This window comes from Nocardioides sp. PD653-B2, from assembly GCF_002117935.1.
In the GTDB taxonomy this organism is placed as follows: Bacteria; Actinomycetota; Actinomycetes; order Propionibacteriales; family Nocardioidaceae; genus Nocardioides.
In genome coordinates this window covers 1-52,767 of the sequence record NZ_BDJE01000045.1, presented here as the reverse complement: position 1 = coordinate 52,767, position 52,767 = coordinate 1, and the positions used below count along the sequence as shown (strand labels likewise).

At 71.4% G+C, this 52,767-nt stretch carries 49 protein-coding genes and 2 pseudogenes; 19 read left to right on the top strand and 32 right to left on the bottom strand.

Annotated features, from left to right (window positions below; genetic code table 11):
• The 4 genes and pseudogenes from fbiC to PD653B2_RS19115 form a co-directional block, all read left to right on the top strand.
• A pseudogene (gene fbiC / locus PD653B2_RS19125) lies at nt 1-589 on the top strand (7,8-didemethyl-8-hydroxy-5-deazariboflavin synthase); the annotation flags it as partial.
• Nucleotides 586-1,020: a DUF5709 domain-containing protein gene (locus PD653B2_RS19120; protein ID WP_085874004.1), complete on the top strand. Its 435-nt coding sequence runs from the start codon at nt 586-588 to the stop codon at nt 1,018-1,020. The pseudogene fbiC and the gene PD653B2_RS19120, both read left to right, overlap by 4 nt.
• Nucleotides 1,021-1,089: 69 nt before the next feature.
• Nucleotides 1,090-1,236 (top strand): GPGG-motif small membrane protein, encoded by a 147-nt coding sequence (locus PD653B2_RS25155; protein ID WP_165763545.1) that lies wholly within the window; start codon nt 1,090-1,092, stop codon nt 1,234-1,236.
• A 96-nt stretch (nt 1,237-1,332) separates the two neighbouring features.
• Complete coding sequence (locus PD653B2_RS19115; protein ID WP_085874003.1) at nt 1,333-2,199, top strand: TIGR03619 family F420-dependent LLM class oxidoreductase; 867 nt, start codon at nt 1,333-1,335, stop codon at nt 2,197-2,199.
• Here the strand turns inward: PD653B2_RS19115 and PD653B2_RS19110 are convergent, their stop codons facing one another.
• The 8 genes from PD653B2_RS19110 to PD653B2_RS19075 form a co-directional block, all read right to left on the bottom strand.
• Nucleotides 2,200-2,640 (bottom strand): SRPBCC family protein, encoded by a 441-nt coding sequence (locus tag PD653B2_RS19110; protein WP_085874001.1) that lies wholly within the window; start codon nt 2,638-2,640, stop codon nt 2,200-2,202.
• 154 nt (nt 2,641-2,794) lie between these two features.
• Complete coding sequence (locus tag PD653B2_RS19105; RefSeq protein ID WP_085874000.1) at nt 2,795-3,952, bottom strand: calcium-binding protein; 1,158 nt, start codon at nt 3,950-3,952, stop codon at nt 2,795-2,797.
• Nucleotides 3,953-3,993: 41 nt separating this feature from the next.
• The gene (guaA, locus tag PD653B2_RS19100; RefSeq protein ID WP_085873999.1) at nt 3,994-5,571 is read right to left on the bottom strand and encodes a glutamine-hydrolyzing GMP synthase; all 1,578 of its coding nucleotides are present in this window, start codon (nt 5,569-5,571) and stop codon (nt 3,994-3,996) included.
• A gap of 292 nt (nt 5,572-5,863) precedes the next feature.
• Nucleotides 5,864-7,597, bottom strand: a complete 1,734-nt coding sequence (locus PD653B2_RS19095; RefSeq protein WP_085873998.1) for a GMC oxidoreductase — start codon at nt 7,595-7,597, stop codon at nt 5,864-5,866.
• Entirely contained in the window at nt 7,594-9,216 is a 1,623-nt protein-coding gene (locus PD653B2_RS19090; protein WP_085873997.1) for a succinic semialdehyde dehydrogenase, read from the bottom strand. Before PD653B2_RS19090 ends, PD653B2_RS19095 begins: the two co-directional genes overlap by 4 nt.
• Before the next feature lie 94 nt (nt 9,217-9,310).
• On the bottom strand, nt 9,311-10,750 hold the full coding sequence (locus tag PD653B2_RS19085; protein WP_085873995.1) for an aldehyde dehydrogenase: 1,440 nt from the start codon (nt 10,748-10,750) through the stop codon (nt 9,311-9,313).
• A 24-nt stretch (nt 10,751-10,774) separates the two neighbouring features.
• Entirely contained in the window at nt 10,775-11,881 is a 1,107-nt protein-coding gene (locus PD653B2_RS19080; RefSeq protein ID WP_085873993.1) for a DUF7064 domain-containing protein, read from the bottom strand.
• A 2-nt stretch (nt 11,882-11,883) separates the two neighbouring features.
• Entirely contained in the window at nt 11,884-13,011 is a 1,128-nt protein-coding gene (locus PD653B2_RS19075) for a phosphotransferase family protein (RefSeq protein ID WP_207559371.1), read from the bottom strand.
• A gap of 316 nt (nt 13,012-13,327) precedes the next feature.
• Here PD653B2_RS19075 and PD653B2_RS19070 point away from each other — a divergent pair, with 316 nt between their 5' ends.
• Nucleotides 13,328-14,284, top strand: a complete 957-nt coding sequence (locus PD653B2_RS19070; protein WP_165763544.1) for a type IV toxin-antitoxin system AbiEi family antitoxin domain-containing protein — start codon at nt 13,328-13,330, stop codon at nt 14,282-14,284.
• A gap of 99 nt (nt 14,285-14,383) precedes the next feature.
• Here the strand turns inward: PD653B2_RS19070 and PD653B2_RS19065 are convergent, their stop codons facing one another.
• A complete protein-coding gene (locus tag PD653B2_RS19065) occupies nt 14,384-16,126 on the bottom strand; it encodes a glycerol-3-phosphate dehydrogenase/oxidase (RefSeq protein WP_085873989.1) in 1,743 nt (580 codons plus the stop codon).
• 71 nt (nt 16,127-16,197) lie between these two features.
• Here PD653B2_RS19065 and PD653B2_RS19060 point away from each other — a divergent pair, with 71 nt between their 5' ends.
• Entirely contained in the window at nt 16,198-17,397 is a 1,200-nt protein-coding gene (locus PD653B2_RS19060; RefSeq protein ID WP_085873987.1) for a CapA family protein, read from the top strand.
• On the opposite strand, the gene PD653B2_RS19055 is transcribed toward PD653B2_RS19060, so the two are convergent.
• The gene (locus PD653B2_RS19055) at nt 17,394-18,194 is read right to left on the bottom strand and encodes a carbon-nitrogen hydrolase family protein (protein WP_085873986.1); all 801 of its coding nucleotides are present in this window, start codon (nt 18,192-18,194) and stop codon (nt 17,394-17,396) included. The genes PD653B2_RS19060 and PD653B2_RS19055 overlap by 4 nt on opposite strands.
• A gap of 7 nt (nt 18,195-18,201) precedes the next feature.
• Nucleotides 18,202-19,308: a GuaB3 family IMP dehydrogenase-related protein gene (locus PD653B2_RS19050; RefSeq protein WP_085873985.1), complete on the bottom strand. Its 1,107-nt coding sequence runs from the start codon at nt 19,306-19,308 to the stop codon at nt 18,202-18,204.
• A gap of 112 nt (nt 19,309-19,420) precedes the next feature.
• Here PD653B2_RS19050 and PD653B2_RS19045 point away from each other — a divergent pair, with 112 nt between their 5' ends.
• Nucleotides 19,421-19,927 carry a SigE family RNA polymerase sigma factor gene (locus tag PD653B2_RS19045; protein WP_242665349.1) on the top strand — a complete coding sequence of 169 codons (507 nt, stop codon included), beginning with the start codon at nt 19,421-19,423 and terminating at the stop codon, nt 19,925-19,927.
• Nucleotides 19,924-21,207 carry a hypothetical protein gene (locus PD653B2_RS19040; RefSeq protein WP_085873982.1) on the top strand — a complete coding sequence of 428 codons (1,284 nt, stop codon included), beginning with the start codon at nt 19,924-19,926 and terminating at the stop codon, nt 21,205-21,207. The genes PD653B2_RS19045 and PD653B2_RS19040 overlap by 4 nt, the downstream gene beginning before the upstream one ends.
• On the opposite strand, the gene guaB is transcribed toward PD653B2_RS19040, so the two are convergent.
• Together guaB and PD653B2_RS19030 are read right to left on the bottom strand one after the other, a co-directional pair.
• Entirely contained in the window at nt 21,192-22,694 is a 1,503-nt protein-coding gene (guaB, locus tag PD653B2_RS19035; protein ID WP_085873980.1) for an IMP dehydrogenase, read from the bottom strand. The genes PD653B2_RS19040 and guaB overlap by 16 nt on opposite strands.
• Nucleotides 22,695-22,720: 26 nt before the next feature.
• Nucleotides 22,721-23,620: a GNAT family N-acetyltransferase gene (locus PD653B2_RS19030; RefSeq protein ID WP_085873978.1), complete on the bottom strand. Its 900-nt coding sequence runs from the start codon at nt 23,618-23,620 to the stop codon at nt 22,721-22,723.
• Nucleotides 23,621-23,725: 105 nt separating this feature from the next.
• On the opposite strand from PD653B2_RS19030, the gene PD653B2_RS19025 reads away from it, so the two are divergent.
• Both PD653B2_RS19025 and PD653B2_RS19020 read left to right on the top strand, forming a co-directional pair.
• Nucleotides 23,726-25,201 carry a hypothetical protein gene (locus tag PD653B2_RS19025; protein ID WP_133058974.1) on the top strand — a complete coding sequence of 492 codons (1,476 nt, stop codon included), beginning with the start codon at nt 23,726-23,728 and terminating at the stop codon, nt 25,199-25,201.
• A 96-nt stretch (nt 25,202-25,297) separates the two neighbouring features.
• The gene (locus PD653B2_RS19020) at nt 25,298-26,419 is read left to right on the top strand and encodes a hypothetical protein (RefSeq protein ID WP_085873975.1); all 1,122 of its coding nucleotides are present in this window, start codon (nt 25,298-25,300) and stop codon (nt 26,417-26,419) included.
• Between the two features lie 56 nt (nt 26,420-26,475).
• Here the strand turns inward: PD653B2_RS19020 and groL are convergent, their stop codons facing one another.
• Both groL and groES read right to left on the bottom strand, forming a co-directional pair.
• On the bottom strand, nt 26,476-28,101 hold the full coding sequence (gene groL / locus PD653B2_RS19015) for a chaperonin GroEL (protein ID WP_085873973.1): 1,626 nt from the start codon (nt 28,099-28,101) through the stop codon (nt 26,476-26,478).
• Between the two features lie 80 nt (nt 28,102-28,181).
• Nucleotides 28,182-28,475 (bottom strand): co-chaperone GroES, encoded by a 294-nt coding sequence (gene groES / locus PD653B2_RS19010; protein WP_085874011.1) that lies wholly within the window; start codon nt 28,473-28,475, stop codon nt 28,182-28,184.
• A 197-nt stretch (nt 28,476-28,672) separates the two neighbouring features.
• On the opposite strand from groES, the gene PD653B2_RS19005 reads away from it, so the two are divergent.
• Nucleotides 28,673-29,848, top strand: a complete 1,176-nt coding sequence (locus PD653B2_RS19005) for a class I SAM-dependent methyltransferase (protein ID WP_085873972.1) — start codon at nt 28,673-28,675, stop codon at nt 29,846-29,848.
• A gap of 61 nt (nt 29,849-29,909) precedes the next feature.
• On the opposite strand, the gene PD653B2_RS19000 is transcribed toward PD653B2_RS19005, so the two are convergent.
• The 3 genes from PD653B2_RS19000 to PD653B2_RS18990 form a co-directional block, all read right to left on the bottom strand.
• Nucleotides 29,910-30,506, bottom strand: a complete 597-nt coding sequence (locus PD653B2_RS19000; RefSeq protein ID WP_085873971.1) for a hypothetical protein — start codon at nt 30,504-30,506, stop codon at nt 29,910-29,912.
• Nucleotides 30,507-30,654: 148 nt separating this feature from the next.
• On the bottom strand, nt 30,655-31,260 hold the full coding sequence (locus PD653B2_RS18995) for an MBL fold metallo-hydrolase (RefSeq protein ID WP_414689172.1): 606 nt from the start codon (nt 31,258-31,260) through the stop codon (nt 30,655-30,657).
• A gap of 2 nt (nt 31,261-31,262) precedes the next feature.
• Nucleotides 31,263-32,360, bottom strand: a complete 1,098-nt coding sequence (locus PD653B2_RS18990; protein ID WP_085874009.1) for an S-(hydroxymethyl)mycothiol dehydrogenase — start codon at nt 32,358-32,360, stop codon at nt 31,263-31,265.
• Between the two features lie 157 nt (nt 32,361-32,517).
• Here PD653B2_RS18990 and PD653B2_RS18985 point away from each other — a divergent pair, with 157 nt between their 5' ends.
• Nucleotides 32,518-33,060 carry a SigE family RNA polymerase sigma factor gene (locus tag PD653B2_RS18985; RefSeq protein WP_085874007.1) on the top strand — a complete coding sequence of 181 codons (543 nt, stop codon included), beginning with the start codon at nt 32,518-32,520 and terminating at the stop codon, nt 33,058-33,060.
• On the top strand, nt 33,057-34,187 hold the full coding sequence (locus PD653B2_RS18980) for a hypothetical protein (RefSeq protein WP_085873969.1): 1,131 nt from the start codon (nt 33,057-33,059) through the stop codon (nt 34,185-34,187). Before PD653B2_RS18985 ends, PD653B2_RS18980 begins: the two co-directional genes overlap by 4 nt.
• A gap of 23 nt (nt 34,188-34,210) precedes the next feature.
• Here the strand turns inward: PD653B2_RS18980 and tsaD are convergent, their stop codons facing one another.
• Nucleotides 34,211-35,263, bottom strand: a complete 1,053-nt coding sequence (gene tsaD, locus PD653B2_RS18975) for a tRNA (adenosine(37)-N6)-threonylcarbamoyltransferase complex transferase subunit TsaD (protein WP_085873968.1) — start codon at nt 35,261-35,263, stop codon at nt 34,211-34,213.
• 115 nt (nt 35,264-35,378) lie between these two features.
• On the opposite strand from tsaD, the gene PD653B2_RS18970 reads away from it, so the two are divergent.
• Nucleotides 35,379-37,040, top strand: coding sequence for an HAD family acid phosphatase (locus PD653B2_RS18970; protein WP_085873967.1), 1,662 nt, complete (start codon nt 35,379-35,381; stop codon nt 37,038-37,040).
• A 10-nt stretch (nt 37,041-37,050) separates the two neighbouring features.
• Here the strand turns inward: PD653B2_RS18970 and rimI are convergent, their stop codons facing one another.
• The 4 genes from rimI to PD653B2_RS18950 all read right to left on the bottom strand — a co-directional run bounded on the left by rimI (nt 37,051) and on the right by PD653B2_RS18950 (nt 40,301).
• The gene (rimI, locus tag PD653B2_RS18965; protein ID WP_085873966.1) at nt 37,051-37,515 is read right to left on the bottom strand and encodes a ribosomal protein S18-alanine N-acetyltransferase; all 465 of its coding nucleotides are present in this window, start codon (nt 37,513-37,515) and stop codon (nt 37,051-37,053) included.
• A complete protein-coding gene (gene tsaB, locus PD653B2_RS18960) occupies nt 37,512-38,150 on the bottom strand; it encodes a tRNA (adenosine(37)-N6)-threonylcarbamoyltransferase complex dimerization subunit type 1 TsaB (protein ID WP_085873965.1) in 639 nt (212 codons plus the stop codon). Before tsaB ends, rimI begins: the two co-directional genes overlap by 4 nt.
• Nucleotides 38,151-38,445: 295 nt before the next feature.
• The gene (locus PD653B2_RS25745) at nt 38,446-39,096 is read right to left on the bottom strand and encodes a helix-turn-helix transcriptional regulator (protein ID WP_085873964.1); all 651 of its coding nucleotides are present in this window, start codon (nt 39,094-39,096) and stop codon (nt 38,446-38,448) included.
• A gap of 122 nt (nt 39,097-39,218) precedes the next feature.
• A complete protein-coding gene (locus tag PD653B2_RS18950; RefSeq protein WP_085873963.1) occupies nt 39,219-40,301 on the bottom strand; it encodes a DNA polymerase domain-containing protein in 1,083 nt (360 codons plus the stop codon).
• Between the two features lie 138 nt (nt 40,302-40,439).
• Between PD653B2_RS18950 and PD653B2_RS18945 the strand changes: the two genes are divergently transcribed.
• A complete protein-coding gene (locus tag PD653B2_RS18945; protein WP_085873962.1) occupies nt 40,440-41,732 on the top strand; it encodes a hypothetical protein in 1,293 nt (430 codons plus the stop codon).
• A 7-nt stretch (nt 41,733-41,739) separates the two neighbouring features.
• Here PD653B2_RS18945 and PD653B2_RS18940 read toward each other — a convergent pair whose 3' ends face one another.
• Genes PD653B2_RS18940 through PD653B2_RS18930 form a run of 3 tightly spaced genes read right to left on the bottom strand, consistent with a single transcriptional unit; the run spans nt 41,740 to nt 44,384 of the window.
• Nucleotides 41,740-42,033, bottom strand: coding sequence for a hypothetical protein (locus PD653B2_RS18940; RefSeq protein ID WP_133058975.1), 294 nt, complete (start codon nt 42,031-42,033; stop codon nt 41,740-41,742).
• Nucleotides 42,030-43,238: a fatty acid desaturase family protein gene (locus PD653B2_RS18935; protein ID WP_085873960.1), complete on the bottom strand. Its 1,209-nt coding sequence runs from the start codon at nt 43,236-43,238 to the stop codon at nt 42,030-42,032. Before PD653B2_RS18935 ends, PD653B2_RS18940 begins: the two co-directional genes overlap by 4 nt.
• 54 nt (nt 43,239-43,292) lie before the next feature.
• Nucleotides 43,293-44,384 (bottom strand): ferredoxin reductase, encoded by a 1,092-nt coding sequence (locus PD653B2_RS18930; RefSeq protein WP_085873959.1) that lies wholly within the window; start codon nt 44,382-44,384, stop codon nt 43,293-43,295.
• A 149-nt stretch (nt 44,385-44,533) separates the two neighbouring features.
• Here PD653B2_RS18930 and msrB point away from each other — a divergent pair, with 149 nt between their 5' ends.
• Nucleotides 44,534-44,938 (top strand): peptide-methionine (R)-S-oxide reductase MsrB, encoded by a 405-nt coding sequence (gene msrB / locus PD653B2_RS18925; protein WP_085873958.1) that lies wholly within the window; start codon nt 44,534-44,536, stop codon nt 44,936-44,938.
• A gap of 36 nt (nt 44,939-44,974) precedes the next feature.
• Here msrB and PD653B2_RS18920 read toward each other — a convergent pair whose 3' ends face one another.
• The 3 genes from PD653B2_RS18920 to hemG are packed head-to-tail and all read right to left on the bottom strand — an operon-like array spanning nt 44,975 to nt 47,722.
• Nucleotides 44,975-45,592 (bottom strand): hypothetical protein, encoded by a 618-nt coding sequence (locus PD653B2_RS18920; protein ID WP_133058976.1) that lies wholly within the window; start codon nt 45,590-45,592, stop codon nt 44,975-44,977.
• A 55-nt stretch (nt 45,593-45,647) separates the two neighbouring features.
• The gene (gene hemQ, locus PD653B2_RS18915; RefSeq protein ID WP_085873956.1) at nt 45,648-46,346 is read right to left on the bottom strand and encodes a hydrogen peroxide-dependent heme synthase; all 699 of its coding nucleotides are present in this window, start codon (nt 46,344-46,346) and stop codon (nt 45,648-45,650) included.
• Between the two features lie 32 nt (nt 46,347-46,378).
• Nucleotides 46,379-47,722, bottom strand: a complete 1,344-nt coding sequence (gene hemG, locus PD653B2_RS18910) for a protoporphyrinogen oxidase (protein ID WP_085873955.1) — start codon at nt 47,720-47,722, stop codon at nt 46,379-46,381.
• A gap of 80 nt (nt 47,723-47,802) precedes the next feature.
• Here hemG and PD653B2_RS18905 point away from each other — a divergent pair, with 80 nt between their 5' ends.
• Nucleotides 47,803-48,753 (top strand): DUF4349 domain-containing protein, encoded by a 951-nt coding sequence (locus PD653B2_RS18905; protein ID WP_085873954.1) that lies wholly within the window; start codon nt 47,803-47,805, stop codon nt 48,751-48,753.
• Here PD653B2_RS18905 and hemE read toward each other — a convergent pair.
• Nucleotides 48,750-49,778, bottom strand: a complete 1,029-nt coding sequence (gene hemE / locus PD653B2_RS18900; protein WP_085873953.1) for a uroporphyrinogen decarboxylase — start codon at nt 49,776-49,778, stop codon at nt 48,750-48,752. The two genes, PD653B2_RS18905 and hemE, sit on opposite strands and share 4 nt — an antisense overlap.
• 70 nt (nt 49,779-49,848) lie before the next feature.
• On the opposite strand from hemE, the gene PD653B2_RS18895 reads away from it, so the two are divergent.
• On the top strand, nt 49,849-50,487 hold the full coding sequence (locus PD653B2_RS18895; RefSeq protein WP_085873952.1) for a DUF3000 domain-containing protein: 639 nt from the start codon (nt 49,849-49,851) through the stop codon (nt 50,485-50,487).
• Nucleotides 50,488-50,492: 5 nt separating this feature from the next.
• Nucleotides 50,493-51,821, top strand: a complete 1,329-nt coding sequence (locus tag PD653B2_RS18890) for an HRDC domain-containing protein (RefSeq protein WP_207559372.1) — start codon at nt 50,493-50,495, stop codon at nt 51,819-51,821.
• Between the two features lie 203 nt (nt 51,822-52,024).
• Here PD653B2_RS18890 and PD653B2_RS26085 read toward each other — a convergent pair.
• Nucleotides 52,025-52,471 (bottom strand): annotated as a pseudogene (locus PD653B2_RS26085) (GNAT family N-acetyltransferase); the annotation flags it as partial.
• A gap of 67 nt (nt 52,472-52,538) precedes the next feature.
• A partial coding sequence (locus PD653B2_RS25415) for an HNH endonuclease signature motif containing protein (protein ID WP_207568282.1) occupies nt 52,539-52,767 on the bottom strand: 229 nt, incomplete at its 5' end.

Genomic DNA, 52,767 nt, shown 5'->3' with positions numbered 1-52,767 from the left:
GTCGCTGCCCGGCACCGCCGCTGAGATCCTCGACGACGAGGTCCGCTGGGTCCTCACCAAGGGCAAGCTCCCGACCCGCACCTGGATCGAGGTCGTCACCACCGCCCACCAGGTCGGCATCCCGACCACCTCGACGATGATGTACGGCCACGTCGACAACCCGCGGCACTGGGTCAACCACCTGCGCGTCCTGACCCGCATCCAGGCAGAGACCGGCGGCTTCACCGAGTTCGTGCCGCTGCCCTTCGTGCACACCTCCTCCCCGATCTACCTGGCCGGCGTGGCCCGCCCCGGCCCCACCCTGCGCGACAACCTCGCCGTCCACGCGATGGCCCGGATCCTCCTGCACGGACGGATCCCCAACATCCAGACCTCCTGGGTCAAGCTCGGCATCGACGGCACCCGCGCCATGCTCCAGGCGGGCGCCAACGACGTCGGCGGCACCCTGATGGAGGAGACGATCTCCCGGATGGCCGGCTCCGAGCACGGCTCCGCGAAGACCGTCGCAGAGCTCGTCGAGATCGGCGCCGGCATCGGCCGACCCGTCCGCGAACGCACCACGACCTACGGCGAAGGGACACGGCCATGAGCGAGAACGACGGCGACCAGGAGATCTACGGCGGCTACAGCGTCGACGACGAGGACCAGCCAGGGAACATCGACGACCTCGGCGACGGCGATGTCGTGGACGAGCTCGACCGCGGCTACTCGCCGCCCGAGCACTACTCCGCCGGTCAGGGCTACGGCAACACGCCCTGGGAGGAGGAGCACCGCGAGACGATCGACCAGCGCCTCGGCCAGGAGGAGCCCGACGCGGACCCGTACGCCGAGACCAGCGACGACGACCTCGACGACGGTGAGGTCGGAGACGTCCGCGCCGGCCGTCTCGTGGACCCCGACCAGGGTGGCGGCGAGGACGAGGAGAAGGACCTGGTGGGCGACGACGTCGGCATCGACGGCGCGGCCGCGTCGGCCGAGGAGGCCGCGATGCACATCGTCGAGGACTTCCGCGAGGAGTGAACCCGTCCCAGGCGGGGTACTAACCCCGACGGCGCGGAGGTTCCGCGCGCAGGGAGGGAGTACTCACCGATGGCTTTTATTCTGTGGATCCTCGCCGTGATCCTCGTGGTCGGCGGCATTTTCCAGTTGTTCAAGGGACAGATCCTGTGGGGCGTCGTCCTCATCGTCGTCGGCCTGCTCGTCGGCCCGGGTGGGGTCAGCCTCTTCACCAAGTAGGGCCCGGCACGCCAGGGCATCGGCCCGGCGATCGCCTGCGGGCTCGCCGGCGCCGGTGCCCGAGACAGGAACGAGAACACGTTCTAGTCTGACCGGGTGCGCTTCTCGATCAGTACGGCTTTCCAGCCGGTCGACCACCTGCCGGTGCTCGCCCGGGCTGCCGACGAGCTCGGCTACCACTCCCTGGCGGTGCCGGACCACGTCGTCGACCTGGAGGAGCTGGCGACGCCGTACCCCTACACGGACGACGGCAGTCGGCGCTGGGACTTCTCCGCCGAGTGGCCGGACCCGTGGGTGCTGATCGGCTCGCTCGCGGCCGTCACCACGCGGCTGAGGTTCTTCACCTCGGTCTACGTCCCGTCGATCCGCAACCCGTTCCAGGTCGCCAAGAGCGTCGGGACGGCGGCGGTCCTCTCCGGCAACCGGGTCGCGCTGGGTGTCGGGATCGGCTGGTGCCGCGAGGAGTTCGCGCTGCTCGAGCAGGACTTCTCCACGCGGGGCAGGCGCACCGACGAGGCGCTCGCACTGATGACCGAGCTGTGGAAGCCGGGCTGGACCGAGTTCGAGGGCGAGTTCTACGCCGCGCCCCGGATGGTCATGGAGCCCACCCCCACCGAGCGGATCCCGATCATCGTCGGCGGCCTGTCGGACGTCGCCTTCCGCCGGGCCGCCCGGCACGACGGCTGGGTCGGTGACCTCTACTCGACGGACCAGGCGATCTCCCTGGCCGGCAAGCTCGCCGACGCCCGGCGCGCGATCGGCGCCGAAGGGGACTTCTCGGTGATCACCGCGCTCGCCGACGCGTTCCTGCCCGAGCACTTCGAGCGGGCCGAGGCCGGAGGGGTCACCGACTGCTGGACGATGCCGTGGGCCTACTACCACGGCCTGGAGGCGAGCGTGGACCAGAAGGTCGACGGCATGGAGCGCTTCGCGAAGGACGTCCTGGTCCCCCTCAACGGCTGATCAGGAGGCGCGACGACGCTCCACGACGTACGCCAGCCGGCGGATCGCCTCGACGTTGCGCCAGCCGATCATCGGGTCACGCGCGATCTTGGGCATGAGCACCGCGGGACCGCCGGTCGCGTCCTCCTCGATCGTCACGTCGGTCTCGGCACCGACCGCCTCGAGCCGGAGCGTGACACGAGCCTTGCCGGTCGGCCAGGCGCGAGCCTCGAGCACCAGCAGCGACCCCGGGACCACCTCGACCACCTCGGTGGTGTCGTCGATGAGCATCGGCCAGGTGCCGACCGAGTGGTGCAGCCGGGAGCCGACCGTCGGCCAGTGGTCGTCGACCTCGCGCATCCGCGAGGCACCGACCACCCAGAGCGGGTAGAGCCAGCCGTCGGCCAGCACGTCCCAGACCTGTTGCGGCGTGGCCTGCATCCTGCGAGTGGTGGTCGACATGGAGGGGTGGTACCCGATCCACGCATCCCGCACGCTCGGACCCGGAGAATGGAAGAACCGCCGGGGTCTCGGGTCCCCGGCGGTTCGTCCCGAACTTTATCGGGCTTCTGTGACCCCTGTCTCGCTCCCGCGAAGACAGGGAGCGTGATCCAGGTCACTCCCCGACGGGGGCGCTCGGGGCGGCCCACATCACCGACACGAACAGGCGGAGCACGCCGGCCCGGACCGCCTTCGGCCAGGTGTCGACGAGCTCCTCGTCGCAGCGGCGCAGGTCGTCGAGCGGGTCCTTGGCCTGGCCGACGAAGGTGACGAGGCCGGCGTGGTCGGGCAGGCTCGGCTCGGACTTCGAGTCACTGCAGAAGATCCGGTCGTACGCCCCGTCGTCCGTGACGATGATGTGGTCGTAGTCCTGCTCCCCGAACACGACGTCGACGCCGTCACCCGGGTAGATCGTGTCCTTGCCGTTGTCGCCGGTGACCCCGAGGTCGCAGGTGCCGTCGGACTGGTAGTCGGGCCCGAACCCGGGGCAGGAGTCGTCGCCCGGACCCGCGTCGAGCAGGTCCGCACCGTCGCCGCCGTCGACCTCGTCGCTGCCGTCGTCGCCGTAGACCGCGTCGTCGCCCGGGCCGCCGGACGGGTGGTCGGCTCCGTTGCCGCCGTGGATGGTGTCGTCGCCCGGCCCACCGGCGAGGGAGTCGTCACCGTCGTCGCCGAAGATGCTGTCGTTGCCCGGGCCGCCCTGGATCAGGGCGTCGCGGTCGAGCGCCTCGTTCGCCTGGGGCGGGCCCTGCTCGTCGCCCGGTCCCCCGCGGAGGACGTCGTCACCGTCGAGGCCGAAGATCTCGTCCCGGCCGTCGCCACCGTCGACCGTGTCGCTGGCCGGGCCGGCGTTGATCTCGTCGTTGCCGGCGCCTCCGAGGAGGTCGTCGACCCCGGTGGAACCGCTCATGACGTCGTCGCCGTCGCCGCCGTCACCGGAGTCGGCACCCGGTCCGAGGACCACGTGGTCGTTGCCGCCCCCGCCGAACCCCTGGTCGTCGCCCTCGCCCAGGATGACGTCGTCGCTGCCCGCACCGCCGTTGCCGGTGTCGTTGCCGTCACCGCCGTTGAGGGTGTCGTTGCCGCCGAGTCCGCTGAGCCTGTCGTTGCCGGCCAGGCCGTTGAGCTTGTCGGCCTTCTTGGTGCCGTGGAGGGTGTCCGAGCCCTGGGTGCCGTTGACGGTCGCCGCTCCGGCGACCGCGGGTACCAGGACCAGGACGGCGGCCGCGAGCAGCAGGGGCAGCCGCTGGGACCGGCTCGAGAAGAGACGCATGGGCGTCACCGTAGCCCGCCGTCACGCCTCGTTCGGGTGGATCACTCCCACTCGATGGTGCCGGGCGGCTTCGACGTGATGTCGACGGCGACCCGGTTGACCTCGCGGACCTCGTTGGTGATCCGGGTCGAGATCCGCTCGAGGACGTCGTACGGCAGCCGCGCCCAGTCGGCGGTCATCGCGTCCTCGGAGGTGACCGGTCGGATGACGATCGGGTGTCCGTAGGTGCGTCCGTCGCCCTGGACACCGACCGAGCGGACGTCGGCCAGCAGCACGACCGGCATCTGCCAGATGTCGCGGTCGAGGCCGGCCCGGGTGAGCTCCTCGCGGGCGATGGCGTCGGCCTCGCGCAGGATGTCGAGCCGCTCGCGGGTGACCTCGCCGATGATCCGGATGCCGAGACCCGGACCGGGGAACGGCTGGCGCCAGACGATCTCGGCCGGCAGGCCGAGCTGCTCGCCGACCAGACGCACCTCGTCCTTGAAGAGCGTGCGCAGCGGCTCGACCAGCTCGAACTCGAGGTCGTCGGGCAGCCCGCCGACGTTGTGGTGGGACTTGATGTTGGAGGTGCCCGCTCCCCCGCCCGACTCGACCACGTCGGGGTAGAGCGTGCCCTGCACGAGGAAGGCGACCTTGTCGCCCTCGGCCGCCGCGGCGCCAAGTACCTCGACCTCGGCGGCCTCGAAGACCCGGATGAACTCGCGCCCGATGGTCTTGCGCTTCTCCTCCGGGTCGGAGATGCCCTCGAGGGCGTCGAGGAACTGCTTCTCGGCGTCGACGACCTTGAGGTCGACTCCGGTCGCGGCTACGAAGTCGCGCTCGACCTGCTCGGTCTCGCCCTTGCGCATCAGCCCGTGGTCGACGTACACACAGGTCAGCCGGTCGCCGATCGCGCGCTGCACGATGGCCGCAGCGACCGCGGAGTCGACGCCACCGGAGAGGCCGCAGATCGCCTGGCCGCGGTCACCGATCTGGGCGCGGATCGACTCGATCTGCTCCTCGACGATGTTGACCATGGTCCAGGTCGGCCGGCAGCCGGCGATCTGGAGCAGGAAGTGCTCGAGCACCTGCTGGCCGTGCTCGGTGTGCAGCACCTCGGGGTGCCACTGCACGCCGGCCAGACCGCGGTCGACGTTCTCGAACGCCGCCACCGGGGTGGTCGCCGTCGAGGCGAGCACGTCGAAGCCCTCGGGCGCCGCGGTCACGGAGTCGCCGTGCGACATCCAGACCGTGTGCTGGCCGGGGATGTCGGCGAGCAGGGTGCCCGGGGCGCCGACCGAGACCGCCGTACGCCCGTACTCGCGGGCCCCGGTGTGGGCGACCTCGCCGCCGAGCGCCTGGGCCATCAGCTGGAAGCCGTAGCACATGCCGAAGACCGGGGTGCCGGTCGCGAAGATGTCCGGGTCGACGGACGGCGCACCCTCGGCGTACACCGACGAGGGGCCGCCGGACAGGACGATCGCCTTCGGGCCGCGGGCCAGCATCTCGGAGACCGGCATCGTGTGCGGGACGATCTCGGAGTAGACGCGCGCCTCGCGCACGCGGCGGGCGATCAGCTGCGCGTACTGCGCCCCGAAGTCGACCACCAGAACGAGATCGTGCTCCCCAGGCTGCGTCATGAGGGAAGCCTAGCGAGCGCGAACCCTGCCGCCGAAACCGTGCCTTCCATCGTCAGACGGGTTTCGTGACGCCAGGCGCGAGCTTCGCTCGCGCCTGGCCACGAAACGCATCAGGACCCGGCCGGGGAGGGAGGGATGGCCGGGTCCTGATCGTCCATGCATCTGCTGGACAGAGCCTGGACATGGGACCCGGCGGTGGGAGGGAGCGTTTTACCGGGTCCGCTGGCTCAACGACCCGTCCAGAAGCGGGTCACGGCCGCGTCACAGGTATTTCGCAGATTTCTTCACCGGCTCAGCTGACCCCCACGATCGGCAGCCGCAGCGCCCCCGGGGCGTCGTCCGGGACGACCGGCGCGGCCGGTCGCACCGGGTCGATCCGCCGGTAGCCGGCCCCCAGCGCCGGCCGGGGGTCGGGCTCACCCTTGTTGGGCCAGAATGCCATCGCCCGCTCCGCCTGCGCGGTGATCGTCAGCGACGGGTTGACCCCGAGGTTCGCGGTCACCGCCGAGCCGTCGACGACGTGCAGGCCGTCGTACCCGTAGAGCCGCTGGTAGGGGTCGACCACACCGGTCTCGATCGAGTCACCGATCGCGCAGCCGCCGAGGAAGTGTGCCGTCAGGGGCTTGTTGAAGGCGTCGCCGACCGCGCTGCCCGCGAAGCCGTTCATGATCCGCGCCATCGTCCGGATCGCCTCGTTCCCGGCCGGGATCCAGGTCGGGTTGGGGACGCCGTGGCCCTGCTTGGAGGTGAGGTAGCGCTTCTTGGTGCCCGGGATCCGCTTCGTGTACGTCGTGATCGAGTTGTCGAGGCTCTGCATCACCAGGGCGATCACCGTGCGCTCCGACCAGTGCTTCATGTCGTAGAGGTTCTTGACCTCGCGGCGCTGCCGCCACATCTCCCGCGCCCAGGTGCGCCAGCGCGGCTCGTCGCCGTCGCCGTCGGTGAGCACCGACTGGAGCAGCGACATCAGGTTGCTGCCCGGACCGTAGCGGACCGGCTCGATGTGCGTGTCGGGGTCGGGGTGGAAGCTCGACGTGATCGCGATGCCCTGGCTGTAGTCCACCGAGTTGTCCGGGGCGATCACGCCCCCGATCGACTCGGAGTTGGTCCGCGACAGGTAGCCGAGCCGCTGCGAGAGGCGCGGCAGGTGGCCCTCGTCGCGCATCTTGTGCAGCAGCCGCTGGGTGCCGAGGGCGGACGCCGAGAAGACGACCTGCTCGGCGGTGAGCACCCGCCGTACGGACGCCCGGTTGACCTTGGCCTTCGTGAACCGGACGTGCACGTCGTACCCGCCACCGGCGCGCTCGGCGACCCGGGTCACCGTGGTGAGCGGGAGGACCTTCGCGCCGTTCTGCTCGGCGAGGTAGAGGTAGTTCTTGACCAGGGTGTTCTTCGCGTTGTGGCGGCAGCCGGTCATGCAGGACCCGCAGCCGATGCACGTGCGGCGCTCGGGCCCGGCGCCCCCGAAGAACGGGTCGTCGACGGCCTGGCCCATGCCGGTGCCCGGAGCCCCGAAGAACACGCCGACCGGGGTCGGGTGGAAGGTGTCGGCCACGCCCATCTCGGTCGCGACCTTCTCCATCACCTCGTCGGAGGGCGTGCGGAGCGGGTTCTCGACGACACCGAGCATCCGCTTGGCCTGGTCGTAGAACGGCGCGAGCTCGGACTGCCAGTCGGTGATGTGGCTCCACTGCGGGTCCTCGTAGAACGCGGGCAGCGGCTCGTAGAGGGTGTTGGCGTAGACCAGCGAGCCACCGCCGACTCCGGCGCCGGAGACGATCAGGCAGTCCTTGAGCGCATCGATGCGCTGGATGCCGTACATCCCGACCTCGGGACGGAAGAGGTACTTGCCGGTCTCGAACGACGTCTCCGGGAGGTCGGCGTCCTCGAACCGGGCGCCGGCCTCGACCACGCCCACCCGATAGCCCTTCTCGGTCAGCCGCAGCGCGGTGACGGAGCCGCCGAAGCCCGAGCCGATGACCAGGACGTCGTAGTCGAGACCGGCCCCGTCTCCGGGGGCCGTCATGCCCGCCCGACCTTCTTGAGCAGGCGGAGGTTGGCGGTCATCACCTTGGCGTACAGCTCGTCGGACATGCCGAGCTGCGGCGCGATCCGCACCAGCCGCTGGGTCGCGACCGACTGGGTCTCGGTGAACCGGAGGATGCCCTCCGCGCCCTGGCGGCGGCCGGTGCCCGACTCGCGCATGCCGCCCATCGGCGTGTCGAGGCTGCCGAAGGTGGCCGCGAACGCCTCGTTGACGTTCACGGTCCCGCACTTGATCTGGCGGGCGAGGCGCCTGGCACGCGAGCCGTCCTGGCTGTAGATCGAGGCGTTGAGCCCGTAGTTGCCCTCGTTGGCGCGCGAGACGGCGTCGGCCTCGTCGTGGAAGCGGTAGAGCGCCACGACGGGACCGAAGGTCTCCTTGCCGAAGCACGTCATGTCGGGCGTGACGCCCTCGAGGATCGTCGGCTCGAAGAAGTAGGGCCCGAGGTCCGGTCGGTGGTTGCCACCGGTCAGCACGCGCGCGCCCTTGGCGACCGCGTCGTCGACGTGGGCGACGACCGTGTCGAGCTGGGCCTGCGAGGTGAGCGTGCCCATGTCGTTGCCCCAGTCGAGGGTCGCGCCCAGGGTCAGCGCCTGGGTGCGGGCCACGAAGCGCTCTACGAACCGGTCGTAGACCTGGTCGGCCACGAACATCCGCTCGATCGAGACGCACAGCTGGCCGGAGCTGGAGAACGACGCGCGGACGGCGCCCTCGGCCGCCTTCTCCAGGTCGGCGTCGCGCAGCACGAGCAGCGGGTTCTTGCCGCCGAGCTCGAGCGAGGAGCCGATCAGCCGGTCGGCGCACGCCTTCGCGACGACCCGACCGGTGGCGGTGGAGCCGGTGAAGCAGACGTAGTCGGCGCGCTCGATGATCGCCCCGCCGATCTCCGGGCCGGGGCCGGCGACGACCTGCCAGATGTCCCGGGGGAAGCCGGCCTGCTCGAGGAGCTCCGCACCGAGCAGCGCGGACAGCATCGTCTGGGCGTCGGGCTTGGCGACGACGGCGTTGCCGGCCGCGATCGCGGCGAGCCCGTCGATGAGCGCGAGGTTGAAGGGGTAGTTCCAGGGCGAGATGATCCCGACCACGCCCTTGGGCACGCGGTTGACCTCGGCCCGGGTCAGGACGGGGAAGACACCCGGGCTGCGCCGGGTCTCGAGGTGGCGGCGCGCCGTACGTCCGTAGTAGCGCGCGGTCAGCGCGACGTGCAGCGGCTCGTCGAAGGCGTGCTTGCGGGCCTTGCCGTTCTCCCACACCACCAGGTCGGTGATCTCCTCCTGCCGGTCGAGCACGAGGTCGTGGAAGCGCAGCAGCATCGCGGCGCGGTCGTCGAGCCGGGTCTGCGACCAGGCGAGCTGGGCCTTGCGGGCCCGCGAGAACGCCTCCGCGACGTCGGCCACCGTCGACTGCGGGATGTGCGCGAGCGGCGCGTTGTTCAGGGGCGAGCGCACCTCCGCGGTCGTGCCCGAGGTCGCGACCAGCCGGCGGGTCAGCGCCGCGGCGTAGTCGGGCTCGAGGGCGTACGACGCCGTCGGGTCGTGCTCGGGGTCAGCCGGTCCGACGACCGCCGGATCGCCAGCGGGGGTGGGGTTCTGGGCGCTCATGAGACCGAGAGTATGTGAGCCCCGTCTCGGCATCTACCTTTCGGTAGCTTTGTGAGAGGTTTTACACATCGGCCGCGATTGTCAACCGGCTGGGTCAGGGCTTGTAGATCGACTTCAGCTCGGTGTACTGCGCCAGGCCCTCGGGGCCGAACTCGCGGCCGACGCCCGAGTTCTTGAAGCCGCCGAAGGGCGCCGCGAAGTCCATCGTGTAGGTGTTGACGCCGTACGTGCCGGCGCGGACCCGGCGGGCGACATCGAGCCCGGCCTCCACGTCGCCGGTCCACACGGTGCCCGCCAGCCCGTACTCGGAGTCGTTGGCGATCCGGACGGCGTCGTCGACGTCGTCGAACGCGATCACCGACAGGACCGGCCCGAAGATTTCCTCCTGCGCGATCCGCATGCCGTTGTCGACGTCGGCGAAGATCGTCGGCCGGACGTACCAGCCCGACGACAGCCCGTCGGGCATGCCGTTGCCGCCGAGGACGACGCGGGCGCCCTCCTCCTGGCCGAGCGCGATGTACTTCTCGACCCGCTCCTGCTGGCGCTGCGCGACCATCGGGCCGATCTCGGTGGCCGGGTCGAGCGGGTCGCCGACCTGCATGGCACCGACGCCGGCGGCGAGCGCGTCCACCACGTTGTCGTAGTTGGCCCGCGACGCCAGGATCCGGGTCTGCGCGACGCAGGCCTGGCCGGAGTTCATCAGGGCGGTGAACTTCAGCCCCTCGACGGTGGCGGCGAGGTCGGCGTCGTCGAGGACGATCGCGGCGGACTTGCCTCCGAGCTCGAGGGAGACCCGCTTGAGCTGCTCGCCGCACACCGCGCCGATCTTGCGGCCGGCGGCCGTCGAGCCGGTGAAGGCGACCTTGTCGATGCCCGGGTGCGCGACCAGGTGCTCGCCTACCTCACGGCCGGCGGCCACGATGTTGACGACGCCCGCAGGCACGCCGGCCTCCTGGAGCAGGTCCGCCATCAGGTAGGTGTCGAGCGGGGTCTCGGGCGCGGGCTTGATGACGATCGTGCAGCCCGCGAGCAGGGCCGGGATCAGCTTGGACATGATCGTGAACTGCGGGACGTTCCACGGCGGGATGGCCGCGACGACGCCGACGGGTTCGTGGCGCACGATCACCTCGCCGAGCGAGCCGGCGCGGGTCTCCTCCCACGGGAAGGAGCGGGCGATGGTCAAGAACGCCTCGATCTGCATCCACGGCGCCGGCGCCTGGGCGAGGTTGGAGAACGACAACGGGGAGCCCATCTCGGTCGAGATGATCTCGGCCATGTCGCCCATCTTGCCGGCGTACAGGTTCGAGAAGTTCTGGACGACGTCGATGCGCTCCTCCGGTGTCATCCGCGGCCAGGGGCCGGAGTCGAAGGCGCGGCGCGCGGCCGCGACGGCGGCGTCGATGTCGGCCTTGCTGCCCTCGGGCACCGTCGCGACGACCTGCTCGGAGTGGGGCGAGACGACCCGGATCGTGTCGCTGGTGGCGGGGGCTGCCCACTCGCCGTCGATGAAGAGGGTGCTCTGGTCGAGGCTCACGTGGTTCTCCTGGGGTTCGGGCGGTCAGGGGGCGAGGGCGAAGAAGTCGGTGAAGCCGGACGGGTCGTGCCGTCCGATGCAGAAGTGCTCGAAGAGGCCGAAGCCCTCGGCGCCGTCGGCGGTGGCCCGGCCGACGTGGTCGACGCAGCCGAACATGAAACGACCCTGCACCGCGTCGTCGTCCATGGCGTAGGTGACCCGCTCGGCGAAGTCCGCGCCCTTCCACGCGCCGTGGATCCAGTCCGGGTCGCCGCCGTACCCGCCGCCGACGTGGAGCGGGACGGCGAGCCGCGACTCGACCTCGAGCACCAGCGGCTTGCCCTCGGGGGTGGTGCAGCGGATGGTCGCCCCGGTCGGCGTCCGGGTGCCGGAGGCGTAGTGGATGTCGACCAGCGGCCAGCCGAGCTGCTCGACGCGACCGTCCTTCCACACCCGGGTGCAGTCGTTGAGGGTGCGGAAGCCGTCCGGGTCCTCCTGGATGATCAGGCAGACGGCGAAGTCCTCGAACTGCATCGGCACGTAGAGCCACCACATGCCCTCGAACGGCGGGTCGGCCGGTGCCCCCGGGGGCTCCGCCTCCCCCACGGGGCGGATCCCCCAGGAGCGGTCGCGGCTGCCGAGCCAGGTCGCCGGGTCGACGGCGATCTCCTCGCCGTCGATCACGATGGTGCCGCTCCAGGTGCCGAGCTGCGCGAAGCGCTGGGCGTCGAGGGTGACCCGGCTGCCCGAGCGCAGGATGTGTGGCTGCTCCTGGATGACGGGGCAGGTCCCCTCCCACGTCAGGTCGAGGGACATCCCCTCGGTCTCCTCGAGGACGACCCGGACCTTGTTCAGCGGGTCGGGCACCTCGATCCGGTAGGCGCCGACGTGCGGGTTCATCCGGTCCTGGTCGATCAGGTCGGAGAGGTGCACCGCGGTCTGCGTACCGTGGCGCGCCACCAGGACGAACGCGTCCTTGGTGCCGAGGTTGGGGTAGTAGCCCAGGCCGGTGACCACCATGATCTCGCCGCTGCGGTCGTGGGCGTTGAAGTACGACCGGTCGTAGAAGTTGCGGTCGCTGCTGTGGGCCCACGCCAGCGGCAGCGGGGCCTGGTGCAGCGGGAACTCGTCCAGTGGGCTGATGCCGCTCATCGTCACGCCCCCGCCTCGCCGAGGAGTCGCTCCATGAGCGGCTTGTGGTGGAAGAGGGTCTCGATGTCCGCAGGCCGCTCGATCTCGCCGAAGTGGATCTGACGAGCGCCGGTGCGCATGAAGACGATGCACCACTGGACCGCGTTGTAGACGTGGTACCAGTGCAGGTCGCCGAGCTCGACGCCAGCGATCTCCTCGTACGCCGCGACCACGTCGGCCTCGACCAGGAAGTGCGGCATGCCGGGCAGCTCGAGCATCCCGGTGATCGTCTCGAAGACCTGGTGAGCGAAGACGATCCAGCTGACGTCGAGCTCGCGTGGTCCGATCGCCGCCATCTCCCAGTCGAGGACCGCGACCGGCTCGAAGTCGACGTACATCATGTTGCCGATCCGCGAGTCGCCCCAGACCAGGACCGCCTCGTCGGTGTCGGGCAGGTGGGCCTCGAGCCAGTCGAGACCGCGCTCGACGAGCGGGGAACGGCCGATGTCGGAGACGGCGAAGTCGTACCAGGCCCGCGTGCGGGCGAGGTTCTTCGCCAGCAGCGTGGAGCCCGGGTGGTCCGGCTCGAGGAACCCGAAGGTCGTCGCGGCGTCCGGGATCGCGTGCAGCTGGGCCAGCACGTCGATGCTCGCTCGCTCGAGGCGGCGCTGGTCCTCAGGAGAGGCGTCGTACAGCCAGTTGTCGCCGAAGTTGTAGGGCAACACGTCCTGCGGGACGACGCCGTCGATGCGGTCCATCAGGAAGAACGGCGTGCCGAGCACCTCGCCGGTCGGCTCCATCCAGCGCACCGCCGGCACGGGTACGTCGGTCAGCTCGCCGACGGCCTTTATGGCGTCGTACTGCTCCTGGAGGGCGTAGTTCGGGAAGACCGGCAGGTCCTCGGGCGACGGCGCGACGCGGGCGACGTACCGGCCGAGGTGCTGCTGGCCGTCCCGGGTCCACGCAGCGTCGAGGATCAGCGTCTCGGAGCTCATGCCGTTGGCGTCGACGCCGCTGTGCATCGTCACCACCGGGTTCGCGCCCTCGGGGAGCAGCGTGGCGAGCCAGTCGGCCAGCCGGGCGGGGAGGGTGCTGGCGTCCCTGCTGGAACGCTGCATCTTCATGTCTGCCGGCGGGGGCGCCTGGGTCACGAGCGTGCCTCCTGATCACCTGCCTGTGACGTCTGTCTCATGGCGATGCCGCCAGCATCGGTGGAACACGTTCTAGTTGTCAATGCGCCGGCTGGGTCATGCGACACGTGTCAGTGCGGGTCTCGGGCGGGGTTTCACCGGCCGGCCGCCGATCCCGGCGCGCCACGCCGCACGGCGACGGCGTGGCGCGCAGTCTCTGGCTGGCAAGCTCGGAGCGTTTGGCCAGCCTTCGTGTACAGCGGCACCTCGCGCACCGCTGTCCACAGCTGGACCGGCGACCTGGGTCGCGCCCCAGCGCGCCGGCGATCACTCCCCCATGACCACGATCTCGCTGAGCCGTATTGACCTGAGACACGACCACGTCCTGATGACCCATGAGCTGAGAGCGGCCGGGTACGACGATCGCGACATCACCCGCATGACCCGGAGGGGCGACCTTCACCGGCTGCGACACGGCGCCTACACCTTCGGCGCCTACTGGCAGGGTCTCGACGAGACGGAGCGCCGCAAGCTGGTGGCGCACGCGACGTTGCGTAGCGCTCGCTCACCGGCGGCACTAGCCGGACCGAGCGCGGCGGACCTGTACGGCGTCCCGGTCTGGGACATGGGCGACGAGGTCCATCTCGCCCGACTCGACCACAAGGCCGGCCGTCGCAAGGGCGGCAAGGTCCAGCACCGCGGCACGATCCTCGCGGAGGACATCACAGTCCGGGGTGGACTACCGGCGACGAGCGGCACTCGAACAGCGCTCGACATGATCGCCCTCGCCGACGTACCTCGGGCTCTGGTGACGGTCAATGGGCTTCTCCACGCACAGGAGACGACTCCGGAACTTCTCGCGCGCCGAGCGGCAGCGATGCGGTACGACCCGAACACCGCGACAGCACCCATCGTGCTCGGGCTGGCAGACGGACGATGTGAGTCTGCCGGCGAGTCACTCACGCTGCACCTGGCGTGGCGGCAGCACCTCCCTCGGCCGGACTTGCAGGTGCTGATTCGAGACAGGTCGGGGCGAGTCGTGGCTCGGGTCGACTTCGCCTGGCCCGCTCTGGGTGTCTTCCTGGAGTTCGACGGCAAGGAGAAGTACCGCCGCTTCCGGCGTCCCGGCGAGACGATCGAGGATGCCGTCCTGCGCGAGAAGCGCCGTGAGGAGCTGATCTGCGGCCTGACGGGATGGCGTTGCATCCGGCTCGTATGGGCCGATCTCCACCACCCGGAGCGGACGGCCGCACGTATCGCCGCGACCCTCAGCGGCGAGCGGTGGGCCGCCTGACCGCGACCTTGTCAGCCGGATCCCGCACGACTCGCCGCGCGCATCCGGCGTGTCGTGCGGGTTTCGGCGGCCACCCGGTGAAACCCGCAGCCGCACCCCTCACACGATGTCGGGCACGCTGACCCGGGCCTCGTCGGCCTCCTGGTCGGTCAGCTTGAGCTGGCTCTGCCGCTCCGCCTCGACCCGGCGCAGGTAGTGGTCGACCTCGTCGGCGGTGCGCGCGGCGTCCCAGCCGAGCTCGCCGGCCATCAGCCGCGCCACTGCCGGCGCCGCACTCACCCCACGGTCGAAGGTCTCGATCGAGATCCGGGTCCGCCGGGTGAGCACGTCGTCGAGGTGGCGGGCACCCTCATGGGTGACCGCGTAGACGACCTCGGCCGCCAGGTAGTCCTCGGCACCCTCGAGCGGCAGCGCCAGCGTGCGGCGGTCGGCGACGAGCTCGAGCAGGTCGTCGACGAGCCCGCCGTAGCGGCCGAGCAGGTGGTCGATCCGCGCGACGTGGAGGCCCGACCGGCGAGCGAGCAGCACCCGCTGGTTGGAGCGGGTCTCCCAGTCGGCGGCACCGACCAGCGGCACCCGGTGGGTGATCGAGTCGCGGGTCGTGTGGCTGACCGTGGTGCGGAGCGAGTGCGCCGCGGCATCCACGGCGTCCTTGCCCATCACGCGGTACGTCGTGAGCTTGCCGCCGGCGATCATCACCAGGCCGGGGACCGGGGTGACCACCGTGTGCTCGCGAGAGATCCGCGACGTCGGCTCGGACTCACCGGACAGCAGCGGGCGCAGGCCGGCGTACACGCCCTCGACGTCGTCGTGGTCGAGCGGCTCGCGCAGGATCGCGTTGACGTGCTCGAGGATGTAGTCGATGTCGGCGCGGCTGGCCGCGGGGTGGGCCTTGTCGAGGCTCCACGGGGTGTCGGTGGTGCCGATGATCCAGTGCCGGCCCCACGGGATGACGAACAGCACGGACGTCTCGGTCCGGACGATGAAGCCGGCGTCGGAACGGATCCGGTCCCGCGGGACGACCAGGTGGATGCCCTTGCTCGCCTGGACGTGCAGCGAGCCGCGGCCGCCGACCATCTCCTGGATCTCGTCGGTCCAGACGCCGGCGGCGTTGACCACCACCCGGGCCCGGACCTCGAAGTCGACCTGGTGCTCCAGGTCGCGGGCGCGGACGCCGACGACCCGCTCGCCCTCGCGCAGGAAGCCGGTGACCTTCACCCGGGTGGCGACGTGGGCGCCGTGGGCGGCCGCGGTGCGGGCCAGCGTCACCACGAGGCGCGCGTCGTCGACCTGGCAGTCGTAGTACTGGATCGCGCCGGTGATCGACTCGGTCTTGAAGTCGGGCGCGATGCGGGCGACCTGCCGGCGGAAGAGGTGCCGGTGCCGGGGCACCCCCATGTCCGCCCCGTCCTTGGACAGCGAGCCGAGCATCGCCATGCCGTCGTAGAGCGCGAGCCCCGCGCCGACGTAGGGCCGCTCCCAGCCCCGGTGGGTCAGCGGGTAGAGGAACGGCACCGGCCGGACCAGGTGCGGCGCGAGCCGGGTGAGCAGGAGCCCGCGCTCCTGGAGCGCCTCGCGGACCAGCCCGAAGTCGAGCATCTCCAGGTAGCGCAGGCCGCCGTGGATCAGCTTGCTGCTGCGGCTGCTGGTGCCGCTCGCGAGGTCGCGCTGCTCGAGGAGGCCGGTGTTGAGCCCGCGGGTCACCGCGTCGAGCGCGGTGCCGGCGCCGACGACTCCCCCGCCGACCACGAGGACGTCGAGCTCGCCCTGCCCGGAGAGCCCGCGCATCGCCGCCAGCGAGTCGTCGCGAGCCTGCGGACCGAGGGCGCTGGAGGGACTCATGCGGCCATCCTCGCAAACCGCTGTATCCGCAATGTGTCGGCGTCGCGGGTCCCGGCCCGGTTCAATGGGATGTGCCCTCCCGTCGACAGCGCCTCCTGGCCGCGATCACCGCCCTGTGCTCGGTGTCCGCGCTGCTCGTGGCGGCCCTGGTCGGCGCCTGGCTGCTCCGCCCGACACCGACGCCGACCGTCACCCGGTCCGTCATCGGCACCCCCTCCGCGACCGAGCCCGGCGACCCGGACCCGTCCGGGTCGGACCCCGCAACGACGCCCGCCCGCCGTACGGCGTCGATCGTGATGAGCGGAGACCTGCTCTGGCACAACACGGTCTGGGCCAGTGCGGCCGAGGACCACGCCCGGACCGGCGCCGGTGAGCGCTTCGACTTCGACCCGATGTTCGCCGACATGAAGCCGGTCGTGGCGGCCGCCGACGTGGCGATCTGCCACGAGGAGGTGCCGATCGCGGCGCCGGGCGAGCCACTGCACAGCTATCCGGTCTTCGCCGCGCCGCACCAGATCGCCGCCTGGATCGGCAGCATGGGCTGGGACGCCTGCACCACCGCGTCCAACCACAGCATGGACGCCGGCATCGCCGGCATCGACGAGACCGCCGACCTCCTCGAGGCCGCCGGTGTCGCCCACGTCGGCACCTTCCGGAGCCCGACCGAGCGGCGGAAGCCGGTCATCGTGACCACCGACGAAGGCGTGGCGGTCGCGATCGTCGCGGCGACGTACGGGCTCAACGGGTACGTGCTGCCGGCCGGCCACGAGTGGGCGGTCTCCCAGGAGGGCGACGTCGACGGCCTGCTCGCCCAGGCGCACCGGGCGCGCGAGGCCGGCGCCGACATCGTGGTCGCGCACTACCACTGGGGCACGGAGTACGACCACCTGCCGAACGCCGACCAGGTCGCGATCGCGAAGCAACTGACCGCGTCGCCGGACATCGACGTCGTGCTCGGCGAGCACGCTCACGTGGTCCAGCCGATCACCACGGTCAACGGCAAGTGGGTCGCCTACGGCATGGGCAACATGGTCGCGCAGAGCGAGCCCGGCCGTCCCGACGCCTACGAGGGCATCACGGTCGAGCTGCAGCTGACCGAGCGTGCGGGCGGCGGGTTCGACGTCAGCCGGATCGGCTACCTCCCGACGCAGTGGAACCACTACACGCCCGGCAACCCGATCCGGATCCGACGGGCGACCGGCACGCACCTCGCCTCGATCCGCGCGGCCGTCGACGGCGTCGGACGCAACGCAGGGCTGGTGGAGGACTAGACACGCGTGCGCGGACCGAGGTCGGCGCGGTGGTCGCTGAACATCGTGTGGGTCGCCCGCGTCTCGGCGACGACGTCGGTGTCGAGGTCGGCGATCGCCAGCCCCTCCTCCTCGACGAGTCCGGCGACCCGCCGGCCCTCGGGGTCGTAGACCGCCGAGCCGCCGATGAACGAGATGTCGCCACACGGTCCGGTGAGACCCGAGAAGACGACGTACATGCCGTTCTCGAGCGCGCGGGCCGGGTAGTAGAGGTCGCGCCGGTGGGCGCCGCCGGGGAAGTACGCCGACGAGCTGAGGTAGCCGACCGCCCCGTCGCGCGCCGCCGCGGCGGCGTGCTCGGGGAAGCAGCCGTCGTAGCAGATGGACAGGCCGAGCTCGACGCCGTCGACCGTGATCGAGGCGCCGTGGTCGCCGGCGGTGAAGAACTGCTTCTCCAGGCCGTCGAGGTGCTGCTTGTCGTACGGCGCGGTCGCGGTGCCGTCGGCCCGGACCACGATCTGCGCGAGCGTGCGCAGCTCGCCGCGCTGGAGCGCGGTGCCGACGACGACGGTGACGCCGCCGGCGACCGCCTCGGCCCGGAGCGGGTCGAGCCACGGGCCGTCGAGGTCCTCGGAGGACGGGAGCGCGCCGGCGAACGCGTCGATGTCGTAGCCGGTCAGGAACGCCTCGGGCAGCACCAGGAGGCGGACCTCCTGCGAGCCGGCCAGCGCGGTCAGCCGCGCCGCCGTGCGGACGTTGGCGACGAGATCGCCGGAGACCGCGACCGCCTGGCCCGCAGCCACCCGCAGCGTCGTCATCGCGCGGTCACTCGACGACGACCTCGACCCGCTGGAACTCCTTGAGCTCCGTGTAGCCGGTGGTGGCCATCGAGCGGCGCAGGGCGCCCATCAGGTTCATGGTGCCGTCGGCGACCCGGGAGGGGCCGAAGAGGATCTCCTCGATCGTGCCGACGGTCTCGAACTGGACCCGCTGACCGCGGGGCAGGTCCGGGTGGTGCGCCTCGGTGCCCCAGTGGAAGCCGCGGCCCGGAGCGTCCGTGGCGCGCGCGAACGGCGAGCCGACCATCACCGCGTCGGCGCCGCAGGCGATCGCCTTGGCGACGTCGCCGGACTTGCCGATCGAGCCGTCGGCGATGACGTGGACGTAGCGGCCACCCGACTCGTCGAGGTAGTCGCGACGGGCGGCGGCCACGTCGGCGAGCGCGGACGCCATGGGTACGGCGATGCCGAGCACGGTGCGGGTGGTGTGGGCGGCGCCGCCGCCGAAGCCGACCAGGACGCCGGCCGCGCCGGTGCGCATCAGGTGGAGCGCTGCCTGGTGGGTGGCGCAGCCGCCGACCACGACCGGGACGTCGAGCTCGTAGATGAACTCCTTGAGGTTCAGCGGCTCGGCCTGCGAGGAGACGTGCTCGGCCGAGACGGTGGTGCCCCGGATGACGAACATGTCGACCCCCGCGTCGACGACGGCTTTCGCGAACTCCTTGGTGCGCTGCGGCGAGAGCGAGCCGGCCACCGTGACACCGGCCTCACGGATCTCACGGAGACGCTCGGTGATCAGCTCGGGACTGACCGGCTCGGTGTAGATCTGCTGGAGCCGACGGGTCGCCTCGGCGCCCTCGAGCCCGGCGACCTCCTCGAGGAGGTCGGTCGGGTCGGCGTAGCGGGTCCAGATGCCCTCGAGGTTGAGGACGCCGAGCCCGCCGAACCTCCCGAGCGCGATCGCGGTCGCCGGGGACATGACCGAGTCCATCGGCGCGGCCAGCACGGGCAGCTCGAAGCGGTAGGCGTCGATCTGCCAGGCGGTGCTGACCTCCTCCGGGTCGCGGGTGCGTCGCGAGGGCACGATCGCGATGTCGTCGAAGGAGTAGGCGCGGCGGGCACGCTTGGCCCGGCCGATCTCGATGTCGGTCACTGCAGAACTCTATCCGCCCTCGGGCCCGGGCAACCTTTCCCGGTTCCCACGTGGTCGGACGGGTATGGATGCCCTGACCGGACACCGGTCGACCTTGATCTCGGGAGGCTCGATGGAGCAGCGGACGGACTTCGACGAGTTCGTCGCCGCGCGATCCACGGGCCTGCTGCGGACGGCGTACCTGCTGACCCGTGACCACGCCCTCGCCGAGGACCTGCTGCAGACCGCGCTCACCAAGGCGTGGTTCTCCTGGTCGCGCATCGAGAGCCACCCCGAGCCCTACGTCCGCAAGATCCTCGTGAACACCTTCGCCTCATGGTGGCGCCGGAAGTGGAACGGCGAGCAGTCGTACGCCGAGCCCCCCGAGCCGGAGGGCGGCCGACCGCACGACGAGTCGGACCAGCGCCAGGACCTCTGGGAGGCGATGGGCCGCCTGCCCCGCAGGCAGCGCGCGGTCGTCGTGCTGCGCTTCGTCGAGGACCTCAGCGAGGCGGAGACCGCACGACTTCTCGGGATCTCCCCCGGCACCGTCAAGAGCCAGACCAGCAAGGCGCTAGCGAAGCTGCGGGTCGACCCCGCGCTCGCCGACGACGCCGCGACCACGGAGGACCACTCGTGAACACGCTGCACGACCTGCGCACCACCCTGGGCCGCGAGGCGGCCGGGTTCGACGACACCGAGCGTCACGGTCGCGCGGCCGCGGTGCACCAGCGGGTCCGCGTCGCACGTCGCCGGCGGGCTACCGCCGCGGCGGCGGCTGCCGCGGTCGTGCTGGTCGCAGCAGTGGCCACGGGCGGTGTCCTGCTCGGCGGCTCCGGGTTGGTCGAGCCGGCCGGTCCGGTGACCGACGTCGCCGTCCCGGAGCAGGTCGAGGTGAACGGCTTCCCGTACGAGCTCGACGAGGTGCGCCAGGTCGCGCCCGGTGAGGACGTGTCGGTCGGGACGGGCGAGGACGTCGCCGTCATGCTCCTGGCCACCGGGCTGGGTGACGGCTCGGCGACCCTCTCGACCGGCGACGTGGCGCTCGCCCGCGTCCTCGCCGGCCAGGAGCGGTCGGCGCCGGTCACCGGTCCCCACGGCCTCGCCTACGTCAGCGGTGACCTGGACGACGCCCCGGACGGCGCCCAGATCGGGGTCGCGGTCTACCGACCGACCGACGAGCTCGCGAACGGATTCAGCTACGACACGGTGGTCTTCCCGAGCGACATCGGTGACCGGAAGGTGCTCAACGCGGCGTTCATCCAGGGCGGGGAGAGCAGTGCGAGCGTGGTCATCCGGGGACGGCTCGACGACTTCGCCTTCGCGGACTACTGCTCGACCACCCAGCCGGACCTGACCATCAACGTCGAGGTCGACGGAGAGTTCTTCGGGAGCACGCAGTGCCAGGAGTTCATGACCGCCAGCAGGAACGCGGCGTCCGGCGGATGGTCACAACCCGCGGGCGGACCCGGCCGGCACGTCGTGCGGGCGTACCTCACCCGAGGTGACGGGGGCGGCGAGGTAGCACTCGAGCCCGGCACCCTCGCGGGCATCGGCGCCTACAGGTGGACGGCACGCCGTGACGTGATCGGCCAGCCGGTCCCGGAGACCGTGGAGTGGGGCGGTCGGCGCTGGATGCTCGAGGACGTCGTCGACCAGGCGGCGCCGGGTCAGCCCGTCGAGACCACGGTCGACACGGACTCCGGCGACCGGCTGCTCGGCTACGTGACCCGGGGCGGCGTCGACGTGTGGTGGAACGGCGGCCTCGTCGGCCGCGCCCGTGACTCGTTCCCGGCGACGGGGAGCACGACCTACGACCGACTCGCGGGCGTGCTGCTCGCAGGCGACAGCTACGAGGTCACGGCCACCCCGACCGACGCGAACGGCCGGGCCGCCCTGCTGATCTACCGACCGGTGTAGTTGGGGGCCTCGACGGTCATCTGCACGTCGTGGGGGTGGCTCTCCTGGAGCGACGCGGAGGTGATCCGAATGAAGCGGCCCTTCTCCTGGAGCTCCGGGATGGTGCGGGCGCCGACGTAGAACATCGACTGGTTGAGGCCGCCGATCAGCTGGTGGGTGACGGCGGAGAGCGGGCCGCGATAGGCGACCTGGCCCTCGATGCCCTCCGGCACGATCTGGTCGTCGCTGGTCACCTCGGCCTGGAAGTAGCGGTCCTTGGAGTAGGACTTCTTGCCGCGGCTCGACATCGCGCCGAGCGAGCCCATGCCGCGGTAGGCCTTGAACTGCTTGCCGTTGACGAAGACCAGGTCGCCGGGCGACTCCTCGCAGCCGGCGAGCAGGGAGCCCACCATCACGGTGTCCGCGCCGGCGACGATGGCCTTGGCGATCTCCCCGGAGTACTTGAGGCCGCCGTCGGCGATCACGGGTACGCCCGCCGGCTTGCAGGCCAGCGAGGCCTCGTAAACCGCGGTCACCTGGGGCACGCCGACTCCCGTGACCACGCGGGTCGTGCAGATGGAGCCCGGCCCGACGCCGACCTTGACGGCGTCGGAGCCCGCGTCGACGAACGCCTGGGCGCCGTCCCGGGTGGCGACGTTGCCACCGATCACCTGGACATGGCGGGTGGCCGGGTCGGTCTTGAGTCGCCGCACCATCTCGAGCAGCATCCGCACGTTGCCGTGGGCGGTGTCGGCGACCAGGACGTCCACGCCGGCGTCGATCAGCGTCGTGGCGCGCTGCCAGGCGTCGCCGAAGTAGCCGATCGCCGCGCCGACCATGAGCCGGCCGGCCGCGTCGTTGGAGGCCTTGGGGAACTGCTCGGACTTCACGAAGTCCTTGACCGTGATGAGGCCGGTGAGCCGACCCTGCGCGTCGACGAGCGGCAGCCGCTCGCGCTTGTGACGACGCAGCAGCACGGTGGCGTCCTCGCGGCTGATGTCGGAGGGGCCGGTGATCAGCGGCATCGGCGTCATCACCTCGTCGACCTTGGTGGTCGCCCATTCCGCGACCGGGGTGAAGCGCAGGTCGCGGTTGGTGATGATGCCGAGCAGGCGGCTGTCGGTGTCGACGACCGGGAAGCCGGAGATCCGGTACTCGCCGGCCAGCTGGTCGAGCTGCTCCAGCGTCGCGTCGGGGCCGATCGTGACCGGGTTGGAGATGATCCCGGTCTGGGTCCGCTTCACGAGGTCGACCTGGTAGGCCTGGTCCTCGATCGAGAGGTTGCGGTGGAGGACGCCGAGCCCGCCCTGGCGGGCCATCGCGATCGCCATCCGCGACTCGGTCACGGTGTCCATCGCGGCGCTGAGCAGCGGCACCTGCAGGGAGATCTCCCGCGTCAGGCGCGAGGTCGTGTCGATGTCCGCCGGCGCCAGGTCGGAATGACCCGGGAGCAGCAGGACGTCGTCGTAGGTCAGGCCCAGTGCGGCGAACTTCTCAGGCAGCTCCACTCCCGCAGTCTACCGGCGCGGGAGCGCTAGGCCCGCAACGGCTTGAGGTCCCGGACCGGGACCCGCACGGTGAGGGTGTCGGAGGCCATCCGGATTCGGCCGCGGAGTCCCGCGGCCATGACCATCGGGAGCACGGCCTGGTTGTCCGACCGGGTCGTCAGCATGATCTCCGTGGCCCCCAGGGCGTTGGCCAGCCGGGCGGCGTCGACGAGCAGCCGGGTGCCGATGCCCCGACGCTGCCAGGCCGGGTCCACTCGCAGCGTGACGGGTCGGACGCCCTCCTCCCCCGCCTGGGAGCGCACGACCGCCAGCCCGACCGCGACCCCGTCGATGGTGGCGGCGACCGAGTCGCCGTCGACGACGTACTCCGGGGTGGCCCCGCCGCCGACCCGGCGGCTCAGGCTCGGCGACATCGCGCTCTCGTGGCTGCGCTCCAGCACGTCGGAGACCAGGTCGGCCATCGCGGCACCTCGCGCGTGCTCGGTCCCCGTGAAGGGCGCCGTACGGCGGACCTGGACCAGGACGTCGCCGACGACCATGTCCATCACGTCCTGGGCGGCGCTGTGCTCGTCGCCGGTGGGCTCGGACTCGGCGTCGAAGAGCCGGGCGACCACCTCGGGGAACGACGCCGGCTGGGCGAGGATCGTGCGCGCCGCCTGCACGTACCGAGTCGGCTGGTCGGTGAGCGCTGCCTCCGTGCAGGGGCCGGCGCTGACCGACAGCCCGCCGGAGCGACCGAGCAGCTCGGCGATCTCGGACTCGCCCCACCCCTCGGGGGTGCGCAGCACCAGCTCGTCGGTCACCGACTCGATGCCCGGGAAGATCTGCAACCCCAAGATGTTGACGCCGGCCTCCCCGCAGCTGGCCGCGAGGGCGGCCAGCGCCCCGGGCCGATCGGGCAGCGTCGTACGAACCCTCCACAACATGGGGCGAGCCTCCCCCGGCGACGTTGCGGGACCGATTCAGGACTGTTTCCCGCGTGCTACATCGCGGTGTCGGCCGGACCGGCGGCGACCTGAGAGGCTGTGCGCGTGCTGGGAGTGGTCAGGCGACATCCGGTCGCGGTCGCCGCCGTCCTGGCCGTGCTCGCCCGCCTGCCCGCGCTGACTCGCCCGATCCGGGCCGACGAGGCCGGCTTCCTGCTGGTCGCCCGGTCCTGGGACCCCCGACCGGACAGCATGTTCGGGCCGTACTGGGTCGACCGGCCGCCGCTCCTGATCGCCGCCTTCAAGGGCATCGACCTCGCAGGCGGCGAGACCGCCCTGCGGGTGCTGGGGGCCCTGGTCTGCGGGCTCGTCGTCGTGCTCGCGGCGCGGGTCGCCGGCCTGGTCGGTGGGCCACGGTCGGTGCCGTGGGCGGCCGTCGTCGCGGCCGCGCTGCTCGCCAACCCGATGATCGACGTGGTCGCCGTCAAGGGCGAGCTGCTCGCCCTCCCCCTGCTCCTGGGGAGCATCCTGCTGACGCTGCTCGCCGTACGGCGCACCTCGGGGTGGCTCGCCCTGGCCGCGGGTCTCGCCGGCGGCCTCGCGCTGGGGCTCAAGCAGAACCTCGCGACCGGCCTCGTCTTCGCGGCCGTGCTGCTCGTGGCGTCCGCGCTGACCGGCCGGCTGCCGGCCCGGGGCGCCGGGCGACTCGGGCTCGCCGGGCTCGCCGGCGCCGCCGTGCCCGTGCTCGGCACGGTCGCGTGGGCCGGCGTCGAGGGCGTCCGGATGTCGACGCTCTGGTACGCCGTCTACGGCTTCCGCTCCGACGCCGCCCAGGTGATCGCGGACGGCAGCGCGGACGCCCCTCAACGCAGGGCACTGATCCTGCTGGTCATCGCCATCGCCACCGGCCTGCTGCCGGTGCTCGCCGGGCTGGTCGCCCACCTGCGCGAGCTGTGGGCCGAGGACCCGCCCGTGGTCGCGGCCACCCTGGCCGTCGTCGGGGTCGACCTCGTCAGCGTCGTGGCCGGCGGCAGCTTCTGGCAGGACTACCTGACACCGCTCCTCCCCGGAGCCGTCCTCGCCACCGCGCTGCTCGCCGGGCGCGCGTCGCGCGCCGGGACCCGGATGCGCCGGCTCGTGGTCGGCACCGCCGTCTCGGCGCTGCTGGCGATGCTCTTCTGGGTGGCGTGGAACGTCGCCGGCCGCCAGGAGTTCGACGAGGTCCGCACCGGGGAGGCGATCGCCGCCGCCGCGGAGCCCGGCGACACCCTGGTGGTCTTCGGCGGTCGGGCCGACCTCCAGGACGCCAGCGGGCTCGGCTCGCCGTACCCCTATCTCTGGAGCCTGCCGATGCGCACCCGCGACCCCGGGTACGCCGAGCTGCGCGCCCTGCTCGCCGGACGGGACGCGCCGACCTGGCTGGTCGAGTGGGTCGAGCTCGACGCGTGGGACGACGCCGGCGTGGCCGACCTCGAGCGGGTGATCGAGGAGCGGTACGTCGAGCACGGCACCGGCTGCGACGGGCACCCGGTCTACCTCCTGCGCGGTGTCGACAGACCGGACGTCACCCCGGATTGCTGAGCTCGTGCGACCGATCCCCGGCTCGCCTCGTTCTCGGGGCACGGATCGACCTCGGTGGGCTGCGCTGACGTTTCGACCCGGGTGCACCGGGCACGGATGACCATGCCGTCCTTCGCGCGCCGAGCCATCGCCCTGCCCATCGCCGTCCTGGTCGTCCTGCCGCTGGCGACGTGCTCGTCCGGCTCGTCCGCGCCGGCCCGGGCCGGTGCGGCCGCCGACCCGGTCGTCATCGGGCCGGACGATGTCGTGACGCCGCGGGCCGGTCGCGACTACCGCGTCATCACCACCCTGCGCGGCAGCGACGCCCGCCAGGCCACCACCGTCACCGACGACGGCCGGGTCCTTCTCAAGCGGTACGACGCCGACGACCAGACCCACTTCACCCTGCTGGACCCGCGCACCGGCCGACGGACGAAGATCCCGAGTCCCTACCACGGCACCGAGGTGCTCGAGGCGGACGCGGACGAGGTCTGGTACGACGCCGGCAGGCCGCTGGAGCGTCCGCACGTCTACCACTACGACCGGAGGTCGGAGAAGGTCCGGGGGTTCGTGCTCCCCGACGCGCCCGGCGTCTCGACGGAGCACGGCTACTACCGGGTCCTCGGGCTCGTCGAACACCGGGTCTGGTTCTCGACCGGCCGCTACCGCGCCGATGCACGCGACATCTGGTCGGTGCGGTTCGGCCAGGCGCGCACCCTCCGCGAGGAGGTCCGCAACAAGAGGCGCCCGGTCCTCGGGGACGGCGTCCTTGCGTGGGTCACCTACCCCGGCGGCGACTACGCAGACAGCGCGGTGCAGACCCTCGACGTCGGCACCGGGACGACGGCCACGGCCGAGATGCCGACCGGCTGCTCGATCGGGGACGAGGAGTACCCGCGGGTCAACGGCGACCAGGTCGCCGTGGACGTGTCCTGCGGCGCCGACGGGGACGACCACTCCACCGTGGTCGCCGACACGAGCAGCGGCGAGATCGAGGCGCTGCTCCACCTGGGCGGCGAGGACGGGAACCTCTCGATCAGCGACCGGGCGCTGTTCTTCTTCTGGACCCTCTACGACATCGAGAGCCGGCAGGCCTTCCGGATCTGGAAGCTCGGCCGCGTGGGCGACGCGAACACCCCGCCGGCCGCCGGTCCCGGCGCGCACCCGGTCATGATCTGGCCGCGCGGGAAGATCGACCACGAGGAGTACACCCGGATCCTCGTGCTGCGCTGGAAATAGCCGAGTCGGCGCCAGTTTCCGGAAAACTGGCGCCGACTCGGCGGTGTGTCAGTGGATCAGTGGCCGTGGCCGTGCCCGTGGCCGGCAGCGGCCTGGGAGTCGTCCTCGTCCTCGGGCTTCTCGACGATCAGCGTCTCGGTCGTGAGCAGCATGCCCGCGATCGAGGTGGCGTTGACCAGCGCGGAGCGGGTGACCTTGACCGGGTCCAGGACGCCCTGGGCGACCAGGTCGCCGTACTCCTCGGTGGCGGCGTTGTAGCCGTTGCCGACGCCGAGCTCGCGGACCTTGGTGGTGACGACGTAGCCGTTGACACCGCCGTTCTCGGCGATCCAGCGCAGCGGCTCGTCGGCGGCCTTGCGCACGATGCGCACGCCCGCCGCCTCGTCGCCGGTGAGGCCGAGGTCGTCGGTGAGGACCGACACCGCGTGGATGAGCGCGGAGCCACCGCCGGGCACGATGCCCTCCTCGATCGCGGCGCGCGTCGCGGAGACGGCGTCCTCGATGCGGTGCTTCTTCTCCTTGAGCTCCACCTCGGTGGCGGCGCCGACCTTGATCACACACACGCCACCGGCGAGCTTCGCGAGGCGCTCCTGGAGCTTCTCGCGGTCCCAGTCGGAGTCGGTGTTCTCGATCTCGGCCTTGATCTGGTTGACGCGGGCCTCGACCTCGGCCTTGTCGCCGGCACCGTCGACGATCGTGGTGTCGTCCTTGGTGATCACGACGCGGCGGGCCTGGCCGAGCACCTCGAGGCCGATCTGGTCGAGCTTGAGGCCGACCTCGGGCGCGACGACCTGACCACCGGTCAGCGTCGCGATGTCCTGCATCATCGCCTTGCGGCGGTCACCGAAGGCAGGCGCCTTCACCGCGACGGCGTTGAACGTGCCACGGATCTTGTTGACCACCAGGGTCGAGAGCGCCTCGCCCTCGACGTCCTCGGCGAGGATGAAGAGCGGCTTGCCGGACTGGATGACCTTCTCGAGCAGCGGGAGCAGGTCGGCGATCGCCGAGATCTTGCCCTGGTGCAGCAGGATGTACGGGTCGTCGAGGACGGCCTCCATCCGCTCGGGGTCGGTCACGAAGTACTGCGACAGGTAGCCCTTGTCGAACTGCATGCCCTCGGTGAAGTCCAGCTCGGTGCCCATGGTGTTGGACTCCTCGACGGTGATGACACCGTCCTTGCCGACCTTGTCGAAGGCCTGCGAGAGCAGGTCGCCGATCACGGAGTCGCGGCTCGAGATCGTGGCCACCGAGGCCATGTCCTCGACGGAGTCGACCTCACGGGCGGCCTCCCTGAGCGCGTCGCCCACGGCCTCGGCCGCGGCGTCCATGCCCCGCTTGAGGCCCATCGGGTTGGCTCCCGCGGCCACGGCGCGCAGGCCCTCGTGGACCATCGCCTGGGCGAGCACGGTGGCGGTGGTGGTGCCGTCACCGGCGATGTCGTTCGTCTTGGTGGCGACCTCCTTGCACAGCTGCGCACCGAGGTTCTCGAACGGGTCGTCCAGCTCGATCTCACGGGCGACGGTCACACCGTCGTTCGTGATGGTCGGGGCGCCCCACTTCTTGTCGAGGACGACGTAGCGGCCCTTCGGGCCGAGTGTCACCTTCACGGCGTTGGCGAGCTTGTCCACGCCACGCTCGAGGCTGCGGCGGGCGTCCTCGTCGAACTCCAGGATCTTCGGCATTGCTCTCCTCTAGAAACGATTTCGGGTCGTCCGCCTCAGACGCAGTCAGAGACGGCGCAGAGGCGGACGACCCGGTGAGATCAGGAAACGACGGCGAGGACGTCGCGAGCGGAGAGGATGAGGTACTCCTCGCCGCCGTACTTGACCTCGGTGCCGCCGTACTTGCTGTAGATGACCTTGTCGCCGACGGCGACGTCGAGCGGGACCCGGTTGCCGTTGTCGTCGATACGTCCCGGACCGGTCGCCACGACCTCGCCCTCCTGGGGCTTCTCCTTGGCGGTGTCCGGGATGACCAGGCCGGAAGCCGTGGTCTGCTCAGCCTCGAGGGGCTTCACGACGATGCGGTCCTCGAGGGGCTTGATGTTGACCGACACGATGTCGACCTCCACTTTCTGGCACTTCGATGCGGTGGGTGTTGCACGTCTGGTGCCTGCCGTCGTCCGGAACGCCGTCGCGGGGGTCGAACCGGGGAGAGCAAGCGCTGGCACACTCCCGAGGAGAGTGCCAGAACTGACGTTAGCACTCTGGCCAATGGAGTGCCAGGGACGGGGTCGACTGACAGGATCAGCGGGTGGATCTCGACGCGTTCCGATGGCTGCTCACCGACGACGGCCAGCGGCTGCTGGCCCGAGCGATGGACGTGGCCGGCGACGACCCGCTGCGCGCGCAGACCGCGCTGCGCCGTACGGCGGACGCCGAGCAGGTCGCCGCCGCGCTCACCCAGGCCACGTTGCGCCGCAAGGCGGTCGCCAAGTTCGGTGAGTACGCCGAGCGGATGTACTTCACCCCGGACGGCCTGGAGCAGGCCACCCGGCTCCGCGTCGCCGAGCACCGGGCCGCCCGCCTGGTGGCCTCCTCGGCGAGCACCCTCATCGACCTCGGTTGTGGGATCGGCGGCGACCTACTCGCCGGGGCCCGCGCCGGCCTGACCTGCGCCGGCGTCGACCTGGACCCGGTCCGGGTCGCGGTCGCGGCGGCCAACCTGGCCGCACTCGACCTGCCCGGCGCCGTCAGCGTCGCCGACGCGACGACGGTCGACCCGTCGGGGTTCGACGTCGCCTTCGCCGACCCGGCCCGCCGGACCGGACGCGGCCGTTCCTTCGACGTGGACGACTGGACCCCGCCGTGGCCGTTCGTCGAGCGGCTGCTGACCCGTGACTCCTGCGTGAAGGTCGCGCCCGGCATCCCCCACGGACTGGTCCCCGACGGCGTGGAGGCCGAGTGGGTCAGCGACCACGGCGAGGTGAAGGAGGCCGCGCTCTGGTCGGGCCGGCTGGCCACGACCGCGCGGCGCGCGACCGTCATCGGCGACGGCGGGCTCGCGACGCTCACCGACGACGACGCTCCACCGCTCGGGGAGCGGGGAGTCGAGGTCCGGCCGGTCGGTGGCTTCCTCTACGAGCCGGACGGCGCCGTGATCCGCGCCGGACTGGTGACCGCGGTCGCGGCCGGTGTCGGCGGCGGCCTGGTCGACGAGCACATCGCCTACGTGACCTCCGACGAGTCGTTCCGCACGCCGTTCGCCCGCGGCTACCAGGTGCTCGACGAGCTGCCGTACCGCGAGAAGGCGCTGCGGGCCGCGCTCCGCGAGCGCGGCATCGGCAGCCTCACGATCAAGAAGCGCGGCGTGGACATCGTGCCCGAGGAGCTGCGCAAGCGGCTCGCCCTGGTCGGTGACGACGAGGCCACGATCGTGCTGACCCGGGTCGCGGGCCGGGGCACGGTCCTGCTGGTCCGGCCGTTCTGAGCCGGAACGCACAACTCCCGGGAGCCCTTGCGGACGCCCGGGAGAAGCGGGGTGGTGGTGATCAGGCCATCTGGTGGACCGGCTTGCTGGCGGTGGCCTCGGCGCTGCCGGCGACCCGGCGAGCGTGCCAGATGCCCAAGCCGAACAGGACCAGGAGGATGGCCGCTCCGACGAAGGACCCGATGGCTGCGATGCCGGCGATGGTGCCCATCGTGGCGAACGCGTAGCCGTAGAGGAGCAGACCGCGGAGGGTGTTGCCCATGAACAGCGTCTGGCGCAGGCCGCCGAGCGCCTGACCCTCTTCGGACGCCTTCTGCTCGCCGGTCATGGCGATGTACTCGCCGCTGACGTCTTCGTAGGTGCGGTCGCCGCTGGCCTCGTTCATGTGCACGAGGATGTAGTGGTCGGCGAACGCCTTGGCCTCGGAGCCGGTGTCGAGCACGCTGCCGCCGTACGGCTTGAGGGCGTTGGCGTCGGCCTCGGGGAGACCCGTGAGAGCGTCGCCTTCGGGCATCGTGATGCCCTGCATCGTCAGCTGGTCGTGCACCTGGTTGTCGATGAAGACGTTGGCCCACGTGAGCAGGCCGCCCGCCATGAGCAGGACGGCGGCCAGAGCCAGGCCCGTCCACGAGATCAACTTGTCGAATGCAGAACGCATCGGTGACTCCTAGTTCGGGGCGGATCGTTCCGCCGTCTCTTGATGTCACCGACGCTATTTGCTGGCGCTCCGGTCGATCAGTGCCGGAGTCCCCCGGTCGGGGGGACTTTCGGTCCTCGTCGGCGGGACCTCCGTTCGAACGCCGCTCTCAGGCTCCGAGTGCCGCCTTCTCGGCACCGATCGTGGTGTCGTCGCCGTGCCCGGTGTGGACGACGGTGTCGTCGGGCAGCTCGAACAGCCGTGCCCGGATCGAGGCCTTGATCAGGTCCTCGTCGGAGAACGACCGCCCGGTCGCCCCGGGACCGCCCTGGAAGAGGGTGTCGCCGGTGAAGACCGCGCCGAGGGCAGGGGCGTAGAAGCAGACCGCCCCCGGGGCGTGGCCCGGCGTGTGCAGCACCCGCAGCGTCGTCCCGGCGACCTCGATGTCGAGCCCGTCGGCCAGGTCCAGATCCCACAGGTGGTCGGTGTGCGTCAGCTCCCACAGCGGCTGGTCGGCCGGGTGCAGCATGATCGGCGCGACGACTGCCTCCCGCAGCGCCGGCGCGACCCGCACGTGGTCGTCGTGGGCGTGGGTCAGCAGGATCGCCTTGACCTTGCGGTCCCCCACCAGGGCGAGGATGTCGGACACGCTGTGCGGGGCGTCGATCACCACGCACTCGGTGTCGTCGCCGATGACCCAGATGTTGTTGTCGACGTCGAAGGTCTCCCCGTCGAGGCTGAAGGTGCCGGACGAGACGGCATGGTCCACGCGCACGCTCACAGGATCACGACCGAGCGCAGGACGTCGCCGTGGTGCATCTTCTCGAACGCCGCCTCGACGTCGCCGATGCCGATCTCCTCGGTCACGAACGCGTCCAGGTCGAGCCGGCCCTGCTGGTAGAGGTCGACCAGCATCGGGAAGTCGCGGCTCGGCAGGCAGTCGCCGTACCAGCTGGACTTGAGCGAGCCGCCGCGGCCGAAGACGTCGATCAGCGGGATGTCGGGCAGCTTCATGTCGGGCGTGGGCACGCCGACCAGGACGACCGTGCCGGCGAGGTCGCGGGCGTAGAAAGCCTGCTTCCACGTCTCCGGGCGTCCGACCGCCTCGATCACGACGTCGGCGCCGAAGCCGCCGGTGAGCTCCTGGATCGCCTCGACCGGGTCGACCTTCGACGAGTCGACCGTGTGGGTGGCACCCATCTTCATCGCCTGCTCGAGCTTCTTGGGGTCGATGTCGACCGCAATGATCGTGGACGCGCCGGCAAGGGCGGAGCCCGCGATCGCCGCGACACCCACCCCGCCGCAGCCGATGACCGCGACCGACTTGCCGCGGGTGACCGCGCCGGTGTTGATCGCCGCGCCGATCCCGGCCATCACGCCGCAGCCCAGCAGGCCGACGGCCGCGGCGCGAGCCGACGGGTCGACCTTCGTGCACTGGCCGGCCGCGACCAGGGTCTTCTCCGCGAAGGCCCCGATCCCGAGCGCCGCGCTCAGCTCGGTGCCGGCGTCCGGCCCCTCGGCGAGCGTCATCTTCTGGGTCGCGTTGTGGGTCGCGAAGCAGTACCACGGCTCGCCGCGGTCACACGCCCGGCAGTTCCCACACACGGCGCGCCAGTTCAGGACCACGAAGTCGCCCGGCGCCACCGACGTCACGTCCGGCCCGACGGCCTCGACCACGCCCGCCGCCTCGTGGCCCAGCAGGAACGGGAAGTCGTCGTTGATGCCGCCCTCGCGGTAGTGCAGGTCGGTGTGGCAGACCCCGCAGGCCTGCACCTGGACGACCGCCTCACCCGGACCCGGGTCGGGCACGTTGATCGTGGTGACCTCGACGGGCTGTCCCTTGCCGCGGGCGACCACGGCCTTGACCTGCTGCATGCTGTTCCTCTCCTCGTACATCTGGTGGACCCAGCCAACCGTACGAGGCACTCGCACGTCGAACGCACGCGAGAACCCCCAGAATGAACCGGCATTGCAACCATCTCGACGACAGTCGCGTCTTGGTCGTGTGCTGACGGACGAGCGGGGAGTGACGATGACGGACCGGGACGCCGACTTCACGGCGTACCTGCAGGCCCGCCAGGCCAGGCTGCTGCGGACCGCCTACCTGCTGACCGGCGACCAGCACCAGGCCGAGGACCTGCTGCAGACCTCGCTCGCCAAGCTCTACCTGGCCTGGGACAAGGTCCACGACCGCGGGTCCGTGGACTCCTACGTCCGGCGGATCATGGTCAACGAGAACAACTCGCTGTGGCGCCGCGGCTGGAAGAAGCGCGAGTTCGCCACCGACGAGGTGCCCGAGGGCAGACCGGTCCACGACCGGTACGACGAGGGACTCGGTGCCGCGGTCTGGGACGTCGTGCAGACGCTGCCGCGCAAGGCCCGCGCCGTCGTGGTGCTGCGCTACTACGAGCAGCTGAGCGAGGCCGAGACCGCCGACACCCTCGGCATCTCCGTCGGCACCGTGAAGTCCCAGACCAGCCGCGCGCTGGCCGCCCTGCGACAGCGCACACCGGTCGAGCTGAGCCCCAGCCATCGAGAGGGCCATCGCGAGAGCGACCGGGAGGAGGAGCGATGAACGACGAAACCCTGCTGAGCACGGAGCTGAGCCGCCGCGCAGAGGACGTCCTCGCGCCTCCGCTGTCCTTCGAGAGCGTCCGCGGACGAGCCGACGCGATCCGCCGTCGTCGCCGCGGCGGAGCCGCGGCCGTCGCGGCGGTCGTCGCGCTGGCCGTCATCGTGCCGACGGTCCTCTCCGGAGGCTCGGGCGGCTCCGACGGCATCGAACCGGCGCCGGCGCCGCCGACCGCGCCCGGGTCCTCGGTGCTCCACGACGGCACCCTGACGCTGCCCGACGGCGAGACGGTGCCGGTCGACGTCGACAACGCCGACGTCTCCCAGGTGGGCGTGCTGACCGACGGCCGGATCGTGGTCGCGATGATGGACCCGACCGCCGTGCGCGTCTACGGGCCCGACGGCTCCCTCGAGGAGCAGTACCCGGTGGAGACCAACGCCATCACCATGAGTGCCGCGGACGATGCGGTCGCCTGGGTCGCCGAGGACCTCTCCGTGCGGGTGCTGGCGAGCGGAGTCGCCGAGCCGGCGACCTTGCCCGGCATCCCGATGCCAGGCCAGGCCTCCGGGGGCATCGACGCCGTGCTCGATCCCCAGCACCTGCTCGTCGGCGACCACACCACGACCACGGGCCTCCTCACCGCCGACGGCGTGGCCGACCTGACCACCAGCGAACCGTTCCGGGTCATCGACGTCAGCCCCGGCGGCGACCTGTGGTCGGTCGCGTTCGTGCCGACGGTCGACCACGAGCAGTACGGCTGCTCCGGCCTCTACGACCCGGAGGCCGACGAGGTGGTCGCGCAGCGCTGCGACACGCCGGGCCTGCGGTTCTCCCCGGACGGCAAGCACCTGCTGAGCCTGGCCGGCGACAACAACATGTACGGCGAGGCGACGACGTTCGACCTCGACCTGCAGCCGGCGGGGACCTTCGCCCCGGAGGGCGAGACCGTCGTGGTCAGCCGCGCCGGATGGGCAGATCCGACGCACCTGGTGGTCGGGGTGACCGACTGGCAGACGGGCCGGTGGTCGCTCGTCCGGGTCGGCCTCGACGGCAGCGACCCCGAGGTCGTGGTGCCGGAGGGTCCGGGCCGCAACCCCGAGACGATCGCCGAGTTCGTCGTCTCGGAGTAGCCGACAGCGCCGAGCCGCGCGCCTCAGACGAGGACGCTGGTCACCGGCAGCGACGAGTCGGCCGGGAGGTCGAGCGCCGAGGGCGTACGACCGCGCGCGACCATCTCCGCACCGAGTGCGGCGACCATCGCGCCATTGTCGGTGCACAGCCCGGGACGCGGCACCCGCACCCGGATGCCCTTGGCGGCGGCACGCTCCTCGGCCATCGCCCGGAGCCGGGAGTTCGCGGCCACGCCGCCGCCGATCAGGATGTCCTCGATGCCCTCGCTGACCGCGGCGTCGATCGCCTTGCGGGTGAGCACGTCGCAGACCGCCTCCTGGAACGACGCCGCGACGTCGGCGACCGGCACCGGCTCGCCCGAGCGCTCGCGCGCCTCGACCCAGCGCGCGACCGCGGTCTTGAGCCCCGAGAACGAGAAGTCGAAGCGGTGCCGCTCGAGGTCCCGGCGCGCGGTCAGGCCGCGCGGGAAGTCGACGTAGACGCTGCTGCCCTCGCGGGCGACCCGGTCGATGTGGGGGCCGCCGGGGAACGGCAGGCCGAGCAGCCGGGCGACCTTGTCGAAGGCCTCGCCCGCGGCGTCGTCGATGGTCGCACCCATCGGCTCGACCCCGACGGTCACGTCCTCGACGCGGAGCAGGCTGGAGTGGCCGCCGCTGACCAGCATCGCCAGGCAGGGCTCGGGCAGCGGACCGTGCTCGAGCTGGTCGACCGCGACATGGGAGGCGAGGTGGTTGACGCCGTAGATCGGCTTGCCGAGCCCGATCGCCAGCGCCTTGGCCGCGGCAACGCCGACCATCAGCGCCCCGGCCAGTCCCGGCCCGCTGGTCACCGCGATCGCGTCGACGTCGCTGAGGCGGATGCCCGCGGTCTCGGCGGCCCGCTCGAGGGTCGGCACCATGGCCTCGAGGTGCGCCCGGCTGGCGACCTCGGGCACGACACCGCCGAAGCGCGCGTGCTCGTCGACACTGCTCGCGATCGCGTCCGCGAGCAGGGTGTGGCCGCGCACGACTCCGACGCCGGTCTCGTCGCACGACGTCTCGATGCCGAGGATCAGGGGCTCGTTCACGGTAGCCATTGTGCCGACCGCGCGTAGGCCGCCGGGGTGACCCCCGGCAACGGCCTTCCGCAGCACCGGGTCGCGGGGTTAGGTTGACGCGGTCAACCACCGCACTCACCCCTCGGAGAAACACATGCGAATCTCGGGACGCCTCGGCGTGCGGGTGCTCGTCGCCACCTCGGCCATCGCTCTCCTCGTCGGATCCGCCGCGTCCGCGGACGCGCGCACCGTCGACGACTCCACCCTCACCCCGCACACGCACTTCGTGCTGCAGCCGCTCAACCCGGACGGCAGCACGCCCACCCCGGCGGCGAAGGGTGACTCCATCCCGAACATCGACTCGGTGAAGGCGACCATCCGGAAGTACTACAACGCCACCAGTGCCGGCATCGCCGACAAGAACAGCTCGCCCTACATCACCGAGATGCAAGGCCTCGAGCAGGCGATCCTGAGCCAGCTGCCCGACCCCGCACCCGCACCGAACCTGGCCGTCGTCCTCGACGCCGACGACACCACGCTCTGGACCTACGACATGGAGGACGGGGCGATGCACTTCAACTTCGACCCCACGATCCAGAACGACGACTGGGTGGTCCCCGGCAAGTTCCCGGCCACGCCGGGCATGGTCGACTTCGTCAACGAGGTCCAGGACCGCGGCTACGACGTCTACGGCCTCACCGGTCGCAGCGCCAGCCAGGAGCAGGCGACCCTCGACAACCTCACCAAGGTGGGCTACGACGAGTTCGACGCCGACAACTTCTTCACGAAGTTCGACGCCACCTCGCCGAAGCCGGACTACCTCGACTGCCACACCAGCGTCGACCCCGCGGACGACCCGGCCAAGTGCACGACGGTCGAGTACAAGGCGGGGACCCGCGCCTACATCGAGTCGACCGGCGAGACGATCGTCCTCAACATCGGCGACCAGTACTCCGACCTCCAGGGCGGGCACGCGCTGAACACCGTGAAGCTGCCGAACCCGACGTACTACCTGCCCAGCCCCAACGTCCAGGGCGCTCCGGCCGGCGACGCCGACCTCGCGCTGCCGACCGAGTTCGACATGGCGGCCGACGGCTCCAGCGGTCTCACGACTCCCGGTGACGAGATCCCGAACATCGACAACGACAAGGCCGCGATCCGCGCGTACTACGGCGCCACCAGCGGCATCGCGAACAAGGACGCCTCGCCGTACGTCACCCAGATGTCGACCATCGCGAAGAAGTGGAAGCAGAGGCTCACGAACATCTGCACCACGGGCGTGAAGAAGAAGCAGCACCCGGCCGTCGTCTTCGACGCCGACGACACGACCCTGATGACCTACGACATGGAGGACGGGGCGATGAAGTTCAACTTCGACCCGACCCTCCAGAACACCTGGGTGCAGGAAGGCCGCTTCCCGGCCACCTCGAAGATGCCCGGCGTCGTCAACGCGGCCGCCAAGGCGGGCTGCAAGATCGTCGGCCTGACCGGTCGCAACAACGCCCAGCGCGTCGCGACGCTCGACAACCTGGCGCGGTACTACCACGACGCGAACGGCAACCCGCTCTTCAAGTCGGCGTTCTACTTCACCAAGTGGACCAGCACCGACACCCCGCCGGCGTACGTCGACTGCGGGCTCGACGGCAACACGTCGTCCTGCTCGACGATCGACTACAAGGGGTCGACCCGCAAGCACGTCGAGGACAAGCTGGGACTGCACATCGTCGCCAACTTCGGCGACCAGTACAGCGACCTGATCGGCGGCTCGTCCGACCGGGCCGTGAAGCTGCCCAACCCGACGTACTACCTGCCGTGAACCGGCCGCACTAGCCGCCTGCGCCGCAGCCTCGCGCGAGGCTGCGGCGCAGGACCACGGCCGTGGTGCCGTCGCGGTAGTAGCGGCGGCGCCGGTCGATCTCGATGAAGTCCCGGGCGGCGTAGAACGCCAGCGCCCCGGCGTTGTCCTCGCGCACCTCCAGCAGCAGCCGGTCGGCGGCGCCCTGCTGGGCGGCCCCGACGACGGCGTCGAGCAGCGCGCTGGCCAGCCCCGTACGACGGTGTGCGGGATCGACCGCGATCCGCTGCAGCTCCGCGATGTCGCCGACGATGCTGGCCGTCGCGTGACCGACGACCTGTCCGCCGACTTCGGCGACCAGGTAGGTGATCGTCGGCAGGTTGCCGGTGACGCCTTCGCGCACGAGGCCTTCCGACCAGGCGTCCACACCGAGGTTGTCGAGCTCGAGGTCGGCGATCGCCTCGACGTCGTCCGGCGTCGCCGGGCGGATGGTCACGAGACGCGCTTGGGGGCGTGCGCCGCCTCCGCGTCCGGACGCCGGAGGTAGAGCGGCTCGGGGTCGCACAGCTCGGCCCGCTCCTCGGCCACCACCCGGGCCAGCCACCCGGCGCTCGGCGCTGCCGGGCCGGCACGGTGCGGGAAGGCGTCGGGATAGAGGACGCCACCCTCGCCGACCACGACGTCGTCGGTCGCGAGCGTCGCGGGCTTGTCGACGACCGGCCCCTCGAGGCGGTGGCCGCGCTCGTCGTAGCGTCCGAGGTAGACCTCCTTGCGGCGCGCGTCGGTCGCGACCACGAACTCGGTGGAGACGGCGCCCGTGTCGGCCGCCTCGACCGCGAGCACGTCGAGCGAGCACACGCCGTACACCGGGATCTCGAGGACGAAGGCCAACGTCCGGGCCGTGACCAGCCCGACCCGCAGGCCGGTGAACGGTCCCGGTCCGACGCCCACCGCGATCGCGGTGAGGTCCTGGCGCACGATCCCCGCCTGGGCCATCGCCTGCTCGATCAGCGGGGCGAGCTGCTCCGCGTGCTTCATCGGCCGCTCGGCCCTCAGCTCGACGACGACGTCCTCGCCGTCGTGGAGAGCGACGGTGACATGGGGGGTGGCGGTGTCGAAGGCGAGGAGCACGCGCCGAATCTAACGCGTTGCCGAACCCTTGCTGTCTTGTGGATCTCGTGTGGCCCGGTTGTGGAGATCGGCGCCCTAGTGTTCTGGATGTCGGCAGGAAACACGGCCGGCACCGGAAGCCCCGGAACTGGGGGGTAACAGGGCATCCGGTCGACATGAGAACCGACGGTCGCGGGACGTGGGGATCCGCGGGCCCTGGGGGGAGTGCCATCGGTCGGTTCCGGAGGGCCCGTTCCGCGCGCTTGGCTTCGGCCATGAAGGCGGGACGGGCCCTCTCTTCATTTGCTGCCCGGCGCTACTGGCCGCCCGCGTGATCGCCGGACGGGAAGCCGTGCTCCACGCCCCAGGCGGTGGCCTGGGTCCGGCTGTGGATGCCGATCTTGCGGTACACCGACCGGATGACGCTCTTGACGGTGTTGATGCTCAGGTAGAGCTCGGCCGCAATATCGTCGTTGGACTGTCCGCTCACGATCAGGGCGAGCACGGACTGCTCGCGCGGCGACAGGTTGATGTCGCGACCGAGCTGGCGCCGGCGGTCCGCCTGGTTGTCGAGGTCGGTCTGCGAGCCGTCCTCGAGGCGACCGGCGGCGAAGTCCTCGATCGCGACGACCAGGTCGAGCGCGTCGGAGCCGAAGGGCACCGAGGCGACCGCCCCCATGCCGAGGGCGCGGGCGGTCAGGCCGGGCTGCAGCTCCCGGGACAGCGCGAGCACGCGGCCCGGGTGCCGCTTGATCGCGAGCTCGAGGTCCTCTCCCGTGCCGTCGTGCAGGCCGAACACGTCGTACAGGACCAGGTCGGCCCGGGGCAGCTCGTCGGGCGGGATCAGCAGCACGCGTTCGACGTACGGCTCGAGGAGCCGGTGTACGCCGGCGATCACGATCGGATGCTCGCTGAGGAGGGTGGTGCGCACGGGGCGCGGCCCGCTGGGCACGGGCAGTCCGGACATGGGGTCATCACCTCGTCCACGGGTTGCTCTGGCAACGTTCAACCGTCGCAATTCCCCGCGATACCGCTCCCAAAACGCGGCAACACCCACCCCGATGGGTGATTTGCCCCGTCGCCCCGGTGTCAGTCGTCGATGCGGTTGCCGTCCGCGTCCCAGTGCGCCTCGACCTTCTTGCTCGGCTGCACGCGCGGGGGCTCGCCCGGCATCTTCGGGTAGTCGGGCGGGAAGTTCAGCTCGCCGCCGGGCAGCTCCTCCCAGAGCCTCAGCAGCGGCTCGAGGGAGTGTGCCGTGTCGTCGATGGTCGCCCACGGGTCGCCGTCCGCGAGGCGCTCAGGCACCGTGAAGAGGTTGTAGTGGCGCGGGTCGGTGACGCCGGCCAGCTCGTCCCAGGTCACCGGTGTGGAGACCGGCGCGCCGGGCAAGGGGCGCAGCGAGTACGCCGAGGCGATCGTCCGGTCGCGGTTGTTCTGGTTGTAGTCGACGAAGACCCGCTGCCCGCGCTCCTCCTTCCACCACTCGACGGTCACGCCGTCGTCGCGGCGGGCCAGCTCGCGACCGAAGCCGATCGCGGCGTGCCGCAGGTCGGTGAACTCCCACTCCGGCTTGATCCGCACGAAGATGTGCACGCCCCGGTTGCCCGAGGTCTTCGGGTAGCCGGTGATGCCGAGCTCCTCGAGCAGCTCGCGGGCGACGCCGGCCACGCGTACGGCGTCACCGAACGTCGTGCCCGGCTGGGGGTCGAGGTCGATGCGCAGCTCGTCGGGGTGGTCCACGTCATCGCGGCGCACCGGCCACGGATGGAAGACGAGCGTGCCCATGTGGGCGCACCAGACCGGCACGGCGATCTCGGTCGGGCAGATCTCGTCCGCCGTACGCCCGGACGGGAAGGTCACCTGGACGGTCTCGACGTAGTCGGGAGCGCCCTTCGGCACCCGCTTCTGGTAGAACGCGTCGGCGTCCTTGTCCTGCGGACCGGTCGCCAGCCGCATCCCCTCGCGGACCCCGGAGGTCCAGCGCTCGAGAGCCGTCGGCCGGTCGCGCAGCGCGCGCATCAGCCCGTCGTCAACGCTCGCGAAGTACTCCGCGACCATCAGCTTGGTCACCTCGGGCGTGCTGTCGGTGGCCTCGTAGATCACCCGGTCGGGGCTGGAGACGCGGACCGCGCGACCGCCGGCGTCGACCTCGACGGCTGACGTCTTCGGCATCGGTCAGATCGCCCGGACGCGGTTGTTGCGCGGGTGGTGCGTGGTCAGCTGCCAGGGGTCGTCGCCGGTTCTGTCCATGGGCCCACGCTAGCCGGAGGTTAGAGTCATGGTCCGGATCCGACTCGGAAGGACCCCCGCGTGCGACGCCTCCCGCTGGCGGCGATGCTCGTCCTCGCCGTCCCCCTCCTCGCCGCCCTCCCGGCGGAGGCCGCTCCCGAGGCGACCTGCCAGGGACAGCCCGCCACCATCGTCGGCGAGCCGGGCGGGACCGTCACGGGGACCGACGGTCCCGACGTGATCGTGACCAACGGTGCCGCCCACACCGACGCCGGCGCCGGTGACGACCTCGTGTGCATCACCGACGCCGGCGAACGCCGTCCCGACGTGTGGGCCGGGGCGGGCGACGACTCCGTCGTCGACACGTCCGCCAGGAGCCCCCACGTCCTCCTCGGTGCTGGCGACGACGACTTCCGCGGGCTGACCGAGGAGAGCGTCACCGTCGACGCCGGTGACAGAGACGGGATCGGGCACGACGTCATCGACAGCCTGGGCGGCTGGGACAACGTGACCTCCGGCGTGCCCGAGAAGCCCAACGACGACGTCATCCACCTGGGCGGCGCCAACGACTACCTCCACCTGCGCGGCCTGCCCACCGGCCAGGTCGACGGCGGAGACGGCAGTGACCTCGTCACACTCCAGGACAGTCGGCCCGCGGCCTGGGTGATCGACCTGGCGACCGGCGGGAGCACGGTCGACGGAGCTCCGATCGACGTCACCGGCTTCGAGCGGTACTCCATCGCTCGCCTGGCCTGGTCGTCGTTCGACTTCACCGGCAGCGAGGGCGGCGACCACCTGGTCACCACCCTCCACGATGGCACCGGCGGGACCGGGCAGCTCACCGCGCGGATGGGCGGCGGCATCGACAGCCTGGTCGTCTCGACCGCGATGTCGGGCCCGTACTCGGGCGGCGCCGGGAGCGACCACCTCACCGTCCTCCCGACCACGGACGGGCAGACCCTCGGACCGGCCTTCGCGGTCGATCTCGAGCGGGGCCGGTACGCCGAGGCAGGGCGCCCGGGGGTGCGGATCTCGGAGTGGGAGGCCTTCGGCGCCGAGCGCTTCCGGTCCGTCGAGATGGTCGGGTCCCCCCGTGCAGATGATCTCTCCACCCGCAGCTGCCGCGGCGTCATCGCGGGTGGCGCCGGGGCCGACGGGATCTCGATGGTGCGCCCGGCCATCTGCCCCCGCCCCGAACGTCATCCTTCGGTGTTCCGCGCCCGGGGCGAGCGCGGCGATGACGTCCTCCATGGCAGCCGGCGCAACGACCGCCTCGTCGGCGGTCCCGGCACCGACTACGCCTGGGGATCGACGGGGCGAGACGTCTGCCTCGCCGAGACCACCGACAGTTGCGAGCGCTCGCGCGCCGAGTGAGGCTGGGTCAGAGCAGCGAGTTCGGCTGGAAGGTGGGACTCTGGTCGAGGTCCTCCTTCGCCGGCCGCACGAACTCGAAGCCGGCCGTCGTCACGACCCGGTGGTCGTCGTCGAGCAACGAGCCCGTGCACTCGAGGTGCAGCGGCGGGAGGTGGAAGGCGTTGCGGCCCACCTCCTCCGCCGTACCCACGAACGCGATCGGGCGCCCGAGCGGACGCGAGCACACCCCGCAGATGCGGCTCAGCGCGCACTGCGTGACCCACTTGCGGTCCAGCATGCCCACCCTGGTCGCCGTACTCATGCGGTCTTGCTCCGGTAGTAGCCACCCGTCTCGGCACGACGGGACGGTCGCTCGGCATCCGTGCGCCGGGTGCGGTCGATCGACGGCGACGGCGGCTCCGGCTGGTCGGAGGACGTCATCGAGTTCGGCAGCGAGAGCTTCATGATCGTGCGCAGCGCCTGGCCGTACTGGTGGTGCAGCGGGCCGGTGGTGTACGGGATGTCGTACTTGTCGCAGAGCGCGCGGACCTTCTCGGCGATCTCCGGGTAGCGGTTGCTCGGCAGGTCGGGGAAGAGGTGGTGCTCGATCTGGAAGCCGAGGCTGCCGGAGAGGATGTGCAGCAGCCGGCCACCCTCGAAGTTCGCCGAGCCGAGCATCTGGCGCAGGTACCACTCCGCGCGAGTCTCGTCCTCGAGCTCCTCCTCGGTGAAGTGCAGCGCACCGTCGGGGAAGTGCCCGCAGAAGATGATCATGTAGGACCACAGGTTGCGGGCCAGGTTGGCCGTCGCGTTGGCCTTGAGCGTCGACTTCCACTGCTTCCCGCTCAGCGCCGGGTAGACGACGTAGTCCTTGATGATCTGGTTGCGGCCCTTGCGCCCGATCTGGCGCAGCTGCCGCTTCATCTCGACCGGGTCCTTCTTGCCCTTGCGGATCGCCTCGAGGTCGAGGTCGTGGAGCGCGACGCCCCACTGGAAGAGGCCGGCGAGCAGCGCGTTGTAGACCGGCTGGCCCAGGTAGACGGGGTGCCACTTCTGCTCGCGCGCCATCCGCAGCACGCCGTACCCGATGTCGTTGTCGTGGCCCAGCACGTTGGTGAACTGGTGGTGGATGTAGTTGTGCGAGTGCTTCCACTGCTCAGCCGGCTGAGCGGTGTCCCACTCCCAGTTCGACGAGTGGATCTCGGGGTCGTTCATCCAGTCCCACTGGCCGTGCATGACGTTGTGGCCGATCTCCATGTTCTCGAGGATCTTCGCGACACCGAGCATCGCTGCCCCCGCGAGCCACGCGGGCTTGCGCGTCTTCTTCGACTGGAGACCGGCCATCAGGGTGACCCGCCCGGCAGCCGCGAGGCCGCGCTGGACCGCGATCATCCGGTTGATGTACGCCGCGTCCTTGTCGCAGCGCGACTCCTCGATCTCGGCGCGGATGGCGTCGAGCTCGCGTCCGAGCTGCTCGACCTCCTCCTCGCTGAGGTGGGTGTACTCCTTCACGTCGGAGATAGCCATGGGAATCCTTTCGGTGATCGAACGGCCGCGAGCTTGCGAGCGGCGTATCGAGAATCAGATGTCGAAGGTGCAGGCGCCGACCGGGACGGTCACGCAGGTCTGCACCTGTTCGTTGGGCTGGTCGAACTCGTCGCCGTTGCGCAGGTCGCGGATCCTGCCCTCGACCAGGGTGAGCGTGCACGTGTGGCAGATGCCCATGCGGCAGCCGAACGGCATGCCGACGCCGGCCTCCTCGCCCGCCTCGAGCACGGTCGTCGCGCCGTCGGCCTCCGCGGTCTTGCCGGAGGTGCGGAACGTGATCGTGCCGCCCTCGCCGCCGTCGCCGTCGAGCTTGAGCGAGAACCGCTCCAGGTGCAGCCGCTCCTCGAGGCCGGCCGACTCGAAGTGCTCGTCGATCGCGTCCAGCATCGGGCCCGGGCCGCAGGCCCAGGTCTCCCGCTCACGCCAGTCGGGGCAGATCCGGTCCAGGTCGGCCAGCTCGAGCATCCCGTCGATGTCGGTGTGCAGCCGGTGGACGGTGAGCCCGTCGTGCCGCTCCTCGAGGGCAGCGAGCTCGTCGCGGAAGATCATCCGGTCCTCGGTCGGCGACGAGTAGTGCATGACGACGTCCGGCATCGCCCTGCCGTTGCTCTCGGCGCGCCGGTCCATGGTGCGGAGCATCGCCATCACCGGGGTGACGCCGCTGCCGCCGACGAGGAACAGCATCTTCGCCGGGGGCGGGTCGGGGAGCACGAAGTCGCCCTCGGGCAGCGCCAGCCGCACGATGGTGCCCGGCTCGAGGCCGTTGACCAGGTGGGCGGAGAGCTTGCCCTCCGGCATGGCCCGGACGGTGATCGCGATGGTCCGGCCCCGTCGCCGCGGCGGCGAGCTGACCGAGTACGAGCGCCACTGGAACTTGCCGTTGACCTGGACGCCGATCCCGACGTACTGGCCCGGGCGGTGGTCGTAGCGCCAGCCCCAGCCCGGCCGGATGACCAGGGTGGCTGCGTCGTCGGTCTCCGAGATGACCGACTCGACCCGGCCGCGCAGCTCGCGCTGGCTCCAGAGCGGGTTCAGCAGCCGGAGGTAGTCGTCGGGATGCAGCGGGGTCGTCAGCTTCGATCCGGCGTCTCGGATCCGGTCCCACGCGATCGTGCTGGAGGCCATCGGCTCCCCTGTCGTCGACTGGTTGGCGGCAGTTTCAGTGAACACATGTTTACCGAAATCCTCAACCCCTGAACGGGTGTATCAGTGGTCACATCGGTACCCCCGGCGACCGGCCCGAATCCCTTGGCTGGACCACTACCGTGGGGGGCATGCCCTACAACGTGGAGAAGACCGACGAGGAGTGGCGCAAGGAGCTCTCCCCCGAGGAGTACGCCGTCCTGCGCCAGGCCGGCACCGAGCGCGCCTTCGTGGGCGAGTACACCGACACCGAGACCACCGGCGTCTACCGCTGCAAGGCCTGCCAGGCCAAGCTCTTCGAGTCGGACACGAAGTTCCACTCGGGCTGCGGGTGGCCGTCGTTCTACCAGCCGCTGTCGGACACGATCGAGTACATCGAGGACGTCTCCCACGGGATGAAGCGGGTCGAGGTGCGCTGCGCCAACTGCGGCTCGCACCTCGGGCACGTGTTCCCCGACGGCTACGGCACGCCCACCGGCGATCGCTACTGCATCAACTCGATCAGCCTCACCCTCGAAGCTGCTGACCCGAAGTAGACCGCTCGGGCCATCGTTGCCACCCGATCCGCCAGGTCAGACCGCGCGGTCGAGGAGCATCGGGCTGACCACGACGACGCCGTCGCCGTAGGTCTCGTCGGCCCAGTCCTGGAGCGAGCCGTCGTCGTAGGTGACGTCGACCAGCACGTGACCCCGGTCGGCGTACGCGCCCTGGGCTCCGGGCAGCGTGCCGACCTCCTCGGCGATCTGCTCGAGCTCGGCCCTGCTGTGCTCCACGCTGGGCGCGGGGTAGGTCGGCTCCGGCGTCGGCATGGGGTCGTAGAGCGGACCTGGGACGGCGTTCTCGAAGCCGAACGTCGTCCCGTCCCACGTGCCGGAGACCATGAACTGGCCCCACCTGACGCTGCCCTGCGATTCGTACATCTGCTTGTGGTCCGACCAGTCCCAGCCGTCGATCGGCGGGCCGCTGCACTGGGGCGGATAGGACTCGGCCACCGGGCCGAGGCACAGCTCGGGCGAGCCGCCGGCGTCCATCACGGTCACCAGCCCGCGGGTGTCGACGACGCCGGGTGCGGCCGGCACGTCCGTCGGCATGGCCGCGGGCGGGCTCGGGTGGCCGCCCGGGTCGACCGCGGTCGACCCGTCGTCCGATCCGCAGGCGACGAGGATCGCCGCGAGGAACAGGGCACCCACGGCCGGCAGTCTCTTCATGCCGGTCAGACGTGCCCGGCACATCGCGGGTTCCGGGCTACGGCAGCCGGTCGACCAGCTCGGCGATGCCGACCAGGGCGCCGGTGTAGAACGGCACCTCCTCGCGGACGTGACGGCGGGCCTCGGAGCCGCGCAGGTGACGCATCAGGTCGACGATCCGGTGCAGCTCGTCGGCCTCGAAGGCGAGGATCCACTCGTAGTCGCCGAGCGAGAAGCTGGCGACGGTGTTGGCCCGCACGTCGGCGTAGTCGCGGGCCATCTTGCCGTGGTCGGCGAGCATCCGGCGGCGCTCGGAGTCCTCGAGGAGGTACCACTCGTAGGACCGCACGAACGGGTAGACGCTGACGTGCTTCTTCGGGTCCTCGTCGCTGAGGAACGCCGGCACGTGGCTCTTGTTGAACTCCGCCGGGCGGTGCAGCGCCATCTGCGACCAGACCGGCGCGAGACGGCGACCGAACGTCGTACGCCGGAAGCGGTTGTAGGCGTCCTGGAGCTCCTCGGACGTGGTCGCGTGCCACCACACCATCAGGTCGGCGTCGGCGCGGATGCCGCTGACGTCGTACACGCCGCGGACGACGATGTCGGCCTCGGCGAGCTCGGCGAAGAGCTTCTCGACCTCGGCGCCCTCGCTGGCGCGGTCGGCGTCACCGAGGGTGTCGTCGAGCCGGAACACCGACCACATCGTGTAGCGGATGGTGTCGTTGATCTCGCGGGCCTTCTGCGCCTTGCTGCTCATGGCTCCATTGTGGCGCGGGCTCGGTCGCGGCCCTACCCCGCCTCTCGGGCGGCCCGGTGGGCGGAGGCGATCACGGCCGGGATGCCGACGCCGTCGTACGCCGCTCCGCAGACCGCGAGCCCGGGCACGGCGGACACGGCGGCGCGGATGCGGGCGACCCGGTCGAGGTGGCCGACGGCGTACTGCGGCAGGCCGCCGCCCCAGCGCTGCACGTGGGTGTCGACCGGGACGGCCGTGAGGCCGATGGCAGCGGCGAGGTCGTCGCGCGACCAGGCGACCAGCTCGTCGTCGGTGGCCTGGAGCGCCGTCTCCTCGCCGTACCTGCCGAGCGAGGTGCGCAGGAAGAGCAGGCCGTCGCCCGCCTCGCGGACCCAGCCCCACTTGGCGAACGAGAACGTCGACGCCTTGATCCGACGGCCGTCGACGGGCGGGACCAGGAAGCCGGACGACGTGTCGTCGAGGCCGGCCGACCCCGCGTCGAACGCGAAGGTCACGACCACCATCGAGGCGGACTCGACCCCGGCGAGCTCGGTGGCGGCGACGGGCGAGACCGCGCCCAGCAGCCGGGCCGTGGGTGCCGCGGGGGTGGCGAGGACGACGGCATCGGCCGTGACGACCTCGGGAGCGGTCGTCGGCCCGATGGTGAGCGAGAAGCCGGTCGTGGTGCGGGCGAGCTCGCGCACGGTCGCGCCGGTGCGGACCACGAGCCCGGACGCCAGCACCTCCGGCAGCCGCCCCATGCCGCCGGGGATGCCGGCGAAGACGGGCCGGTCATACGTCGTGGGGATCGCCGCCGCCTGCTCCAGCACCGAGCCGCGCTGCGCGAAGGCCACCAGCTGCGGCACCGCGGCGCGTGCCGAGATCAGCCGCGCGTGGCCGGCGTACACACCCCCCAGCAACGGCTCGACCAGCCGGTCGGTGACCTCGGGCCCGAAGCGCCGGTCCACGAGCGCCCCGACCGAGATGTCGCCGTCGATCTCCTCGGCGGGCAGCGACACCTCGCGGCGGACCCGCTCCAGACCGTCCGCCGACAGCACCCCCGACGACGCGAGCTGCGCGAGGTCGAGCGGCACGCCCATCAGGGAGCGCGGCAGCGGACGCAGTGCGTCGCGGGTCCAGATCCGCGAGGACGCCACGACCGGGTGCTCGACCGGGAGGTCGAGCGACCGGGCCAGGTCGACGCCCTCGGGACGCCGGTTGAGCATCGCCTCCGCACCGACGTCGACGGTGACGCCGGCGACCGGGGTGCGGTGCAGCTTGCCGCCGACGCGGGCCGACGACTCGAGCAGGAGGACGTCGTGGCCGGCGGCGACCAGGTCGCGGGCGGCGGTCAGGCCCGCGAGGCCGCCCCCGACCACCACGACGCGCTTGCCCACGCCCCCACTGTCCCAGACGTGAGGACCGGGCCGCGACGGCGGGCGGGAACCGGAACCGTGGGGGTCGCGTCCCAGATGGCATGAAGCTCACGCCGGCCCGCGCCTTCGCCCCCGCAGTCCTCGCCCTCGCCCTCGCCGCCGGTGCCGGGTGCAGCGCCGGTGGCGGCAGCGCAGACTCGAGCTCGGTGGCCGGATCGGTCGCCGGCGACGCGCCGGCAGCGGCCCAGGCACCCGCTCCCGCGATGGACGCCCTGACCGACGACTACAGCGTGGCCGACTCGAGCTCGGTGCGGAACGGCGCGCAGTCGGTCGCCACCAAGCCGAACCCGCTCGTCGACGACCGGGCGCTGATCCGGCACGGCAACGTCGCACTGCGGGCCGACGACGTCGGCAAGGCGCAGTTCGAGGTCCAGCAGGTCGTGGACACGTACGCCGGCCAGGTCACCGAGGAGAAGACGACCACCGACGACGACGGGCACCCGGCGTACACGCGCATGGTGCTGCGGATCCCGGCCGACGACTTCCCGAAGGCGATGGAGGACCTCAAGGGGATCGACGTCGCCGAGCTCGAGTCCGCGAACACCACCGAGGACGACGTCACCACCAAGGTCATCGACACCCAGAGCCGGCTGAAGACGCAGCGGCGCAGCATCGACCGGATCACGGTGCTCTTCGACCGGGCCGAGAGCATCCGCGACATCATGGCGATCGAGGCCCAGCTGTCCCGCCGCCAGGCCGAGCTCGACTCGCTCGAGCGCCAGGCGGCCTACCTCGGCAGCCAGACCTCCATGGCGACGATCGTCGTGAGCGTCGACCAGATCCCCGAGAAGAAGACTGCTCCTCCGAAGGAGGACAAGGCCGGCTTCCTCACCGGGCTCTCTGCCGGCTGGCACGGGCTCACCACGTTCGCCGTCGCGCTCGCCACCGTCGTCGGTGCGCTGCTGCCGTGGCTCATCGTGGTCGCGATCGTCGGCCCGCCGCTGCTGCTCCTGGTCCGCGCGCTCCGCCGCCGGCGCCCCTCGGCGACCTAGAGCCGGTAGCCCTGCACGAACTCGGTCAGCCGGGCGAGCTGGTCGGGGTCGGTCGACGGGATGACCCCGTGCCCGAGGTTGAAGATGTGGCCCTTGGCCGACCGGCCGGCCTCGATGACCTCGGCGGCGCGGGCGGTCATCACGTCGGTGGGGGCGAAGACCAGGGTCGGGTCGAGGTTGCCCTGGACGGCGCGGTCACCGACCAGCGGGATCGCGTTGCCGAGGGGGGTGCGCCAGTCGACGCCGACCACGTCGGCTCCGGCCTCGCCCATCAGGCCGAGCAGGTTCGCCGTACCGACGCCGAAGTGGATGCGGGGCACGCCGAGGGCGCCGGCCCGCTCGAGCACGCGGGCGGAGTGAGGCATGACGAAGTCGCGGTAGTCGGCCGGGGTCAGTGCGCCGGCCCAGGAGTCGAAGAGCTGGACGGCCGACGCACCCGCACCGACCTGCACCTCGAGGTAGGCCGCCGAGATGCCGGCGATCTTGCGCATCAGGGCGTCCCAGACGTCGGGGGCGCCGAACATCATCGCCTTGGTCTTCGCGTGCTCCTTGGAGGGACCGCCCTCGACGAGGTACGACGCCACCGTGAACGGCGCGCCGGCGAAGCCGATGAGCGGGGTGCCGCCGAGTTCGCCGACCAGGCCGCGGACGGCCTCGGTGATGAACGGCACGTGCTCGGGCGTCAGGTCGGGGATCGCCTCGACGTCGGCGAGCGTGCGCACCGGCTGCGCGACGACCGGGCCCACGCCGGGCCGGATGTCGAGGTCGACACCGACCGCCTTGAGCGGCAGCACGATGTCGGAGAAGAAGATGGCCGCGTCGACGCCGTAGCGGCGCACCGGCTGGAGGGTGATCTCCACCACGAGCTCGGGATCCATGCACGACTCGAGCATCCCGACGCCCTCGCGGAGCTTGAGGTACTCGGGCAGGGAGCGGCCCGCCTGGCGCATGAACCAGACCGGCGTGTGCGGGACCGGCTCGCCCCGGGCGGCCTTCAGGAAGGCGCTGTCACGGAGGTCGTCCATGAGCGAAGCCTCGCAGGTCACCCGGCGTGTTCGCACATCGGGATCGCGGGGTCCGACTTACTGTGAACACATGGTCGTCGGTCAGGAGGCGCACCCCGGAGCGGGTGCGGGCACCACCCCCCCGGAGTTCCGGGACGCGGTGGCGACGATGCACGGCGCCCGCTTGCGCCCGGAGATCTTTTGCGAGGAGATGCCGGCGCCCCAGCGGATCGCGCCGTACGCCTCCGCGCTGTCGGCCGACGTGACCGTCGACGACACAGACCTGGGCACCGGCCGGATCATCCTGCTGCACGACCCCGCCGGCAACGACGCCTGGGACGGCACCTTCCGGTGCGTGGCCTACGCCCGCGCCGAGATCGACCTGGAGCTGATCACCGACCCGATGCTGGCCGCGGTCGGCTGGTCGTGGCTGACCGAGGCGCTCGACGCCCACGGAGCGTCGTACGTCGCGTCCTCGGGCACCGTCACCCGGGTCGCGACCGAGAGCTTCGGCGGCATGGCCGACGAGGGCGGCACCGCCCAGATCGAGATCCGGGCCTCCTGGACGCCGGTCGCCCCGGACGACGCGCCCGACCTCGCCCCGCTCGACCTGGCGCCGCACGTCGAGGCCTGGGGTGAGCTGCTGTGCACGGCGGTCGGGCTGCCGCCGGTGCCCGAGGGGGTCGCCGTGATGCCGAGTCGCCGCGGGCAGCGGGGCTCGGGACACTGAGCACGATGCCCGCACACGAGACCGAGCCCGACCAGACGCCCGACGAGACCCAGGAGTCCGCTCCGGAGGCGGTGCCCGAGCCGCCGCTGCTGACGCTGCGCGACGGGCTGCCGCCCATCATCGACACCCCGGCCGGGCTGGCCGAGGTGTGCGCCGGTCTCGCCGCCGGCACGGGTCCCGTCGCGATCGACGCCGAACGCGCCTCCGGCTACCGCTACTCGTCGCGCGCCTACCTCATCCAGCTGCGCCGCGAGGGCTCCACGACCTACCTCGTCGACCCGATCGCCTTCGACTCCCTGGACCCACTCCAGCAGGTGCTCGAGGGCACCGAGTGGATCCTGCACGCCGCCACCCAGGACCTGCCGTGCCTCAACGAGGTCGGGCTCTACCCGTCGGCGCTGTTCGACACCGAGCTCGCCGGGCGGCTGCTGGGCTACCCCCGGGTCGGGCTGGCCACGCTGGTCGAGACGCTCCTCGGCTTCCGACTCGCCAAGGAGCACTCCGCCGTCGACTGGTCGACGCGCCCGCTGCCCGGACCGTGGCTGGAGTACGCCGCGCTCGACGTGGAGGTGCTCGTCGAACTGCGCGAGGTGCTCGGCGCCGAGCTCGAGCAGTCCGGCAAGGCCGAGTGGGCGCGCCAGGAGTTCGACGCCCTGCGCTCCTTCGAGCAGACGGCCCGAGTCGACGCGTGGCGTCGTACGTCGGGGCTGCACCGGGTCCGCGGCCGCCGGGCCCTCGGCGCCGTACGTGCCCTGTGGGAGACCCGCGACGAGATCGCCGAGCAGCGTGACGTGACGCCGGGCCGGATCATCCCGGACGCCGCGATCATCGCCGCGGCCCAGGCGCTGCCCACCGACCGCACCGCGCTGCTCGCGACCAAGGGCTTCCACGGGCGGGGCGCCGAGCGTTACGCCAACCGCTGGATCGCCGCGCTGACCGAGGCCGCCGAGATGGACGAGGCCGACCTGCCGACCCGCTCCCCGCGCGGTGACGGTCCGCCGCTCCCCCGCGCCTGGGCCGAGAAGGACCCGACCGCCGCCCGCCGACTGGCGCTCGCCCGGGTGCAGATGACGAAGCTCGCCGAGCAGCACGGGCTGCCGGTCGAGAACGTGCTCACCCCCGACTACCTGCGGCGCACGCTGTGGACCCCGCCGAAGTCCCGCGACCCGGAGACCCTCGCGCCGGCCGTCGCGGAACAGCTCGCGGGCTACGGCGCGCGACCCTGGCAGGTCGAGCTGACCACCCCGCTCCTCGTCGATGCGATCCTCGCCGCCGACGAGGTGCCCGTCGACGACCTCCCGGCCGACGAGGTCTCCGAGCCCGACGTCAGCTGACCCCACTCTGGGAACGCCACGCGTCCCACCGACCTGGACCGGCGGTCGCGACATCCCGAGCTGCGGCGTCCCGCGCGGCTCCCAGCGGGCGAAGGGTCACACATGGGGATGCCGGCTAGAGCAGCCTCGTAGCGAAGAGTGTCGTCCCGTGGACCGCGTCCACCTCCGTGCGTTCGGTCTCGGTGAACGACCTTGGCCAGCACCCGGCGAGAAGCGGTGTTCCACTCCCAAACCGTCGCCCAGAGACGCTCGACGCCGGACGATCTCGCCCAGTCGACCACCGCCCACGAGGCCTCCGTGGCATATCCCCGACCCCAGGCACGGCGCAGCAGCTCGAACGCCAGCTCCGGTTCCCCTCTTGCTCCTCGACCGGAGTCGACCAGCCCGCAGTAGCCGATGACGTCGCGGGCGTCCTTCCGCTCGACTGCCAGCAGCCCGAACGGCGACGGCCGGCTGGAGCGGATCGACTCCTCGAGGTCTGCGACCGTCGGGTGCCCATGGACGTCGATATGCCGGTGCGGCGGCACCCGTGGATCGCGTTCGGTCCACAGCTCACGCTGGACCACGGCCTCGGCGACCCGCCAGGGCCTGAGGAGCAGGCAATCCGTCTCGAGGACCACCGCACCGCCGGGAGCTGGCCCACCTGCCATGACAGCGACACTCTCACAGCAGGGCGTGGGAGTGGCCCCGTCGGCGGTGGCCGGCGGGGTCGGGTGGTCAGGTATGTCGTGGGTGGGTGAGGTCGTTGACGTGGACGTGACCCAAGGGGCTGGTCCAGCGGAAGGTGCGTGCTGCGGTGCGCTGGTAGGTCCACCCACCGTGGGTCTTGAGCCGGTGGTGGTGGCGGCACAACGGGGCGAGGTTGCAGGAGCAGGTCGGACCACCCTGGTCGTAGCCGATGATGTGGTCGGCGTCGCAGGACGGTGAGGGTCGGGTGCAGTGCGGG

Excerpts from the sequence above, each read along its gene's own strand:
- PD653B2_RS19120 (WP_085874004.1), top strand. The coding sequence starts at position 586 with ATGAGCGAGAACGACGGCGACCAGGAGATCTACGGCGGCTACAGCGTC.
- PD653B2_RS25155 (WP_165763545.1), top strand. The coding sequence starts at position 1,090 with ATGGCTTTTATTCTGTGGATCCTCGCCGTGATCCTCGTGGTCGGCGGC.
- PD653B2_RS19110 (WP_085874001.1), bottom strand. The coding sequence starts at position 2,640 with ATGTCGACCACCACTCGCAGGATGCAGGCCACGCCGCAACAGGTCTGG.
- PD653B2_RS19105 (WP_085874000.1), bottom strand. The coding sequence starts at position 3,952 with ATGCGTCTCTTCTCGAGCCGGTCCCAGCGGCTGCCCCTGCTGCTCGCG.
- guaA (WP_085873999.1), bottom strand. The coding sequence starts at position 5,571 with ATGACGCAGCCTGGGGAGCACGATCTCGTTCTGGTGGTCGACTTCGGG.
- PD653B2_RS19095 (WP_085873998.1), bottom strand. The coding sequence starts at position 7,597 with ATGACGGCCCCCGGAGACGGGGCCGGTCTCGACTACGACGTCCTGGTC.
- PD653B2_RS19090 (WP_085873997.1), bottom strand. The coding sequence starts at position 9,216 with ATGAGCGCCCAGAACCCCACCCCCGCTGGCGATCCGGCGGTCGTCGGA.
- PD653B2_RS19080 (WP_085873993.1), bottom strand. The coding sequence starts at position 11,881 with ATGAGCGGCATCAGCCCACTGGACGAGTTCCCGCTGCACCAGGCCCCG.
- PD653B2_RS19070 (WP_165763544.1), top strand. The coding sequence starts at position 13,328 with ATGACCACGATCTCGCTGAGCCGTATTGACCTGAGACACGACCACGTC.
- PD653B2_RS19065 (WP_085873989.1), bottom strand. The coding sequence starts at position 16,126 with ATGAGTCCCTCCAGCGCCCTCGGTCCGCAGGCTCGCGACGACTCGCTG.
- PD653B2_RS19055 (WP_085873986.1), bottom strand. The coding sequence starts at position 18,194 with ATGACGACGCTGCGGGTGGCTGCGGGCCAGGCGGTCGCGGTCTCCGGC.
- PD653B2_RS19045 (WP_242665349.1), top strand. The coding sequence starts at position 19,421 with ATGGAGCAGCGGACGGACTTCGACGAGTTCGTCGCCGCGCGATCCACG.
- PD653B2_RS19030 (WP_085873978.1), bottom strand. The coding sequence starts at position 23,620 with ATGTTGTGGAGGGTTCGTACGACGCTGCCCGATCGGCCCGGGGCGCTG.
- PD653B2_RS19020 (WP_085873975.1), top strand. The coding sequence starts at position 25,298 with ATGACCATGCCGTCCTTCGCGCGCCGAGCCATCGCCCTGCCCATCGCC.
- groL (WP_085873973.1), bottom strand. The coding sequence starts at position 28,101 with ATGCCGAAGATCCTGGAGTTCGACGAGGACGCCCGCCGCAGCCTCGAG.
- PD653B2_RS19000 (WP_085873971.1), bottom strand. The coding sequence starts at position 30,506 with ATGCGTTCTGCATTCGACAAGTTGATCTCGTGGACGGGCCTGGCTCTG.
- PD653B2_RS18990 (WP_085874009.1), bottom strand. The coding sequence starts at position 32,360 with ATGCAGCAGGTCAAGGCCGTGGTCGCCCGCGGCAAGGGACAGCCCGTC.
- PD653B2_RS18985 (WP_085874007.1), top strand. The coding sequence starts at position 32,518 with ATGACGGACCGGGACGCCGACTTCACGGCGTACCTGCAGGCCCGCCAG.
- PD653B2_RS18980 (WP_085873969.1), top strand. The coding sequence starts at position 33,057 with ATGAACGACGAAACCCTGCTGAGCACGGAGCTGAGCCGCCGCGCAGAG.
- tsaD (WP_085873968.1), bottom strand. The coding sequence starts at position 35,263 with ATGGCTACCGTGAACGAGCCCCTGATCCTCGGCATCGAGACGTCGTGC.
- PD653B2_RS18970 (WP_085873967.1), top strand. The coding sequence starts at position 35,379 with ATGCGAATCTCGGGACGCCTCGGCGTGCGGGTGCTCGTCGCCACCTCG.
- PD653B2_RS25745 (WP_085873964.1), bottom strand. The coding sequence starts at position 39,096 with ATGTCCGGACTGCCCGTGCCCAGCGGGCCGCGCCCCGTGCGCACCACC.
- PD653B2_RS18950 (WP_085873963.1), bottom strand. The coding sequence starts at position 40,301 with ATGCCGAAGACGTCAGCCGTCGAGGTCGACGCCGGCGGTCGCGCGGTC.
- PD653B2_RS18940 (WP_133058975.1), bottom strand. The coding sequence starts at position 42,033 with ATGAGTACGGCGACCAGGGTGGGCATGCTGGACCGCAAGTGGGTCACG.
- PD653B2_RS18935 (WP_085873960.1), bottom strand. The coding sequence starts at position 43,238 with ATGGCTATCTCCGACGTGAAGGAGTACACCCACCTCAGCGAGGAGGAG.
- PD653B2_RS18930 (WP_085873959.1), bottom strand. The coding sequence starts at position 44,384 with ATGGCCTCCAGCACGATCGCGTGGGACCGGATCCGAGACGCCGGATCG.
- msrB (WP_085873958.1), top strand. The coding sequence starts at position 44,534 with ATGCCCTACAACGTGGAGAAGACCGACGAGGAGTGGCGCAAGGAGCTC.
- hemQ (WP_085873956.1), bottom strand. The coding sequence starts at position 46,346 with ATGAGCAGCAAGGCGCAGAAGGCCCGCGAGATCAACGACACCATCCGC.
- PD653B2_RS18905 (WP_085873954.1), top strand. The coding sequence starts at position 47,803 with ATGAAGCTCACGCCGGCCCGCGCCTTCGCCCCCGCAGTCCTCGCCCTC.
- hemE (WP_085873953.1), bottom strand. The coding sequence starts at position 49,778 with ATGGACGACCTCCGTGACAGCGCCTTCCTGAAGGCCGCCCGGGGCGAG.
- PD653B2_RS18895 (WP_085873952.1), top strand. The coding sequence starts at position 49,849 with ATGGTCGTCGGTCAGGAGGCGCACCCCGGAGCGGGTGCGGGCACCACC.
- PD653B2_RS18890 (WP_207559372.1), top strand. The coding sequence starts at position 50,493 with ATGCCCGCACACGAGACCGAGCCCGACCAGACGCCCGACGAGACCCAG.